Genomic DNA, 51562 nt, shown 5'->3' with positions numbered 1-51562 from the left:
CAAACCTTCCCGACTATGCTCTCGCCGGGCAATACCAGTCCATGCCACCATTCACTCCATCTTGTCGCAAAGACGGCTGAATCACAACATGCTGGTATTGCTCAACAACTTTCGGATCGGGCTCTAAACTCGCTGGAACGGAGAACCAAAATGGACAGGCAAGCTTTGGCTGGCATGTTGCAAGGTACGCGAAGGTCATTGCCTACGCAAAAATTGTCCATGGACCGGCCCAACGATGTCGTCACTCTTGACGCTTTGCTGGAGCGTGTCGACGATTTGGAATTGGGTAGCGAGCAAGTCGAAGCGCTGCGCGAGGCGCGGAAGCGTTTGAATGGCAAGTTGGAAACATCAGGACAGCTTGCTGAATGGGACGGTGACGAGATTGTCTTCGATGCGTCCGATCTAATTGAATATTTTGCGCATAATCGTTTGCCGACGGGCATTCAACGTGTTCAGATCGCTACTATTACGGACTCGATCCGCAATCGTCCTGCGGGCAGTGTCAAGGTCTGTTGCTTTTCCGACCAGGATAGCAGTTGGTCGCAGGTGTCGACCGAAGGATTTTTGACGCTTTGCAGTCTTGCGCTGGAGAGTGGCGATCGCACCGATCCGTTGTGGCTCGATGCTTATACAGAGTTGAAGATCGACATCAGTCTTGCGTCTCCGCTCAAGTTCAAGATCGGTGCATTTCTGGTTAATTTGGGCACCTCTTGGTGGCTCAGAGACTATTTTCTTTTCGTTAGAGAAGCAAAGCGCCTCTACGGGGTTCGTTATATTCCTTTTGTTCATGATCTTATTCCGATCGTGACTCCCCAATATTGCGTGAAAGAGCTAACCCAAGAGTTTATCGAGTGGGTGTCCGGCGTATTTCTGCATGCAGATTTCTTCCTCGTGAATTCTCGCGCCACCAAAGGCGACCTGCTCAAGGTCGCCAAGACGTTGGGATACGAGGTTAATGACGACGATGTGGCTGTCATACCGCTGGACGCGCAGTTCAGGGATGCCAATCAAGAATTACCGTCCGTTCGCAAGCTGCGCGATTGGCAATTGGCGCCGAATGATTTCGCCTTAATGGTTTCGACGATCGAAGTGCGTAAAAATCATGCGGCCGCTTTCGATGCCTGGTTGGCGTTGATAGAGAAATATGGTGTGCGTCGCGTTCCTAAGCTAGTCTGCGTCGGCAAGCCAGGATGGCTCAACGATGCGATCTATGCACAGATACAGCAGTCGCCGCTGCTTCGTTCATGTGTCGTAATGCTTTCGGGTTTGTCCGACGAAGAATTGGGGCTGCTATATAATAGCTGTCGCTTCACTCTGTACCCTAGCCATTATGAAGGCTGGGGACTGCCCGCGACTGAATCACTATGTTATGGTAAGGTGCCGCTGCTGGCCGATAATTCTTCGCTGCCAGAAGCGGGGGGGGAGTTTGGCGTCTATTTTGAATCGGGTTCCCTTGCGGATTTGATTGAGAAGGCCGAAGCATTGATCTTTGACGATGCCTATCGCGCAGGATTGGAAGACAAGATAAAGGCGGGTTTCCGTCCGCGCAAATGGCAGGATATTGCTAACCAAATCGGGCACGAGATTGAGGCATTCGTCGCGCGGACGCCAACCCCCACAAACGAAGCTGGCGAGGTGGTCGAAAGGTTCCAGCCGATTCAGTTCGGTGCGCACTATCCTATCGGACGCAGTCGGGAGCAGCGTATCTGGAAGGGGTCCGGTACGGCCGAAATCTTTCGCAGCGGTGCCGGCTGGTGGTGGCTAGAGGATTGGGGTTGCTGGACCAAGACCGGTGGTGGCGATCTCGCGCTGCGTTTTGTCGATCAGAAAGGGCCGGTCCGGGGTTTTGTTCAACTCCACGCGCCGGGAGGCGAGCCGACCAAATATGAGATTTCCGCGCCGACTGTCGGCGTTTTTGTAGAAGGCACGCTCGACCCCAGCGAGTTTCGATGGGTGGCAATCGACATTCCAGACATTGCACCAACAGAAGGTTTCCACATCCGGTTCAAATCGGTGAACCCGATCGATCTCAATGCATTGACAGATGGCGCTGATCCGCGAACTATTGCTGTTGGAGTAGGTGGTTTCTATTTCTGCCATGCCGATGATCTGATTGCGCGAGCGAATTTCATCGAAGCGATAGCCATTGGCGGCTTGAAGCAACTGGCGTTCAATCGTGAACCGATAGCGCGTTGATGAGGCACGTCATAGGACGGGGTGCAGGAGGATGGAGAAAGCTGTGAGTGCGGTATGTCTCGAAACAAAACGGGTTGTAAAGCCCTGGGGACGAACCGAAATCGGCGCTTTCCCGAATCCATCGCAGGAACAGGTCGGCGAAATCTGGTTCGATGGCCCCGATGGTCGGCATCCGCCGCTGCTTGTCAAATATATCTTCACTAGCGAGAAACTGTCGATACAGGTCCATCCCACGGATGAGCAGGCACGAGGGGTCGGCTTGCCTGGCGGAAAATCGGAATGTTGGTATATTCTCGATGCGCAACCGGGTGCGACATTGGGTATCGGCACCACTCGTCCGCTGGACGATGATGTGTTGCGCGCTTCGGCGCTGGACGGAACGCTGGAAGAACTGATGGACTGGAAACCGGTCCAGCCAGGCAGCTTCTTTTATATCCCCGCCGGCACCGTTCATGCGATTGGTGCGGGCGTGACGCTGGTCGAAGTGCAAATGAACAATGACGTAACCTATCGTCTGTTCGATTATGGGCGTCCCCGTGAATTGCATCTGGACGCTGGTGTTGCGGTGTCCGACGCACGGCCCTATCCGATGCCAGAGCGGGTCATTCCTACCAATCTGGACAGTGCGTTACTCGACCGGGGTGCAGCGCCATTCGCACTCGATATGTGCTGCTGGATGGCGGGCCATACGCAATCGCTGTCAGTCGAACAGGGTTGGTTCATTCCGTTGTCAGGATCTGGAACGATCGACGGCCGGGCTTGGCGCGCGCATGAATGTTGGCTGGTTGAAGGTGATGTGGCGGTTACCGCGGACGACGATGCCTCAGTCCTGATTGCAACTGTGTGACCATCGGGCCCGTGGCCCGCGAACATAAGTCATAACGAGAAGGAGAAGGTTCTGTTCAAGCATCTGCGGCGGAGGTTGGTTCCCGATCATCCCGGTCGCCGTATTCCTTTGGCCGATTTTGAGCGGCGCGATCGGTCGCGTAATCAGGAGGAGATACGCGCCCGGTGCCGCACTGTGGTCATCCGCAGCGACATGGCCGTGACTCAGGTGCTGGGACGTTACAAGATGTACGTCGATCCTGGCGATTATTCGCTTGCGGTACATTTGATGATGGACGGCTATTGGGAGATATGGCTTACCGAAGAAATTATGCGGATAGTGAAACCTGGCATGGTGGTGGCCGATATCGGCGCCAATTTTGGCTATTTCACGCTCATTATGGCCGATCTCGTCGGGCCGAAAGGGCATGTGCTGGCCTTCGAGCCTAATCCCCATGCTGCGGCCTTGCTGCAACGCAGCCTATGTTCCAATGGCATGGAGAAATGGGCTTCGATCGAGCAAAATCCATTGGGGGCAGTCAGCGGTCTGCCTGTAACGCTCCTTTATAATCCTGAGTTGGCCGGTGGCGCCTTTGTTGGCGATGAAGAGAATAGCGACTTCAGCGTAGCCATCCCGCATGTCACGCGCCGTTTCGACGAGCATCCTCGCGCACATCAGGTGGCGGTAGTCAAGATAGATGCTGAGGGCAGCGAGGAGCGTATATGGGAAGGCATGGCGGCACAAATCGCAGGCAATGTTCTGCGCATCATCGTGCTGGAATGGTGCAGCTTTCGCTATGCTAATCCTGGCCAATTCTTGGATTCGATCCTCGCCGCGGGATTTGAACTCTCCTATATTGACCCTTTGCATGGCGTGGTGTCACTGGATCGGGAGGGCTTGCTGGCCCGTGCCCCGGACCAGGAATGGCTGTTACTGCTGCGTCGCTGATGTATCAGCTTAAGGTGATCACCGTGCCGCCTAAATAATCCAGTTCGCGCTGGTCGTGACTGACATAGACGACAGGGATTGCGGTGAACGCATGGAGCCGCGCAATCATGTCCAATATGTCCTGGCGTCGAGTGTGGTCGAGCGAGGATATGGGTTCATCCAGCAGCAGATAATGGGGGTTTGATAGCAGCGCCCTGCCGATAGCCACTCGTTGTGCCTCCCCGCCTGACAGCGACCAAGGCCAGCGGTCCAACAATCCGCCAATTCCTAGCAGGTCGATCAACGCATGTTGCGACAGGCCGTGGGGTCCCCCTTCGGGGTCTCCCCTTGGGCGACCGTAGCGCAGATTGGCGCGGACCCGCATATGAGGGAAAAGCCGTGGTCGCTGGAAAACATAACCGCAGTGACGGACTGCGGGTGCCAGATCGATCCCGACTGAGGCGTCGAACAGGGTTCGGCCGGCGATGGCGACATGTCCCGTCTCCGGGCGTACGAGGCCCGCAAGCATGTCGAGTACGGATGTTTTGCCTGCACCGGACGGGCCAAACAGGGCAACAATTCCACTGTCCGAGCGAAATGCGCATGCAATGACCTTCTCGCCGCGCCGCAGGCGAACATCGACGTCAAACGCCATGGTCATGATCCGACACCAGGATTCGTCGCGCAAGATATTCAGACAGGATCAGCGCGGCGAAGGATAAGGCGATCGATAAGAGTGCCAATCGCATGACAGTCGCTTCGCCATTAGCGCTATTCAACGCCGAATAGATCGCGATTGGCAGCGTCCGCGTTTCACCAGGAATGTCGGAAGCGAAAGTGATAGTGGCACCAAACTCTCCGATTGATCGCGCGAACCCCAACATTGCACCCGCAAATATACCGGGCAGAGCGAGGGGCAATGATATTGTGTAGAAGATGCGCAGTCGCGATGCGCCCAATGTTTCTGCTGCCTGCTCCAGTCGCCTGTCTATTGCGGTGATCGAGAGGCGCATCGCCCGCACCATAAGTGGCAGCGCCATAATCGCGGCGGCCAGCGCAGCGCCGGTCCAGCGAAACAACAATGTAATGTCAAACCAGTTTGCCAGCCAGCCGCCGATCGGCCCCCGCGTCCCAAACAGCAGCAGCAGCAGCCAGCCCGTAACCACAGGCGGCACCACCAGCGGCAAATGGACCAGCGTGTCGAGCAGCAGTTTACCAGGAAAGCGCCCGCGCGCGAGCAACCACGCCAGCGCGAAGGCAGGCGCCAACATCGCCAGCATAGCGACAAGACCGATCTTTAGCGACAGGCCAACGATGACCCATTCATCGGCGGAAAAGCCCCATGTCATGATTCCGTCAAACCACCTTTATAGTCGAATTACGTGTGAACCTTATGCGATCCATAATGAAGCCATTTGACAAATACACCGCAAACAGATTGTAGATTAAGAATCTAGGGGTGCCGCTATGGCAGGTCCAGAATCACGGCCGCATCTCTCTAACCCCAACATCGGAGCTTATGGAATGAAGGAACTCGTCGCATTCGATCTGGATGGCACCCTTGCAGAAAGTAAGCAGCCATTGGGCGAGTCAATGGGCGATGCGCTGGCGGACCTGCTTGGCGTTGCGCATGTGGCGGTGATTTCCGGCGGCGACTGGCCGCAATTCGAAAAGCAGGTTGCAAGCCGCTTGCCTGAGCGGGCCGACCGGTCGCGGCTGTGGTTGATGCCCACAACCGGTACGAAGCTATACACTTACGGTGATGAAGGCTGGTCGCCGGTTTATGCCGAACTGTTCGATGCGGCGCAGAAAGCGTCGATCCTGACCGCCTTCGACGCATCGCTGGAGGCAACCGGCTTCGTGCCAGAACAGACATGGGGCGAACGGATTGAGGATCGGGGGAGTCAGATCACCTTTTCCGCGCTGGGCCAGCAGGCGCCGATCCACGCCAAGGAGGGTTGGGATCCCGATTTCGCCAAGCGCCGGATCATCCAGGCGGACCTGCGCCAGCGCCTGCCGGGCCTCTCGATCAACATGGGTGGCGCCACGTCGATCGACATCACGCGCGAGGGCGTGGACAAGGCCTATGGCCTGAAGAAATTGCGCGATGCGAGCGGCATTGCGCTGGATGCGATGATGTTCATCGGCGACGCCATCTTTCCGGGCGGCAATGATTATCCGGCCAAGCAACTGGGGCTGGACACGGTGCGAGTGCGCGATCCGCAGGAGACGCTGGCGGTGATCGCGGCGATCGTTGCTTGTCAGAAATAGGGCGTCAGGGGGCGGAGAAGCCGTAGCGGGCGAGGATCGCCCTTCCGGTTCCTGACAGCAGGAAGCGTCGGAAGGCTTCGGCGTCGCGGTGGCGGCTGCTCTTGAGCCGAGCGACTGGGTAGCGGATCGGCGGATGACTGCCGGAGGGAAAGACGCCGACAATGCGAACCGCCGCAGAGGCGCGCGCATCGGTGGCATAGACGATGCCCAGCGGTGTTTCGTCGCGCTCCACTAGCGCCAGTGCGGCGCGAACATTGTCGCCCCGCGCCAATTTTCCCGCGACCGACGGCCAGACGCCCAGCGTGACGAGCGCAGCTTTGCCGTATTTCCCGGCCGGTACGCTGTCCGGGTTGGCCATGGCGAGACGCTCGCGACCCAGGATAGGCGCGATCGGCATGCCTTTGGCGATCCGCAACCTGATGGGGCGATCGGCCGGAGCGATGAGCACCAGTCGATTGCCCGCCAAGTTGGCGCGCGTATCTCGCACCACAAAGCCGGCGCGCTCCACGTCGGTCATCCACTCCTCATCGGCGGACAGGAACAGGTCGGCCGGCGCACCTGCCTTGATCTGGCGGGCGAGGGTGGATGATCCGGCGAAGGAGAGAATCGGTTTGGCGTGGCCGCGCGCAGCCCAACTTTCTGCGGCGGCGGTCATCGCCTCCTGCATGCTGGCGGCGGCCAGGACCAGCGGCCCTCGGTCGCCGGCAGCGGCGTGGGCCAGGGGCGGGGTCAGCAAGGACAAGATGGCGGCAAGGCGCAGGAGCAGAAATGTCATGGCTCCTGTCTGCATCCAGCAGATGACGGACGCAACCGATCGACTGGTCGCGTAGATGCTTTTGTTCGGCGAGGCGATCGGCTAGGCGGAAACCATGATGGCGCGTTTCGCCTTTCCCTGCCGCTTTCCGGTAACGTCTTCCTGACATGGCGATCATAAGGAGCCTATGCGGTCAGTGCGCCTTGGGCTGTGGCGTTCGCGCCATCACTGGCAATGATCGGGACGTGCTGATCGAGGGCGACCGCATGCACCCCGCCAATGGCGGCAGGCTATGCGTGCGTGGACAGGCTTTGGGCAGTTCCGCTGCGCTTGATGGCCGCCTGCTCCACCCCATGGTCGAAGGGCGCCGGGTCGGCTGGGATCGTGCGATTGCGCTTGCCGCCCGGCGTCTGGGCGCCGTCCTTGACCGGCATGGACCTGGCAGCGTCGCACTTCATGTATCGGGCAGCTTGCTGACCGAGGATTATTACGTCGCCAACAAGATGATGAAGGGCTTCTTGGGATCATCGCATATCCACACGCCTTGGCTGAACGCTGCTGGCCTTGCACAGGTGCAACGCACGGCTTTTGGCGAAGATGTGATGCCCGCCGCCATCGAAGACATTGGCCGCGCCGATACCCTTCTGCTGTTGGGCACGCAAACGGCTCTGGATCATCCGGTGTTGCTGGAGCGGGCGCTGGCGGCGCGCGAGGAGAAGGGCCTGCGTCTGATCCTGCTGACCGAAGCAGATGGTCCGGAAAGTTTCGAAGCCGATCATCGCCTTCAGGTCAATCCAGGAAGCCTGGGCCAGCTTTTGACGGGCGTCTTGCTCCATTGCCGGGATGCCGGTGCGATCGACCCGCATTTCAGTGACCAGCATCTTATGCTGCCCGCCGACCTGTGGAACGATATGGCGCGGGGGCAGGACATCTGGTCGGTTGCGCGCGCCTGTGGCCTGGCGGCTGCTACCATCCGCGCATTTTTTGAGGATATGGCTGCAAGCAACCAACTTGTGACGCTGTTTGGGGATGATATCGGCGCTGCTGCGGTGGCCGCCGCGCTAAACCTGCATCTTGCCACGGGTCGGATCGGGCGCCCCGGATCGACGCCATTCGCACTGGCTGGCGGTCCTAACGGCATGGGCGGGAGGGAAGTCAGTTGCATGGCGGCAAGTCTCGCGGCGCATCGTCCCTTCACAGGTGATAATGGCGCCGATGTCGCTCGCTTTTGGGGGGCGCGTGCGATGGCGAACGAACCGGGGATGGACGGGGCAGCGCTGCTGGACGCCATGCGGGACGGGCGGGTCAAGGCCTTGTGGAGCATCGGCGGGGATGCGCAAGCAACGTCCTGGCTGCGAGAGGCGCGCGCCGCCGTTCCACTGGCGATATGCAGTGTAGACAGGCCGGATGGGGTGGAGGATTTCGACATCATCTTGCCGGCTGCGGTCTGGATGGAAAAAGACGGGACTGCGACCGGGAGCGATCGGCTGATCAGCCGTCAGCGCCGCCTGTTCCCTTTACCTGGCGATGCGCGGCCCGACTGGTGGATATTGACCAAGGTGGCGCAGGCGATGGGGTGGGGCGATGCTTTTCATTATGAGCGATCGGCCGACATTTATCGCGAACATGCGCGGCTGACCGCCTATCGCAATGACGGCCGTTGGCTGCTCAACCTCAAGCGCCACGCGGCCATTTCCAATCCTGCCTATGACGAGTTGACTCCTTGGCGCTGGGGCGAGGTTCCTTTCGACGGTGGCCATTTTCCGACCCCGGACGGACGCGCCCGCCTGCTCTGGCCGTTGGATCAGAACTGGGCGGCGATCGCCTGAAGATGGGCCAGCAAGGTGTCGCCATTGGCCGTCCAGGTGAAGCGCAGCGCCGCTTCGCGCACATTTTTTGCGGCGGGCGGGGCGTCCAGTATCGCACGAACCGCTTCGGCGATCGCTTCGGGTTCGCGCGCGACGATCCGGCCCGCTTCGGCCCGGTCCAGCAATTCGCGCGCGCCGCCGACGTCGGTGATGACGATCGGCGTGCCGCAAGCGAGGGATTCAACCCAGGCGTTGGCCAGCCCCTCCGATTCGGACGGCAGCACCATCACATCGGCGGCGGTGTAGATGCGGGGCAATTTGTGATGCGGCACCGATCCCAGGAAGCCGATGCGCCGTTCGACTCCCAATTCCTGCGCGAGGTTTTCGAGCGTGCGGCGGAACGCGCCCTGTCCAGCGAGCAACAGGGTCACGTCCGGTAGCATGGGCAACGCCCGCACCAGCAAATCCTGCCCCTTGCGCGGGATCAGCGCACCGACGCACAGCAGGACCGGGCCGCTGAAATCCAGCGCAGCCTTGGCGGCATCCCGATCACCCATTTCGAACGTATCGAGATCTACGCCGGTATAATGGACGCGAATCTTTTCGGCATCGATCCCCATCCGGGCCATCGACCGGCGCATCGCGTCAGACACGGCGAGCAGGCCCGCCGCGCCTTCAGCCGCTTGCAGAACCATCTTGCGGGTGCCGCTTTGCGTGCCCCAATAATGGATGTCGGCACCGCGGGCCTTGACCGAATAGGGGATGCCGAGCGCTTTCGACAGGCGCTGCGCCACCGGACCGTCAGGGAAGAAGAAACTGGCGTCTATCACATCGAACGGCTTTTCCGCGTGCAGTCGCCTGACCAGCGGCAGGATGGCGCGGGTCATGGCGCCGACATTGGTGCGACCGCCGAATTTGGGAATGATGGAGAAGGTCGGCCGATAGACCGTGAGTTCACGCCAGCGTTCCTTGCGCGGTAGCGCGCGCAGGGGGGCATAGCGGGCCGCGAGCGACAGCGGCCAGGGCGGCAGGCCGACTGGCGCGATCACGGTGACGTCGGCTTCGGGGCGGCTGGCGAGTTCGCGCGCCTGCCGTTCCACGAACACGCCAAAATTAGGCCGGCTGATGTCGGGAAAGAGGGTCGATAGCATGAGGACGTTGAGCGCCATGGCCTCTCTTTCGCAGAATAATGTTTAGCGCACGGTTAAGCAGCCTCGTGCCGCCTTGGCTAGAGGCGTCGGACGAGTTGCACCGCCACCGCGGCCCATGGCGGATCGGTCAGCACCAACTGGCGCGCGCCAGCACCCAGCGGGAGAAGTTGCAGGCGGTCGCCTTCCCGGCCGATCAGCCGACCGAACAGGAAACGGCCGGCTGGCCGGGGGAATAATATGTCGCGATTGAGTGCTGCGGAAAACTCTTCTGGCGCGATGCGGCGGCACCAGATCGCGTCCCCGCTGCGATAATCGCCGATGCTGGCGCTGACATGCACCCCAACCATTCCGTCGGAGGCGATTGGGGACGGAAAGGCGAGCGGCCGGGTCGGCGCGCGCGCGCCGTCGGGGCCGAGCAAGGCGGCGACCGCTATGTCGGCCTGTCCCGGCAGCGCCACCAGTTCGGCGGTCGTGACGCCCAATGCCAGCGCGATCCGGTTGAGCCATTTGACCGATACGGTGCGCGTGCCTGTTTCCAGTCGTCCGATCGTCTGGGCGGTGGTCGGTGGATCGCACAGCGCGCCAACCTGTTCCAGCGTAAGCGCCTTCGCCTTGCGGACCTCGCGGATGCGGGTAATCATCTGCACCTCGAAATAGAACCTATTTGGTTTTCTCTTTCCTACAAACTATCCCACATGGCAAGGCTTTCCGTATCGATTCCCGTCAGGCAGGAGAGGCAGATGGCCGCCACCCATATCGAGCAGATGATCGAAGACCCCGAAGGACAAACCCAGGCCGTGCTGGTGCATGTCGGCGAATCGCCCCTCGCCTGGCTGCATGCGCGGGGGTTGTTGAGCGAGCGCCACTATTTGGCCGGCGATATGCTGCGCCGTGATTGGGAAAGGGCTGGATTGGGTGCGCGGGTCACCATGCGTTGGGATGCCGCGCCACGCAGCGCAAATAGCGGGGGAGGGGCGGGCGATCCCACTCTGGCGCAATTGTCGGCGCGCGAACGGTTCCACGGTGCGATCGCGGCGGCCGGGCCTGGCCTGGCCGACATATTGTGGCGTGTCGCCTGTGCGGGCGAGGGGCTGGTTGCTGCCGAAAAAGCGCTCGGCTGGCCCAGTCGGGCAGGCAAGCTGGTTCTGACGCTGGCGCTCGACAGGGTGGCCGGATGGTATCGCGTGTCGTGATGCGACGCCGACACTGATCCGCGGCCCATGCGACTCTGTCAGGCGATCATGCCCGCGCCCAATAGCAAAAGCAGTTTCACATCCATCGCATAGCCCTGTTCTCGCCAGAGGGCGATCTGGTCTGGCAGGGTGGCGATCTGCACGCGATGGACGTGGATGCCTTCACCGTCCACCCCGCCGCCTTCGCCGGTCTTCTCCAGGCCGCGCGCGCGGAACAGGGTAAAGCTTTCCGACACCATCCCAGGGGAGCTGTAATATTGCCCAAGCGATTCGAGACGGTCTGGGCGGAAGCCGGTTTCCTCCTCCAATTCGCGCGCCGCCGCGATACTGGCCTCTTCGCCTTCCTCATGATCGCCGACCAGGCCGGCGGGCAATTCGATGCAACGGCGACCCAGAGGCACGCGATATTGATCGACCAGCAGGACATGCGGGCCGTCGTCCGCCTCGTCGATCGCCAGAATGACGGCAGCGTGAATGCCGCGTGCCCGCCCGACATATTCCCACTTGCCGCGCCTCTTAGCAGTGATGAAGCGCCCCGCCCACATCACTTCTTCGGGCGCGCTGTGGTCGGGGTCGGTCATAATTCGATCAGCCTGTCGGGCAATTCGTTGATGTCGTCATCGGCGCGCGGGAAGTGGCCGGCAAGCACGACGCCGACCTGCCGCACCGCCTCGGCCAGACCCTCGCCCGCATGACCGGCGCGGATCGCCTCTATGAGCGCGGCCATCGCATCGCCCCAGGCTTCGCCCGACACCTTTTCGTTGATCGCGCGATCGGCGACGATTTCGGCGCGATGCTCATCGAGCGACAGATATATAAGCACGCCGGTGCGCCCATGCGTGCGCGCTTCGGCGGCGGTGCGGAACAGCAAGATGGCGCGCCGCCGCACCCGCCGCGCCTTGGTCGCGCGCGGGGTCATGACCATGCGGAGCGGCATGATCGCCAACAGATAGCGCACGACCAGGAATTTGAGGGTGAGGATGCCAAGTAACCCCGTCAGCAGCTTCCAGTCGGCCAGTTCATGTTCCCAGTCGAGCAGCAGCGCGGACAGGAAGGCGCGTAGAGGCGCGGGGAAGGCGGCCATCACCGCCAGCGCGATGAATATGGTCGCTGCTGCCCAGCTCAGGCCGACGTCATGATAGCTGTCGGATCGCCGCGCGACGATGGTCATGATTTCGCCCGACGTATGCGCTTCCGCGCTCGCCACGGCGGCCGAAACAAGGTCATGGTCGGCTTTAGTCAAATGAAGCTGCATCACCAGTCCCCCGATGCGCCGCCGCCGCCGAAGCTGCCGCCGCCCGAAAAGCCGCCACCGCCGTCGCCGCCGCTCCAACCGGAGCCACCGCCTGATCCCCAGCCTGAATTGCCCGCACTTGGCCCCCAGAGAATGATGGGCGCGCTTCCGCCGCCGCGAGCATAACGCTTCCCGCCGCGAGCGCGCGACAGGAGGGGAAGGGCGACGAAGAAGATGATGAACAATATGATCCAGAAGCCGATGATCGCGCCGCCCTCGTCATCCTGTTTTCGGGCATCCGCCTCGGCGGCGGCGGCGCGCGCCTTGGCCTGATCCGGTGGCAGGGCCAGCAGGCCAGAGATCTGATCGACCCCTGCATCGATACCGCCCGGCATGTCCCCAGCCTTGAAACGCGGGGCGATGGCGTTGCGAACGATCTGCGAGGACAGCGCGTCGGTCAGCACGCCCTCCAGGCCATAGCCGACCTCGATCCGTATCTTGCGCTCGGCCGGCGCGACGATCAGCAGCGCGCCGTTGCTGTCCTTGTCGCCGATGCCCCAGGCGCGACCCAGGCGATAGCCATAGTCGGCTATGTCATAGCCCTGAAGATCGGGAATCGTCGCCACGACGAGCGAGCGGCCGCTCGCCTTCTTCTGCGCGATCAGTTTCTGACTGAGCGCCTGTTCCTGCGCCGGGTCGAGCAGGTTCGCGGCATCGACCACGCCCTTGTCATCGAAGGTGGGAAAGCTCTGCGCCCACGCCGCCGGCGCGAGCGCCAGCAGCGTGAGGATCAGGACCAGGCGGCGAAGCATCCGATCAGTTGCCGAAGTCGACCTTCGGCGCCTCCTCCGCGCCCGGCGTAGTGGCCTGGAACGGGGTCATGGGCTTCGCGCCATGGATCAGCTTGGCGCCGATCGCGTCGGGGAAGGTGCGGATGCGGGTATTATAGGCCTGCACCGCGCCATTATAGTCGCGAATGGCTACGGCGATGCGGTTTTCCGTGCCTTCCAACTGGGACTGAAGTTGCAGGAAATTCTCATTGGTCTTCAACTCAGGATAAGCCTCGACCGTGGCCAGCAGACGTCCCAATCCCTGGCTCAACTGCGCTTGGGCCGCCTGGAATTGCGCGACCTTGGCTGGGTCGGACAGATCGTCGGCGCTCACCTGCACCGACGACGCCTTGGCGCGGGCTTCGGTGACGGCGGTCAGCGTCGCCTGTTCCTGCTTGCCCGCCGCCTTCACCGTCGCGACGAGATTGCCGGTTAGATTGGCGCGGCGCTGATATTGCGCCTGGACGTCGGCCCATTTGGCCTTCGCCTCTTCTTCGGCGGTGGGAACGCTGTTGATGCCGCAGGCGGACAGGGCAAGCGCCCCGAACAGCGGCAGCAGAATTTTAGAGAAGCGGCGCAGGAGCGTCATGGAACATCCTCGGCTTTTTGTTTCGCTTGTGGAAATAGGGCGTTGTCCTTAACGGCGCAACGGGCCATCCTGATATTATCATATATAAGGCAAGGAGTTCCCGATGGGGCTGATTTCCGAATTCAAGACCTTCATCAACCGCGGCAATGTGATGGATCTGGCCGTCGGTGTGATTATCGGCGGCGCCTTCGCCACCATCACCAAGTCGCTGACCGACGATCTCATCATGCCGGTGGTCGGCTATATCTTCGGCGGCGCCGACTTTTCGGGCTATTTCGTGCGGCTGGGCGAATTGCCCGCAGGCTTCAAGGGCAATCCCGAAAGCTATACCGACCTGAAAGCGGCGGGCGTCGCGATGTTCGGCTGGGGGCAGTTCCTGACCGTGCTGGTCAATTTCATCATCCTGGCTTTCATCATTTTCCTGCTGGTCAAGGCGATGAACAAGCTGACGACCAAGCCGGAGCCGGAAGCCGCCGCACCCGCGCCGACGCCGGAGGATGTCCTGTTGCTGCGCGAAATCCGAGATTCGCTTAAAAAATAATCGTTTTTGCGACGAAACGAGGCGTCTATGGGAACCATCGCGTCGGCGGCCGGTTGATCGGCGTCAGGGTTTCAGGTGGCTTCGCACCATCTGTACCTGTGCCGAATGACGTCAGCCCCTGGGGGCGCAAACAGGAGAACACGCCGTGAAAACTTTCGTCACAGTCCTTGGCCTTGCCAGCCTTGTCGCGCTCGCCGCGTGCGATTCCGCGAAGGAAAATAAGGTCGAGAATGCTTACGAGAATCAGGCGGACGCACTCGACAACCAGGCCGACAACATGGAAGCCATGGCCGACAATCTGACCGGCAATGCCGAAAGCGCGGCTGAAAATGCTGCCGACGCGCTGGAGAACAAGGCCGACGCCACCCGCGAAGCGGGCGACAAGGCTGAGGATGCCGTAGAAAAGCAGCAATAAGCAGCAGGTCTAGATTATCGGATTTTTGCGATTTCCGTGTTGTCAGATGGTATCATCCGATTGGAAATCACTCTAGCCGAGCCGACAAGGGCGTCGCGTCTGTGCGCGACGCCCTTTTTGCGCGTAATCCTTGCGCGTTTCGTTGCCCCTTTAACGCCCCTTTAACCACGCCCCGCCATGGTGCCCGTGCGCGCATCCGTGGGGCCGATTGGGAATGGACGAACTACTTCAGGAATTCATATCCGAGACCCAGGAAACGCTGGAGGCTCTCGCAGGCGAAGTGGTCGCCTGGGAAGCCGACCCATCGGACCGGGACCGGCTGGATGCCATTTTCCGCTTTTTCCACACGGTAAAGGGCAGCTGCGGCTTCCTGAATCTGCCGCGTTTCGAGCGATTGAGCCACGCGGCCGAGGATGTGCTGTCCGAAATTCGCGCGGGTAAGCGCGGGGCGGACCCTGCGACTGTCAGCGCCGTGCTGGGCATCATGGACCGGATCGGCGAACTGACCGAGGCGGTGGCCATCGGGGCGGCCCTGCCCAGCGAGAATGACGATTTTCTGATCGGCGCTCTGAGCATTTCGTCCGCCGATGTCGCTGAACCGGCGGTCCAGGCGGTGGCCGCCTCGGTCGCGGTGGCTCGCCAGGGCGGAGTGCAATCGGGGCCGCGGACGATCCGCCTGCCGCTCAGCCTGATCGATCAATTGATGAACGGCGTGTCGGACATGGTGCTGGCGCGCAATGAATTGTCGCGCAAGCTGCGCGAACGATCCGCCGATCCTGAATTGGACAATGTGTTCGAACGCCTGTCGACCTGCGTGGCCGACATGCGCGATGTGATATCCAAAACGCGGATGCAGCGGGTGGATCGCCTGTTCGCCGCCATTCCGCGCATGGTGCGCGATCTTGGCCGCGATCTTGGCAAGCGCATCGACCTGACGTTGGAAGGCGGCGATGTCGAAATGGACCGCGAGATGGTGGAGATGGTCGTCGACCCGCTCACTCATATCGTGCGCAACAGCATCGATCATGGCATCGAGACGCCGGAAAAGCGCCGCGCCGCCGGCAAGCCGGACGCTGGCCGATTGCGGCTGGAGGCGCGCCAGTCGGGCAACCAGATCGTCATCGCGATCGCCGACGACGGGGCGGGCATCGATACGGCGCGTCTGGTGGACAAGGCGATCGCCGCAGGCCGGTTGACCCCGGAGGCGGCCAAGCGTCTGTCCGAAGAGGACAGGCTCGACCTCATTTTCCAGGCTGGCCTGTCGACCGCCAATCAGGTGACTGCGATTTCAGGCCGCGGCGTCGGCATGGATGTGGTGCGCGCCAATGTGGAGCGTATCGGCGGGGTTATCGCGCTCGACAATCATCCGGGGCAGGGGCTGTGCATCACGCTGCGCGTGCCGTTGACCCTGACCATCATTCCGGGGCTCATCGTCCGGGCCGGCGGCCAGCATTTTGCGATTCCGCGTTCGGCCGTGGTCGAAATCCTGCACGACAATAATGAGACGCTGTACATCAGCGAAGTCGGCGGCGCGAAGATCGCGACGATCCGTGCGATCCGTCATTCGATGGTCGATCTGGAGGATGTGCTGGGCATGGAAAAGCCGGTGCAGCAGGGACCGCGCGCCATCATGGTGGTGCGATCGGCAACCGGCGTGCCCTTCGCCATGGGCGTATCGGCGGTCGACAATCATGAGGAACTGGTGATTCGCCCGGCTTCTCCGCTGGTGATGGCTACGGGGGTCTATGCTGGCATGACTCTGCCTGACAATGGCAAGCCGATGCTGTTGCTCGACGCGGCGGGTCTGGCCAATGCGGCGCGCCTGCCCAACATTATCGATGATCGCGCGGCGCGGCAGCAGGGTCAGGAAGCGGACGCACAAGCCGGCGTCGAAATGGTCGCGGCGCTGCGTTTCGAGGAGTTGTCGGGCGAACGCCGCCTATTAAAATTATCGTTGATCGAACGGGTGGAAGATATCGACGCGGGCCTGTTTGGCCGCTCGGGTGGCCGCGCCTTCGTGCGGCTCGACGAGCGATTGGTGCCCGTCGCCAACGGCCTGTCGCAGTTCGATCGGGCCAAGGTGTCCGCGCTGCGTTTACGCGACGATCGGCGAGAGGCTTGCTATCCGGTGGCGGCCGTACTGGACATCGTCCAGATGCCGGCCGTCCCCGACATGGTGGCGATGCATGGTATGTTGAGCGGTGTCGCCGTGGTCGATGGCGAGCATCTGGAAGTCATCAATCCGTTCGCGCTTTTCGCCGGACTTCCCGAAGAAGCGCTGGTCGAACGTGCGCGGGGACGGTGCGTGCTGGCCGACAGTGGCGATGGCTGGACGCGCGAGATATTGGCACCCTTGCTGCGCCAGGCGGGGCATGAGGTGGTTTTGGGCCTGCCCGGCGACTGCGCCGTCGATCCTGACGACGTGGTGCTATGTACGGAAGCGGACGCCGCGCAGGCGGCGGAAATCATGGGATGCCGTGTCGTGCATCTGCGCGCCTCGCCTCGTCCGACCGGGCCACAGGACGGCAGTATTTATCGCTATGACCAAGATGCGCTGATGGCGGCGATCGCCGGTCGGCGGGCATAAGGAACGCGGCCATGGATCAGCTCTATCTTCTCGCGACGCTGGCCGACACGCGAATTGCGGTCGAAACCGGCGAGGTCGAGGCGGTCGTTCGCCTGACCGACATATCCCCCGTCCCCGGCATGGGCGCGCATGTGGCCGGCCTGTCCGCGCTGCGGAGCCGGGTGCTCACTATCATCGATGTCGCTGCGCTGATCCATGGTCGGGCGACGCCGGCGGCGCGGCGCGGCCTGGCCATCATCGCCAATATCAGCGGCCACAGCTATGGCCTGATGGTGGATGGCGTGTCCGATATCTGTCGCGTGCCGGAAGGGGAACTGCCGTTGCGCGGTCAACTCGATCCGGCCTGGGCGCCCTATGCCCGCGCCCTGGTTGAACATGATGGCCATCCCTGGCTCCTGGTGTCGCTGGCTGCGTTCATCGAGGGCGGGGCGCTCGCGCAGGCGGCGTAAAATATGCCCGGCTCGTTTACCAAATACTTGGCTTTGCCGGTTAAGCCCGCTGAAACGGGACGCAAAAACCTAAGGGACGCTTCATGAAGAATTGCCTGGTCGTCGACGATTCAAAGGTCATCCGCAAGGTTGCCCGTCATATTCTGGAATCCCTGGACCTGACGGTCAGCGAGGCGGTGGACGGGCAGGACGCGCTCACCCAGTGCGAAGCCTCTCCGCCCGATGTGGTGCTGCTCGACTGGAACATGCCAATCATGAGCGGGATGGAATTCCTGCAGGCGCTTTCCACCGCCAAAATGGCGGCGCGACCCAAGATCATCTTCTGCACCACGGAAAACGGGATCAGCCATATCAAGGCGGCGGTCGAGGCCGGCGCCGACGAATATGTCATGAAGCCGTTCGATCGGGAGACATTGGAAAGCAAGCTGGCGATCGTCGGGGTGATCTAGCGGCGCCTGCCCGCTGACCCATGAGTGCCCGATTTCCATCTGATCCTTCCGCGCAGAAAGCCCATGATGAACGCGATCATGCCGATACCATCCAGCCGCATCAGTGAACAACATGCCGTTCGCACGTTGGTTGTGGATGATTCGGTAGTTGTGCGGACGGTCATCGAACGCATTCTCAATGGCGATTCAAGCTATAGCGTGGTGCACAAGACGAACAGCGCCGAACATGCGCTGGGCTATCTGGCCGAACATGCGGTGGATCTGGTGCTGCTCGACATTGAATTGCCGGGCCAGAGCGGCTTGGCTGCCTTGCCGCAGATACTGCGGGCCAATCCGGCCGTGAAGGTCGCGATCCTGTCAGGCAAATGCGAGGAAGGCAGCGCCGCCGCGATCGAGGCGCTGGCGCTGGGCGCCAGCGACATCGTGTCCAAGCCCGGCAGCGGCAGCTTTGGCGAACAATTCCCCCAGGCATTGATCGACCGGTTGAACCGGTTGTTTGGCGATCGACCGGTGGCTCCGCCCTTGCCGCGTCTCACCAGTTCTCCGCCCATTAACCCGGCCGCCGCGCCGCTTGCCTGTATCGGCATTGGGGCATCGACCGGCGGCATCCATGCCCTGGGCCAGCTGTTTCAGGGATTGGCCGCGCCGCTGGGCGTGCCGTTGCTGTTGACTCAGCATCTCCCCGCCAGCTTCACCGTCTATTTCGCGCAGCAACTGTCGCGCATGACCAGCCTGCGGGTGAAGGTCGCGGAAACCGGCGATCTGCTGATGCCCGATATCGTTTATGTCGCGCCCGGCGACGCGAATATCCAATTGCGGCGCGGCCTACATGGTCGAGCCATGATCATCCTCAATCCTGAACGCACGCCAACCGGCAACCTGCCCGGCGTCGATCCGATGTTCGCCAGCATGGCGGAGGTTTACGGTGCCGGTGCGGCCGGGATCGTTCTGACCGGCATGGGGCGCGATGGGACGCTGGGCGCGCGCGAGATTGTCGCGGCTGGTGGCTGGATCGTCGCCCAGGACGAGGCGAGCAGCGTCGTATGGGGTATGCCGGGATCGGTCGCGGGAGCGGGGCTCACCTGCGCAGTCATGGAGCCGCTGGCGATGATGCATTTTGTCGCGCGTCGCGGGAAGGTCACCGCCTGATGCCGTTGCCACCAGCCGGAGCCGCCATTTTCCAGGGCGCCGCGCGGATACTCTCCGGGCTTCTGGAGGCGCGAACAGGCCAGATATTGTCGGAAGGCCGGGCATGGCGGATGGAGACCGCCCTGCGGCCGATTCTGCGCGCGCATGGGTTGCAGGATATCGACGATCTGGCCGCGATGCTGTTGCGCAAGCGCGACCCGCGCCTGGACGAGGATGTGGTCAATGCGCTGCTCAACAATGAAAGCAGCTTCTTCCGCGACCTCCAGATTTTCGACATGATCCATCGCCAGATCCTGCCGCGTATCCAGGAGGATCGGCAGGATCGCACATTGCGGATCTGGAGCGCGGGCTGCTCGACCGGACAGGAGGCTTATTCGCTGGCGATCCGCCTGCGTAACGACACGGCGCGCTGGCAGGGGTGGCGCATCGAGATATTGGCGACGGATATTTCCACGGCCGCGATCGAACAGGCGCGCGCCGGCATCTTTTCGCAGATGGACGTGCAACGCGGTCTGGCTGTCGGCGACCTCATCAAATGGTTCGAACCGCATGGCGAGGATTGGCGCGCCAGCCCCGATCTGCGCCGGATGATCGATTTTCGGCATGACAATCTGTTCGATCCGCGCGCGCCATCGGGCGAATATGACTTGCTGCTGTGCCGCAATGTCTTGCTCTACTTCACGCCGGAACGGCGCGGGGACGTGTTGCGCCTGCTGGCCCGACACAGCCATGCCGGGTCGGTCCTGCTGCTGGGCGCGGGGGAGACGGTGATCGGGCAAGGCGACGATTTCCTGTCCCATCCCGAATTTCGCGGCGGCTATGCCCGCAAGGCGCTAACGCCCAATTGCGCCGGTGGGCCGATGCGCCGGACGGGCTGACGCGGCTTCGCTCATATTAACCCTGCTTGATTGCCGGGCCGGTCTAAGTCATTGTCGCGTTCAGGGCGCCAAAGAGGCGCGCCGGAAGGGTGCGATGATCGAGCAGCTGCAAGTGACTGGCCTTTTCCGATGACCGACATGCCGATGATCGAAACGCCGTCGCCCAATTTCGACGAGCGCAGCCTGCCCATCTCCATGTTGGTGCTGCACTATACCGGTATGCCCGATGCGGCGAGCGCCATCAATTGGCTGGCCAATTCCGAATCGAAAGTATCGGCCCATTATGTCGTGACGGAGGACGGGCAGATCATCCGCATGGTTGATGAAGCCAAGCGCGCTTGGCACGCGGGTCGATCGCACTGGCGCGGCGTTGATGACGTCAATTCTGCGAGTATCGGCATAGAGATTGTCAATCCGGGGCATGAATGGGGCTATCGGCCTTTCCCGGAAACGCAGATGGGATCGCTGATCCCGCTGGTCCATCAAATCGTTCAGCGCCATCGCATCACCCGCGGCAACATCGTGGGCCACAGCGACATCGCGCCCGCGCGCAAGCAGGATCCCGGCGAACTTTTTCCTTGGGGGCAACTTGCGCGCCTGCGTCTGGCCCTGCCGCGGCCCACCAAGAATCTGATGGACCCGCACTGGACCGACGGCGGCTTCATGCTGGCGCTTGAGCGCTTCGGTTATGACATTGCCGATCCGCAGGCGGCGGTGGTGGCTTTCCAGCGTCGTTTCCGTCCCGAACTGATCGACGGCGTGGTCGACGGCGAATGTCGCGCCATCCTGCTGGCGCTGCTGCTGCCCAAACCGCGCGGCGATGAATAAGCGGGATGACGAAGCCGGAAAATAGGTCTAAGGCCCGTTTCGCCAGAGGGCCGGGCGGCCGCGGCGTGGCGGGTAACCGCCACGGCGAGGAAAGTCCGGGCTCCACGAAATAACGGTGCCGGTTAACGACCGGCTGGAGTGATCCAAGGGACAGTGCAACAGAAAGCAGGTCGCTACAGCTTCGGCTAAGCGAAATTGAAAGGGTGCGGTAAGAGCGCACCGCGTCTGCGGCAACGCAAGGCGGCACGGTAAACCCCACCGGGAGCAAGACCGAATAGGGGCGGCGCGCGGCTTGACCGCTAGGCCTGTTTCGGCCGAGACCGTCCGGGTTGGTTGCTTGAGGAGCGGAGCAATCCGTTCCCTAGAGGAATGGTCGCCTATCCTTGGAAACAGGGTGGACAGAACCCGGCTTACAGGCCCTCTGGCATTTTCCTGTTCGAAATCCCCAGGCGGGGTAGCGTTTCTCCCGCTTATTCCCTAATTCGGCAATATGGCACGACACAGCCGATCCAATGACTGGGGATTTCCGCGATGGCGCGCCTATGGCGCGGCGCGTGAAGCGCAGCGCGTGCGCATGTGCGATCGCTTCGGTTGCGACAAGCCAGGCGACTGCCCTGCGCCCAAATCGCCCAACAGCCCGGAGCGCTGGTATTTCTGCGCTGACCATGCCGGCGAGTATAATCGTAATTGGGATTATTTTCAGGGGTTGGACGAGGAAGAGCGAGCGGCCCGCGAGAAGACAGAGCGGCGGGCGGCGGGCGGTTACCAGTCAAGCGCCTATCATGGCTGGGGCGGGCCGGGCGATGGGAGCCGATCCCGCGACGAACTCCATGCGCTTAAGGCATTGGAGCTGGAAGACGACGCCGGTTTCGAGGATGTGAAGAAGAACTGGCGGCGGCTCGCCAAAGCCTATCATCCTGATGTGAAGCCTGGAGACAGCGACGCGGCGGTCCGGTTCCAGGCGATCCAAGCCGCTTACGAGGTGCTGCGTGCGGCCGAAGAGCGTCGGACCTGGAAACCGCGCGGAGCGGAGGCTTGAAGGATCAGGTCCGGTCGAATTGGTCCAATGTGGCGCTGGTCTGCCGCAAATGTTCCAAGAAGCTGGACGGTGGCTTCGGTCCGGGTGGGGGCGAACGACTGGCCAAGGCGCTACGCAAGCATCTGTCCTTGAAGACGGGGCGCAAGGCGGCGGCAGGCGTGCTTGAGGTGAAATGCCTGGGCATATGTCCCAAGGGCGCCGTGACCGTGGTGGATGGTGCGGCAAGCCGCGAATGGTTGTTGGTCCGGCCGGGCGCCGACCTGGATGAACTGGCGGAAACTCTGGGTTTGAACGCGTCCGAACATCCTTAACATTTTCCTTACCAATATATCCTATTCGGGTGGAATGAAGCTGGTTGCCCCCTATCGCTGCATCCTGCCCTTGGCGGGGCAATGCGGCCTGATCCTGTTTGGTCTTCTGGGGCTATATGCTGTTCCGCCGACGAGCGGCCGGATGGTCCTGCTGCCATTGACCGACGGGGCAAGGCGCGCGCTAGCGTCCATCGCTATCGCCAATGGCGCCAGGCTGGTCGCGAAAGGCCCTTGGACAGGCTCCTTGCTGGTCGAAGGCAGGCGGGGCGAACTGGCCCCTGCGCTGCTGCGCCGCGGAATAGTCGCCTTGTCGACGCAAATGAGCGGTTGCGGAGCACCGACTCGGTGAGCGCGATGACCAGCCTGGATCGATTGCGACTGCAGGGGCTGCGCATTCTCCTGTTCGCCAACTGGATCTGGACCGTGGCGATCGGCCTCGCGGGCCTGTTGCTAGGGGCGGAACATAGTGGCCGCGCGCTGTTCCTGTCCGCACTGGTCAATGCGCTGCCGACCATCCGCGTGATGCGGGAGCGGCGCGACCTCGAAGCGCGTCTGGCCATGGGTACGCTGGCCGCCGTGCAACCGGCGATCGGGCTGTATCTGCTGTCTGGCTATGGCTGGCAGATGGACGGCCATATGTTCTTCTTCGTGGCGCTGGCGGGGTTGGCGCTGCTCTACGACTGGCGGCCGATCCTGCTGGCGGCTTCGCTGACGGCTGCCCATCATCTGGCGCTCAGCCTGTTCCTGCCGACCTGGGTATTTCCGGACAATGCCAATATCGGTCGCGTCACGATCCACGGCGTGGCGGTCGTGCTGCAAGCGGCCATATTATGCTACCTGACCGTTCGGTTGCGCGCGATGCTGCTGGCTCTAGACGGGCATGTGGCGCAGGCCGGGCAATTGGCCCAGCAAGCCGAAAAGGGGCGTCATGCTGCGGAAGCGGCGATGACGGCGCGCAGCGAGTTGGAGACACGCGCTGCGCATCTGCGCGAACAGCAAGAGGCGGAAAAGGCCCGCATGGCTACGGATCGGCGGGCGGCCACGCTGACGCTGGTCGGAGATTTCCGCCATTCAGTGGCGGAAATCGTGGGCGCGGTTGGTGCTGCTGCCCAAGAACTTGACGATTCGGCCCGGCAACTCAATCAATTGGCCCAGCGTGCGAGCGAGGGCACCGCAGAGACGGTGGCGATCGCCGAACAATCTTCCGCCAATGCGACCATGCTGGCCCGACGGATCGACCAGTTGTCGGAATCGATCACCGCCATCGCATCCGCCTCGCACCAGCAGGCGATGCTGGGCGGCGAAGCGCAGCGCGTATCGACTAAAGGGCATCAGGCCGTGCACGATCTGGAGGATCGCACCACATCGATCACTAGTTTCGCCAATTCCATCACGGATATTGCCGCGCGCACCAATCTTTTGGCGCTCAACGCCACGATCGAAGCCGCGCGTGCCGGGGAGGTCGGCCGCGGTTTCGCCGTAGTGGCCGGAGAAGTGAAGCAATTGGCGGGTCAGGCCGCCAACGCGACCGGCGAAATTCACGCTCTGGCTTGGTCCGCCCGTGAGGGGGCTGGCGTCGCGCGCGAGGCGCTGTCCGACGTCGCCGGCGCCGTCGAACAACTGGCGGACGCGGCGGAGGACATCCAGCGGGCGGTCGTCGATCAGCGCGATGCGACCAGCGCTATCGGTGAATCGGCGCGTGATACGGCGCAGGACGCCGCCATCATGACGCGGCAGATGGAAGGGGTGGCCGATGTCGCGCGCGACACGGAAAGCCTGTCGGGGCGCGTTTCCAGCGCCGCATCGAGTTTGTCGCAAACGGCCAAAGCGTTGCAGCGAGCGGCGGAACAATTTGTCGCGCAGTTGGAAGCGGCCTGACCAGATCGCTCCAGCCACACGCCGCATAAAAAAGGGGGACCGGTCCATGCGATCGCCCCCCCTTTTTTCAATCAGCCTGGCTGGTCGGCGCGGTCGGCGCCTTCGCCGTCCAGGTTCAACGCTGCGAAGTCCCAGTTGATCGCTTCCTTGAGGATGCGATCGGCATAGCTGGGGCGCAGGTTGCGATAGTCGATATAATAGGCATGTTCCCACACATCGACGATCAGCAGCGGCGCATGGCCTTCATGGGCGACAGGGGTGTCGGCGTCATGATAGCTGGTCACTTCCAGTTTGCCGTCCTTGAGGACCAGTGCGGCCCAGCCGCTGGCGAAATGGCCGACGGCCTCCGCCTTCAGCTTTTCGATCAGCGCATCGACCGAGCCGAAGGCGTCTTCGATCTTGGCCAGCAGTTCGCCGGTCGGCGCGGTCTTGGTCGGCGAGAGCGACTGCCAGTAGAATGTGTGGTTCCAGATCTGGCCGACCTGGTTGAACAGGCCGCCCTTGGCCAACTTGATCAGTTCGACCAGCGACTTGCCCTGAAGGCTGGCGTCGGCGGCGACCAGTTCATTGGCCTTTACCACATAGGCGTTGTGATGCTTGCCATGGTGGAAATCGAAGGTTTCGACGGACAGGATGTCGCCAAAAGCATCCTTGGCATAGGGCAGGTCGGGCAGAACAAAAGCCATGGCGGAACTCCTCGGGTTCGTTATGGGGCGGCCGCACGCAGGTCGGAGCGGCCGATTGGTCATATGGTCCATGCGGGGCGTGGACGCCTCCGCCGCTTCCCATATGCTCCCCCAACGCCCAAGAAAACAGATATGTGCCTATTGCGAAACGATCGCAGAAATAAGCGCTTATCCCTGGGGCGGGGTGGTTTCGCCGACCTCGTCGCTGTCGAGGCTGTCGCCCAGCGTCAGGCCGTGGCGCATCAGCATCGGAATGTTGGCGGCGGCGAAGACGATCGACACGATGGTCACGCCCCAGACCTTGACCGCCAGCCAGCTGTCGAAGCTCATCGACCGCCGCATCAGCTCGTTCGCGATGGCCATGGCAACGAAGAAAAGCGCCCAGTTGCGCGACAGCTTCATCCAGCCGGTTTCGCTCAGGCCGTCATAGGCGGCCTGGAGCAGATATTTGAGTAGCGGCTTGCCACGTAACAGGCCTGCGAACAGCATCAGCGCGAAGAAGCTGTAGATGATCGTGGGCTTTAACTGGATGAAGCTCTGATCATGGAAATAGATGGTGAGGCCGCCGAAAAACAGGATCAGCAGCGCCGACAGCCACAGCATCGGCGACACCCGGCCCAGCTTCACTTTCGAGAGGATCACCGCAATCACGATCGCCGCCATGAAGGCGGCCGTGCCGAAGGTCATAGCGGTGATCGGATTACCCGCCCCCATGAGCCAGCCGGCGCCCTTATAGGTCAGGAAGAACACCAGCAGCGGCCCGAAATCGAGCGCCAGGCTAAGCGTGCCGCCATGGGCAGGCTTTGCGGCGGGCTTGGCGTCAGCGGGCATAGGCCGTCCCTGCAATGGCGCGCGCCATGTCGCCCGCATCGAAGGGGCGCAGATCCTCGATCTTTTCGCCAACGCCGATGGCGTGGATGGGTAGACGAAATTTCTCCGCCGCCGCGACCAGCACGCCGCCGCGCGCCGTGCCGTCGAGCTTGGTCATGACCAACCCCGTCACCTGCGCGGTTTCCTTGAAGACTTCGATCTGGTTCAACGCATTCTGTCCCGTGGTGGCATCCAGAACCAGCACAACGTCGTGCGGGGCGGCCGGGTTCAATCGGCCCAGCACGCGGCGCACCTTGGACAGTTCGTCCATCAATTCGGTCTTGTTCTGAAGGCGCCCGGCCGTGTCCACGATCAGCACGTCGATGCCGGTTTCCGTCGCCTGCTTGACCGCGTCGAATACGATGCCCGCCGCGTCGCCGCCTTCCTTGCCGGCGACGATGGGGATGCCCAGACGCTCGGCCCAGACCTTGAGCTGGCCGATGGCCGCCGCGCGGAAGGTATCGCCTGCGGCCAGCATCACGCCATAATCCTGCTCCAGGAAATTATTGGCGAGCTTGGCTATGGTGGTGGTCTTGCCTGATCCGTTGACGCCGATCACCAAGATGACCTGCGGCCGCGGGAAGGCTTCGATCTCCAACGGGCGGGCGACCGGGGCGAGCACCTTCTCGATCTCTTCCGCGATGATCGCGCGCAGATATTCCTCGGTCAGCTCCTTGTTGAAGCGCCCTTCGGACAGCCGTTCGCGCACGCGCGCGGCCATGGCGGGGCCAAGGTCTGAAACGATCAGGGCTTCTTCGATCTCGTCCAACGTCTGGTCGTCGAGCGCCGCCTTGGAGAAAAGGCCGGTGAGGTTGTCGCCAAGCCTGTCGGATGTGCGCTTCAGCCCGCCGAAGAGGCGGTCGCGCCAGCTGGTGCCGGTGTCTGTCATTGCTGCGCCTCTTGCGCGATCAGCGCGCCATTCTCAAGCGCCGTGATGGTAGCAGGGACGATGGAGGAGGAGGACTGTGCCGTCATGAAGCGGACTGGCGCGAAATTTTCGGCGTGGCCGCTTAACCCGCTGCGCTCGACCAGCACCGATTGGGTGGTGCCGATCAAGCTGCGCAGCCAGGCCTCGCGTCGCGCGGCGCATGCGTCACGCAGGCGGGCAGCGCGCGCCTTGATCGTCGCGCGATCGACCTGTGGCATCCGTGCGGCCGGCGTGCCGGCGCGCGGCGAATAGGGGAAAATATGGCCGTGCACGATGTCGCATTCATCGATGAGGGCCAAGCTGTTTTCGAACATCGCCTCCTCCTCGGTAGGGAAGCCTGCGATGATGTCCGCGCCAATGCTGATGTCGGGGCGGGCGGCGTTGAGCCGTTCCACGATGGCAATGGCGTCGGCGCGGCTATGACGACGCTTCATGCGCTTGAGGATCATGTCGTCGCCCGCCTGTAGCGAGAGATGCAGGTGCGGCATCATACGCGGGTCATGCGCGATGAGATCGAATAGCCGATCGTCTATTTCCACGCTGTCGATCGACGACAGGCGCAAGCGGGGGAGGTCGGGCACGCCCATCAGCAGGCGTTCGATCAACAGGCCGAGCGAGGGGCTGCCCGGCAGGTCGGAGCCATAGCTGGTGACATCCACGCCGGTCAGCACGATTTCGCTATAGCCGGCATCGACCAGTTGTTTCGCCTTGTCCACCACCGCGCCGGCGGGGACAGAGCGGCTGTTCCCCCGGCCATAGGGAATGATGCAGAAGGTGCAGCGATGATCGCAGCCATTCTGGACCTCCAGAAACGCGCGGGCATGGTCGGCAAAAGCGCTGGCCATATGCGGGGCGGTGTCGCGGACGGCCATGATGTCGGATACGCGGACCTTCTCGGTTATCGCGGCGAAGCTGCTCGCCTCCATCTTCTCCCGATTGCCGATCACGCCATCGACTTCGGCCATGGCGGCGAAGGTCTCCGGCTCGGTCTGGGCGGCGCAGCCGGTGACGAGGATGCGGGCGTCGGGCCGTTCGCGGCGGGCGCGGCGGATCGCCTGGCGGGTCTGGCGCACCGCTTCGGCCGTCACGGCGCAGCTATTGACCACGATCAGATCGTCCTGGCCGGCCGCCATGTCGCGAATCGCCTCGCTCTCCGCGATATTGAGGCGGCAGCCCATGGTGATGATGTCCGGCGCTTTGGTTGAGGCAGGGGGCATCAGAAGCGGCCCCAGTCAGCCTCACCGTCGAAGACATGGGTGGCGGGTCCGGTCATGCGGATCGTGCCGCCCGGCGCCCAGTCGATCACCAGATCGCCGCCCGGCAGACTGACCGTCACCGGCCCCGTCACCAGCTTGCGGCGGACGGCGGCGACGGCGGTGGCGCAGGCGCCCGTGCCGCAGGCGCGCGTCAGCCCCGCGCCGCGTTCCCATACCACCAGACGGAGATGATCGTCGCCCACGACCTGCGCGAAATTGACGTTCACGCGCGCCGGGAACAACGGATCATGCTCGATCAGCGGGCCGAGACGGTCGAAGTTCACACCGTCCAGATGGTCCACGAAGAAGATGACATGCGGGTTGCCGACATTGACCGCGGCGGGGGCGGGCAGCTCTTCCCAACTCGCGCTCATGGTCAGCGTGTCCATGGGATAGGCGAGCGGGATCGCGTCCCAGTCGAAACGGGGTGCGCCCATATCGACGCTGGCGCCGCCATCCACGCTCTTGGCGTCGAGCAGGCCGGCCTTGGTGCGGATCAGCACGTCGCGGCCGACGAACAGGGGCACGCAGCGGGTCGCGTTGCCGCAAGCTTCCACTTCGCTGCCGTCGGCGTTGAATATCTGCATCGACACGTCCGCGTCGGGGGCGTTGCCGATCAGGATCAATTGATCGCAGCCGATCCCGGCGTGACGATCGGCGACGGCGCGGGCGCGCGCTTCCGTCATCTCGACCGCGCCATCGCGCGCGTCGATCACAACGAAATCATTGCCCAGGCCGTGCATTTTGGAGAAGCGTCCCATGGGCGGGCATGTAGTGGGGGTGGAGGGAAAAGGCGAGTCCGTGGTTATTCTGCTACCTTGAATAATATGCTCAGGCCTCGCACTACTGAGATGGAATTGCCGTCCTTGTCCTTGGTGATCTCCCACAGGCATGGCTTTAGCTTGCTCACAGGCAACTTTGGCGAGTTTTATCTCTTTAGGATTGCTCGGACCTGGTCTCACGCGACCATCTGTCCTGCTGTATCCAATCTGGTGACAAGCCGAACAATTTTTCGCGCGTGCCGTCAGGCAATTTCTGGACTGTCAATTCCATGTCGGGCTGAGGTGGCGCGGGCTTTCTAATTCTGATTGATCCAGAGCGACCGGGTAAAATCCATGTCAAATGCCCGTCATAGACATTATAGCGTCGCTGACCGGCTTCATCGATTGCTGGCGTGAACGTCGAATGTGCAGGAATTATTTCGTTCGATCTCCCTACGCCGCGGTCGCCCGCTTCTGCCCGTACAGAAAATAGACGAGTAAACCGATCGCATTCCACACCAGACAGGCGAGGATCGTCTTCATCGGCAGGCTGACGAACAGATAGGCGCAGCCGCCGATCGCGCCCACGCCGACGAACCAGGCGGCCGGCGTGCGGAAGGGGCGGCGGAGGTCTGGGCTGCGGCGGCGCAGGACGAGCAGGCACCAGCCTACGGCGGTGAAGGCGATCAGCGTGCCGGCATTGGCCAGCGCGGCGATCTCGTCGATCGGCAGCAAACCGGCGATGACGGCGACCAGCGCGGCGGTGACGGCAGTGATGCGCGCGGGCGTACCGCGCTTGGAAATCTTCGCCAGGCTTTGCGGCAGGAATCCGTCGCGCGCCATCACCAGGAAGATGCGGCTCTGGCCGTAGAGGAAGCCCAGCAGTACGGTGGGCAGCGCGATGACCGCGGCGATGGCGACGATGCGGGCAATGCCGCCCTGGCCCATTTCGCGCAGGATCAGCGCCAGCGGTTCGGGACTGTCGGCAAAGCGGGTGAAGGGCAGGGCGCCGATCGCGGCGGCGGCCACCAGAACATAGATGAGGGTGCAGATGATGAGCGATCCGACGATGCCGATGGCGAGATCACGGTCCGGGTTCTTGGCTTCCTCCGCTGCGGTCGAAATCGCGTCGAAACCGTAGAAGGCGAAGAAGATAATCGCGGCCGCCGCCATCACCCCGCGTTCGACCCCGTCCGGCCCCATATGCTTGGCGAAGCCGAAGGGCATGAATGGTTCCAGATTTTGGGCGTCGAAGGCGGGCAGGGCATAAGCGACGAACAGGCTGAGCGTCACGATCTTGATGAGTACGAGAATGGTGTTGAGGCGCGCGCTTTCGCGCGTGCCGAGCATCAGCAGTCCGGCGACCACGGCGATGATGAAGATGGCGGGCAGGTTGATAAGGCCGCCCAGTTCCGGTCCCTGCGTCAACATCTTCGGGAAGCCGATCGCAGTGAGCAAAGGCGCGGCATAGCCCGACCAGCCCACCGCCACGGTGGACACGACCAGGCTATATTCCAGGATCAGGCTCCACCCCACGACCCAGGCGATGCCTTCGCCCAGCGCGACATAGCTATAGCTGTAGGCGCTGCCCGCCGCGGGCATCATGGTCGACAATTCGGCATAAGCGAGCGCGGCGCAGGCGCAGATCGCGCCCGCTATGGCGAAGGAGAGCAGGACGGCCGGTCCGGCGCGGTCCGCGCCAACGCCGATCAGAGTCAGGATGCCGGTGCCCACGATCGCGCCGACGCCCAGCGCCAGCAGATGCGGCCAGGACAGGGTGCGCGCCAGTTGATGGCCCGCATCCTTGGGTGTCATCGCCTCCATGGGCTTGCGGCGTGTCCAGCTCATGATCCTAGGCTCCCCGATATTCAACTTGGGCTGTTGTGCTGGCGTAAAGCAGCGCATTGTGCAAGCTGTGGCCAAATTTGCATCCGGCTGCCGTCCGCGTGCCTCGCCCCGGATCGCTTGCATCATGGACGCCCTTGCGCTAAGGGCGCCGTGCAATCGGGCGGTCTGCCGTCCGGTCCCTGACAAATCCAGGACGCCCATATGGGGCATCGGATGGACGCTGGTTGGCGAGGTTTCGCCCACCGGCGATTTTGTCGTTTGGCAGGGATGCGGGATTTTCCGGGCCTTTGTGGCCCAAATGAGGTGATGATGTTCGATTCGCTAAGCGATCGTCTGAGTGGGGTATTCGACAAACTGCGTGGGCGCGGCGCGCTGACGGAGGACGATGTCCGCGCCGCGATGCGTGAAGTGCGAATCGCGCTGCTGGAGGCCGACGTCGCGTTGCCGGTCGTGCGCCAGTTCGTCGATCAGGCCACCGAACGGGCGGTCGGCAGCGACGTGCTGCGGTCGGTCACGCCGGGGCAGATGGTCGTCAAGATCGTCTCCGACACGCTGACCGAAACGCTGGGTTCCGAAGCGTCCGACCTGCTGATCGACGTGACCCCGCCCGCCGTCATTATGATGGTCGGCTTGCAGGGGTCGGGCAAGACAACCACGACTGCCAAGATCGCCAAGCGCCTGAAGGAAAAAGAGCGCAAGAAGGTACTGATGGCGTCGCTCGACGTCCAGCGTCCGGCCGCGCAGGAACAGTTGGCCGTGCTGGGCACGCAGATCGACGTCGCCACGCTGCCGATCGTGGCGGGCCAGCAGCCGGTGGATATCGCCAAGCGCGCGCTCCAGTCGGCGAAGCTGCAGGGCTTCGACGTGGTGATGCTCGACACCGCCGGTCGGCTGCATGTCGACCAGGCGTTGATGGACGAGATGAAGGCGGTCGCCGACGCCTCCAACCCCGCTGAAATCCTGCTGGTGGTCGATTCGCTGACCGGCCAGGATGCGGTCAATGTCGCGACGAACTTCTCAAGCCAGGTGCCGCTGACCGGCGTGGTGCTGACCCGCATGGACGGCGATGCGCGTGGTGGTGCGGCACTGTCGATGCGGGCCGTCACCGGCCGCCCGATCAAGTTCGCCGGCACCGGCGAAAAGCTCGATGCGCTGGAGCTGTTCCATCCGCAGCGTGTCGCGCAGCGCATATTGGGCATGGGCGACGTCGTCAGCCTGGTCGAGCGCGCCGCCGAGACGATCGATGCGGAGGAAGCCGACAAGCTGGCCAAGAAAATGGCCAAGGGTCAGTTCGACATGAACGACCTGCGCAGCCAGTTGAACCAGATGCGCCGCATGGGCGGTCTGGGCGCGCTGGCGGGCATGTTGCCGGGCTTGAAAAAGGCCCAGGCGGCGATGGCCAATAGCGGCGCGAACGACAAGACGCTGGTGCATCTGGACGCCATGATCGGCTCCATGACGCCCAAGGAGCGGGAGAAGCCCGCCCTGATCAACGCCAAGCGCAAGATTCGGATCGCCAAGGGCGCGGGCCGCACCGTGCAGGACGTCAACCGTCTCCTGAAAATGCATCAGGAAATGGAAGGCGCGATGAAGAAGATCCGCAAGATGGGCGGCCTGAAAGGGCTGGCCAAGATGTTCACCGGCGGCGGTGGCATGGGCGGATTGGGCGGCCTTGGCGGCCCGGACGGCGGCGCAGGCGGGGGTGGACCCGATCTGTCGGGCCTGGGCGGATTGGGCGGCAACATGCCCAAGCTTCCACCCGGTTTTCAAAATTTCATGAAGAAGTAAGCAATTCCCACATTTTTGGTTTGAGTAGAAAGGTCAAATTCCATGGCAACCTCCATTCGTTTGTCGCGCGGCGGCTCCAAGAAGCGTCCCTATTATCGCATCGTCGTGGCCGACAGCCGCGCCCCGCGTGACGGCAAGTTCATTGAGCGCATCGGCAGCTACAATCCCGTCCTGCCCAAGGGCGACGAGAAGCGCGTCGTTCTGGACGTCGAGCGTGCGAAGCATTGGGTTGCCGCCGGCGCCCAGGCGACCGACCGCGTCGCCCGCTTCCTGGACGCCGCCGGCGTGAAGGAGCGCATCGTGCGCAACAACCCCAAGAAGGCGGAGCCGGGCCAGAAGGCCAAGGATCGCGCTGAAGACCGCGCCACCAAGGCCGCCGAAGCGGCTGAAGCCGCCGAAGCCGCCAAGGCGGCCGCTGCCGAGGCCGCCGCTGCTCCGGCTCCGGCTGCTGAAGAAGCGCCGGCTGCAGAAGTCGCTGCCGAACAGGCCGAAGGCTGAGCCTCTTGACCGACAAGCCCGTCACTCTCGCCGCGATCATCGGTGCGCATGGAGTGGCGGGCGATGTCCGTCTGAAGCTCTTTGGCGAAGGGGCCGAAAGCCTCAAAAGCTACAAAAGCTTCAATGCGGCCGGGCGCATATTGACGTTGAAGTCGGTTCGCCCCGGTCCCAATGGCGCGGTCGCCCGTTTCGCCGAGATCGGGACACGCGGTGAAGCCGAAGCCTTGCGCGGCACGGCGCTGACCGTGCCCCGTTCCGCCCTGCCGCCGCTGGGCGAGGGCGAATATTATCATGCCGACATTATCGGCCTGTCCTGCCTGTCTAGTGCGGGCGAGGCGCTGGGCGAGATCATTGCGATCGAGAATTTCGGCGCGGGCGACATCATCGAGGTCGAACGGCCATCGGTGGAAGGCAAGAAGGGCAAGCGTTTCATGGCGCCGATGCATGCGGTGACGCTGGAGGCGGACCGCGCCATCATTGACGCGATCTTCGTCGAATAAGGGGTAAATGTCCCTTGCGGCCATGATGCAGCGTGGCATGGTTGATCCTCCGTTGCTGGAGGGATGTTTCGATGCGCCTTGCCGCCTGCCTGCTGTTGATGATTGCTGCCGTGTGTCCGGTCCACGCCGCCGACGCGCAGAAGATCGCGCAGGCGATCCCCGCAATTGATCGCCTGTTCGCCGATTTCCAAGTGGATAGCCACGCGCCCGGATTGGTGTACGGCATCGTCGCCGACGGGCGACTGGTCCATGTGAAGGGGTTGGGCGTACAGGATCTGGTCCATAAGCGGCCGGCGACGCCGGACAGCCTGTTCCGCATCGCGTCGATGACCAAGGCCTTCACCGCGCTGTCGATCCTGAAGCTGCGGGAAGAGGGCAAGCTCTCGCTCGATGATCTGGCCGAAACCTATGTGCCGGAGATGCGCGCCTGGACCTATCCGACCAAGGATAGTCCGCGCATCCGCATCCGCGACCTGCTGACCCATAGCGCGGGCCTGGTCGACGACAATCCCTGGGGCGACCGCCAGACGCCGCTGCCGGAAGCGGACTTCACCCGGATGCTGCAACAGGGGGTGCCGTTCAGCAGCGCGCCGGGCAGCCATTATGAATATAGCAATTTCGGCTTCGCGCTGCTGGGCCGGATCATCGCCACTGTCTCCGGTCAGCCCTATCGCCGCTATGTCGAACAGACGTTGCTGATGCCGCTGGGGATGGCGTCGAGCGGCTATGCGGTGGACGAATGGCCGCTTGATCGGCGCGCGATCGGCTATCGCTGGGAAGAAGGGCGATGGAAGGCGGAGCCGACGATGCGCGACGGCGCATTCGGCGCGATGGGCGGGCTACAGACCAGCGCCAATGATTATGCGCGCTGGGTCGCCTTCCTGCTGTCCGCCTGGCCCGCGCGGGACGATCCCGATGCCGGACCGGCGCCGCGATCGGCGGTGCGGATGCTGGCGGAGGGGAGTAATTTCGTTAGCCTCGCCCCGCGATATGGCGCCAGTGGCCCGTCCGCCTGTCGTCAGGCGGCTGCCTATGGTTTTGGTATGCGGGTGGCGCAGGATTGCGACCTGGGCCTGACGCTGGCCCATGGCGGCGGCTATCCCGGCTATGGCAGCCATGTGATGCTGATGCCCGACCATGGCGTTGGCATCTTCGTCTTCACCAACCGCACCTATAATGGCGGCGCTGGCCCCGCCTGGGACGCGGCCATGGCGTTGCAGAAGGCCGGCGTGCTGGTCGAGCGGACGCAGGCGGTGTCGCCCCTGCTGGCGGATGGCTATGCCGCGACCGGGCGCATCTATGCCGCTGGCGGCGTGCAGGGCGCGCAGGATCGGCTGGCGATGAACTTCCTGATGGACAGCGACATGGACAGTTGGCGCAAGAAGCTTGCCGCGTTGAAAAGCGAGGTCGGGGCGTGCCGCACCGACGCGCCGATCAAGGCCGGCGGCAATCTGTCGGGCAGCTTTACCTGGACCTGCGAAAAGGGGCGCGTGGCGGGGTCTATCCTGCTCGCGCCGACGCAGGGTGCGCAGATTCAGGAACTCAAACTGTCCGTAAAGACCCCCTGAGCGACAGGCAGGCGAGGCGAAACTGGACGAGGCGGCGCGCTTATCCTAAGCGCGGGCCATGGCGCAAATACTCACCGCTCTTTATCTTCTGGCAATGCTGGCCGCCGGTTGGCGCCTGTTCGGCGTCGACTGGTCGCGCGGCGTGAAGGTCGTCAGCGCGGTCGCGCTGGTATGCCCGATCCCTCTGCTGGTCCTGATCCCTGGTGTGCTGCACCCCGAACGACCCTTTGCAGGGCTGCTCCAGAGCATCGGTGTCGCGCTGTTGATCTGTGGCCTGTTGTGTATGGGCGGAGGAGCGTCCGCGGCCTGGTTGCGGTCGCGCCGGAAATGAGCTTCGCTGCGCAGATATTGACCCTCTATCCAGAGATGTTTCCGGGGCCGCTGGGCGTTTCGCTGGCGGGGCGAGCGCTGAGCGAGGGGAAGTGGGCGTGCGACCCGATTCACATCCGCGATTTCGCCGCCGACCGGCATCGCACCGTTGACGATACGCCCGCGGGCGGCGGCGCGGGCATGGTGCTGCGTGCGGACATCATGGCCAAGGCGGTGGATCACGCGCTGGAGAAGCGGCCCGACCTGCCCGTGTTGGCGATGACGCCGCGCGGCGCGCCCATCACCCAGGCGCGCGTGCGCAGCCTGGCGGAAGGGCCAGGCGTGACCCTGGTCTGCGGCCGGTTCGAGGGGTTTGACGAGCGTATCTTCGACGCCCGGCCGATCGAGCAGGTCAGCATGGGAGACATCATCCTGTCGGGCGGGGAAATGGCGGCTTTGCTGCTGCTCGATGCTTGTGTTCGGCTGCTTCCCGGTGTAATGGGCGCGGCTTCCAGCGGAGTCGAGGAATCCTTTGAAACGGGATTGCTCGAATATCCGCATTATACCCGCCCGGTAGAATGGGAGGGGCGCGCGATCCCGCAAGTGTTGCGATCGGGGGATCATGCGAAGATCGCCGCCTGGCGGAAACAACAGGCGGAGGATGATACACGGCTAAGGCGGCCGGACCTTTGGGAACGTCACATCGGCGTTCGGGTCCAGTCGCCCTCTGGTGCGCAACGAACGACCAAGGACTGAGTTGACATGAACATCATCCAGCAGATCGAGGCGGAAAACATCGCCGCCCTCGGCAAGGACATCCCCGAATTCCGCCCTGGCGACACGCTGCGCGTCGGCGTGAAGGTCATTGAAGGCGAGCGTAGCCGCGTTCAGAACTATGAAGGCGTGTGCATCGCCCGTTCGAACAAGGGCATGGGTTCGAACTTCACCGTGCGCAAGATTTCGTTCGGCGAAGGCGTGGAGCGCGTGTTCCCGCTCTATTCGCCCAACCTCGATTCGATCACCGTCGTCCGCCGTGGCGTCGTGCGTCGTGCGAAGCTTTACTATCTGCGTGGCCGTACCGGCAAGCGCGCTCGCATCGCCGAGCGCCGCGACAACCGCGAAGGCTGATGACGGCAAGATTGAGCGTCTAACAACGCTTCTTGACAGTTGTAAAAAAGATACAGGCGGCGACCCCCAAGGTCGCCGCCTTTTTCGTTATGTTACAAGGATTTGACAAAATTTGACGATCGTCCGGCTTTGTCCCGTGCGAAAGATTTTGCGCTGCGGCAAAAAGGGCCATTTTGTTGATGGTGGATTTATGTCAGCCTTCCGTTTCCAATTGTTACGGATTGTAGTTGCACTGAAACTTTCAGTTTCGGTCGGGGAATTTTGCAACTTCATGACGTTGAAAATAAAATAAGGTGGGGGATGTCGAAAAGGCCTCTGTAAAAGAGAAATAGGGGGCTTTTTTGATGAAGTATAAGGGTCTGATTTCACGCAGCGCAATTGCTGTTTCTCTCTGTTCTTCCATGCCTGTTCTTGCGCAGGATGCGCCGCCGCAGACTGCCGCCGCCGAACCGGGCCAGACCATCATCGTGACCGGCACCCGCCGCACCGATCGCACCGTGGCGGAATCGCCCACGCCGATCGATGTCTATTCCGGCGTTGAACTGCAAAAGCAGGGCACGGCCGACATGAACCAGGTGATCCAGAACCTCGTTCCCTCCTTCTCGGTCGCGCGCTACGCCATTGGCGATGGCTCGTCCTTTGTGCGTCCGCCCAACCTGCGCGGCCTGGCGCCCGACCAGACGCTGGTGATGATCAACGGCAAGCGTATGCACCGTTCCGCGCTGGTCCAGATCGGCGCCAACGCCCAGTCCGCCGGCGCCCATTCCGCCGATTTGGCGCAGGTGCCCGCCATTGCGGTCCGCGCGGTCGAAGTGCTGCGCGACGGCGCATCGGCGCAATACGGATCGGACGCCATCGCCGGGGTCATCAACATGACCCTGCGCGACGATACGGACGGCATTTCGGGCTATGCCCGCTACGGCCAATTTTATCGCGGCGATGGCGAGGATTATCAGCTCGCCTTGAACGGCGGGTTCAAGCTGGGCGACAGCGGCTTCATCAACATCAGCGGCGAATATGTGAATGCGGCCAAGACCAGCCGCGGTGTCACGCGCGCCGGCGCGCATCTACTGGCGCAGGAGCAGCCCACCATTGGCGTGCCGGCCCTGGCGCAGCGCTACGGCAATCCGGCGATGGAATCCTACCGCTTCTTCGTCAATGGCGGGTTTGACCTGGGCGATGACAGCAGCGTCTATTTCTTCGGCAATTATGGTCACAGCTTCCAGGAAGAAAGCTTCAACTATCGCCAGTCGGTCAATACGTCCGGCGTCGATATCGAAGGCAACAGCTTCGGCAAGAACGGCATCTTCAACGATTACTTCACGGACTTCGACAACACGCTGCCGGGCATCCAGACTGGCGCTGCGGGCGGGAATGTCTATGCGCCCAACGATTATGAAGTCACGACGCGCGACTATACCCAGGTCGCGACCTGTTCCGACCCGCTGGTCCAGAATTGGAGCTGCGTCTATCCTGGCGGCTTCACGCCGATCTTCTTTGGCAAGATCGACGATATTTCAGGCACCGTCGGCTATAAGGGCAAATTAGGCTTCGGCCTGAACTATGACATTTCTGGCAGCTATGGCCAGTCGACGCTGCGCTACACGATGAACGGCACGATGAACCCGTCGCTGGGCATCACGTCGCCGAACGAATTCTACCTGGGCAAGCTGGAGCAGCGCGAAACGCTGATCAATGCGGACTTCAGCTATCCCTGGGAAGTCGGCTTCGCCAGCCCCGTCACCATCGCCTTTGGCGGCCAATATTTCCGCGAATCCTATGAATTAGGTCTGGGCGACGCGGCCTCCTACGCGATCGGGCAATATACCGGGAACCTTGTCTTCCATCAGGACGGCACGCCGGTATTGAACGCCGACGGATCGCAACTGTCGGTCACGCTGCCGGTCGGCGCCAATGGCTTCCCCGGTTACGGCCCGGCCATCGCCGGCGAAAGCAGCCGCAATTCCAAGGGGCTGTATATCGACATCGAAGGGGACGTCACCGAACAACTCTCCTTCGGCATCGCTGGCCGCTATGAGCATCTGTCCGACTTCGGCAATTCGACCACCGGCAAATTTTCGGCCCGTTACGCGGTCGTTCCCGATATCGTCGCCCTGCGTGGCACGGTGGCGACGGGCTTCCGCGCGCCGACGCCGGGCCAGGTCAACAGCAGCAGTATCGCGACCGGCTTCAATCCCGGCAATCCCAACGCGATCGAATCGATGACGCTGCCGGTCACCAGCCCGGTCGCGGCCTTCCTGGGCGCAACGCCGCTCAAGCCCGAAGAGTCGGTCAGCTTCTCGCTCGGCAGCGTGTTCACGCCTGCGCCGGGCTTCACGCTCTCGATCGACTATTACAACATCAAGGTGAAGGACCGGATCGGCACATCCGGCACGTTCGAAATCACCAATGACCAGCGGCCCACACTCCAGTCGCTGGGGTTGGCCAACTATGCGACCGTCAACGAAGTGCAGTTCCTGACCAACGCCTTCGATACCCGCACCCAGGGTGTGGACGTCGTCGGCAGCTATCGCTTTGCGACGGACACCATGGGCAGTTTCAGCACCACGCTGGCGTTCAACTATAACAAGACCAAGGTCATCGCACGCGATCCCGACATCGTATCCGATGTTCGCGTCGCCCAGCTGGAAAAGACCCTGCCCAAGACCCGCGTCATCCTGACCGAGAATTGGAACAGCGGTCCCTTCTCCGTGCTGGCGCGCATGAACTGGTATGGCAAATATACCCAGACGGATGACGGCCCGGTGTCGCAGACGTTCGGCAGCGAGTTCGTGTTCGACTTCGAGAGCAGCTATGAAGTGAACGACAATTTCACCCTGAGCGTGGGTGTGCAGAACCTCTTCAGCAACTATCCCGACAAATATTCCAACACCAAAGGGACGTTGGGTCCGGTCTATGGTTCGACCGGCGGCCGATTCACCGGCGACATCTATCCCGACGTGTCGCCCTTCGGCTTCAACGGCGGCTTCTGGTACGGGAAGGTCGGTTTCAAATTCTGATCCCTGCATAACAGCGACGATTGACGGTCGGTCCCTTGCAGGATCGGCCGTTTTCGTTGCAGGACATAATATGCCGCTGACCCATCGCCTTGCCACCATGGCCGACGAGCCGCGCCTGTCGGCGCTGATGACCCGCGCCATCGAAGATTTGCAATCCGCCTGGCTGACCCCCGGCCAGGTCGCGGCCAGCCACGCCTTCATGGGGCTGGACAGCCGGCTGATCGCGGACGGCACCTATTTCGTCATCGAGGATGCGGGCGCCATCGCCGGATGCGGCGGGTGGAGCCGTCGGGCGACACCCTATGGCGGCAATCATAGCGCGGGGCGGGACGACCGGCTGCTTGACCCGGCGACCGAGCCGGCAAAAGTGCGGGCGATGTACACCCACCCCGATCATGTGCGCAAAGGCGTGGGCACGCTGATCCTGTCGCTGTGCGAGGCGGCGGCGAAGGGGGAGGGCTTTGCCGCGCTGGAACTGACCGGCACGATGGCCGGGGTGCCGCTCTACCGCAGTTTCGGGTTCGAGGGGGTGCGGCCGTTCGAGGATAGCGGCGTGCCGATGCTGCTGATGCGCAAGCCTATCTGATCGCGGACGTCCGGCTGGTGAACCAGAGACCGACGAGGCTGAGGAGCGCGGCCGCCGACATGTAGAGGCCGACCCAAGCGACGCCCTGTGCGCCGATCAGCCAAGTGGCGACGATCGGGGCGAGCGCGCCGCCGACAATGCCGCCCAGGTTGAAGGCAAAGGACGCGCCGGTATAGCGTAGCTGGATCGGGAAGAGGGCCGGCAGATATGCCCCCAGCGGGCCGTAGATGAAGCCCATGACGAACAGCGCCAGGCTGAGCGCCACGAAGATCGGCAGCAGCGCGCCGGTGCCGATCAGCGGGCCGAAGACGAGGCCCATCGCCACCGTGCCCGCGCAGCCCCAGGCCAGTGCGGTTGTGGGGCTGGTGCGATCGGCCCACCAGCCGGCGATGACGATGCTGATCGCCATGAACAGGATCGCGCCTAACTGGATGGCGAGGAAGCTGCTGCGGTCGATCCTGAGCGCGGTGGTGCCGTAGCCGAGCGCGAAGGCGGTCGCGATATAGTAGACGGCGAAACAGGCGGCGCAGGCGAAGGTGCCGGCGATCGCCGCGCCGAGGTGCGAGGAGAGGAGGGTCGCCAGCGGCACGGCGGGCGGTGGGGTTTCCTTTTGCGCGGCGGCGAACTCCGGGGTTTCGGTCAGCTTGAGGCGGACCCAGAGGCCGAGAATCACGAGCACCGCGCTGCCCAGGAAGGGCAGGCGCCAGCCCCAGGCGAAGAAGTCTTCGTCGGTCAGGAAGGCGCCCAGGATCAGGAACAGGCCGTTGGCGGCGATGAAGCCGACCGGGGCGCCCAGTTGCGGGAACATGCCGAAGCGCGCGCGCCAGCCCGGCGGGGCGTTCTCCACCGCCAGCAGCGCCGCGCCGCCCCATTCGCCGCCGAGGCCAAAGCCCTGGCCGAAGCGCAACAGACACAGGATCAGCGGCGCCCAGTAACCGATCATCTGATAGGTGGGCAGGAAGCCGATGAGCAGGGTGCAACCGCCCATCAGCATTAGCGAGGCGACCAAAGTGGCCTTGCGCCCGATGCGGTCGCCAAAATGGCCGAACACCGCGGCGCCGACGGGCCGGGCGAAGAAGGCGAGGGCGAGGCTGCCATAGGACGCCATCAACTGCGCCGAGGGCGAGGAGGAGGGGAAGAAGAGCGAGGGGAAGATCAGGCTGGCGGCGGTGGCGTAGATGTAGAAGTCGTAAAATTCGACCGCCGTGCCGATCAGGCTGGCCGACAGCACCCGTTTGTGCCGCCACATTTCCCCGATGCCGCTTGTGTTGGTCATGCCCGTTCGCCCCCTGTCGCTTCTTTTCTTTGTCATTCCCGCGCAGGCGGGAATCCACCTCCTGCGCTGTCCTTGCCGCAAGGCCGGAGATGGGTTCCCGCCTGCGCGGGACCGACGATCCTCTAGTTTTTTCGCTTCTGGTTCAACAATTCATAGGCCATGACGGCGGTGGCGACGGCGGCGTTCAGGCTGTCCGCCTTGCCCAGCATCGGCATCTTGACCAGTATGTCGCATTCCGCCTCATAGCTTTCCGGCAGGCCCTGCGCTTCGTTGCCGACCAGCAGGAAGCTGGGGCTTTGATAGGTTGGTTCCTGATAGTCCTGCGTCGCCTTCAGGCTGGTGCCGATCAGTTCGCCCGGTCCCTGCCGCAGCCAGTGCATGAATTCGCCCCAGCGCGCCTGGGTGATCGACTGGGTGAAGAGCGCCCCCATGGAGGCGCGCACCGATTCGACCGAGAAGGGATCGACGCAATCGTCGATCAGGATCAGGCCCCCCGCGCCGACCGCGTCGCCCGTGCGCAATATCGTGCCGAGATTGCCGGGATCGCGCAGCGACTGGGCGACGATCCAGATGTCCGCCTTGGTACGGTCCAGCCTGTCGAGCGGGGTAAGCCGGTCGCGATAGACGCCGACCACCGCCTGTGCATTGTCCTTGCCGCTGATCTTGGACAGGATGTCGGGCGTGGTTTCGATGACGTCGCCGCCGGTCGCGTCCATCGCGTCGATCAGGTCCAGCGCCAGGGGATGGGTGGAGCCGGCGTGGAACAGCATTTCGGGGAGCACGCCTTCCTCGCGCGCTTCGGTCAGGATGCGCAGCCCTTCGGCCAGGAACAGTCCCTCGGCCTTGCGATGCTTTTTTTCCCGCAAGCTGCGGACGCGCTTCACCAGCGGGTTGGAAAATCCGGTGATCTCGCGTGCCACGTCTGTCGCTGGTCCCAAATGAGCGGAAGGAAGCGGCTTCCTTAGCCATGGAAAGGTGAAAAGGACAGGGGGAAGCCGATGCGCATCTTCCACGATGGATTTGAATCGCGAATTTTGCGAAGGGTCGCCGATGGACGCCAAAACACCCCCGCCACCCGTCACGCCTGCCCCGGTGCCGCCGCTGCATGTCTCGCCCCGCATCGAGGACGGATTTTTCCTGGGCGTCGTGCTGGTCGTGTCCATCGCGTTCGCGCTGGTGATCGAGCCTTTCTTCGCCGCCGTGCTGTGGGGCGTGATCGCCGCGATCCTGTTCGCGCCGCTCAACCGGCAGATATTGTCGGCCATTCCCACGCATCGCAATGGCGCGGCGCTCATCACCCTGTTCCTGATCCTGGGGGTGGTGATCGTCCCGGCCTTCGTGCTGGGTGCGGCGCTGTTGCAGGAAGGGGCCTATTTCTATGCCAAGATCCAGTCGGGCGAGATTAATTTCGTGCGGCTGTTCGGGCAGGTGCTGGCGGCGCTGCCCGATTGGGCGACGCCCTATTTGCGGCGATTGGGCCTGACCAATTTCTATGCGGCGCAGGATATGGTGACCAAGGGCGTGACCAGCAGTTTCCGCACGCTGGCGGCGCAGGCGTTCCAGATCGGGCAGAGCGCGTTCAGCTTCTTCGTGGCGCTGGGCGTCATGTTGTACCTGACCTATTTCCTGCTGCGCGACGGGGAATTGCTGTCGCAACGCATCGCGGCGGCGGCGCCGCTGCGCGCCAGCCAGCGCCAGGCGCTGATCGATCAGTTCGTGGTCGTCATCCGCGCCACGATCAAGGGCAGCATTGTCGTCGCCATCGTGCAGGGCTTGATCGGGGGCATCGTCTTTTGGGCGCTCGACATAGAGGGCGCGTTGCTGTGGGGCGTGCTGATGGGCGCGCTGTCTTTGTTGCCCGCGGTCGGCACAGCGATCGTCTGGGTGCCGGTGGCGATCTATCTGTTTGCGACAGGGGCGATCTGGCAGGGGGGCGTGCTGGTGGCGTGCGGCGCATTGGTGATCGGGTCGGTCGACAATGTGCTGCGCCCGATCCTGGTGGGGCGCGAGACGCGGATTCCCGACTATGTCGTACTGATATCGACGCTGGGCGGGCTGGAGATGTTCGGCTTCAACGGCATCGTCATCGGCCCGGTGATCGCGGCCCTGTTCATCGCGACCTGGGATATCTTCACGCGGATGCGGAGCGCGGCGGAGGGGTGACCATTGCGCGTCACGGCGAAGTTCACACCGTTGTCGGGTTAATCGGGCGATAGTGCCGGTAAAACCACGGTAACGTAAGGCTGGGGCCATGGCGACGATGCTGTTGCGTAACGGATGGGTCACGCGGACGCGCCAGTGACGCGACGCCCGCGCGACGGGCGCTGGGGCAGCGCGCGGCGGGGCTGGCCCATCTTTCAGGATAGATCAGATAAAATCCTACATCGGAAGGAGTTTGGCAGGGGCGGCTTTGGCGTGAGGGTTGCAGGCTCGCTGCGCTCGCCACCCATCCTGTAAAGGGAGGAGGATGACAGGAAATCACCCCATCCCCAACAACCGCAGCCTCACTCTTCCCCGAACTTGTCCTCGACCAAGCCGACCAGCTTGCCCAGCGAATCGGCGGCTTCGGGTCCGGTGGCCTTGATCGTGATATGATCGCCCATCGCGGCGCCCAGCATCATCAGGCCCATGATCGACGTGCCGGTGACATGGTTGCCGTCCTTGCTCACCAGGATGTCGGCGGGCAGGCCGCTGGCCAGGGTCACGAATTTGGCGCTGGCGCGGGCGTGGAGGCCGCGCTTGTTGCTGATACGGACTAACTGGCTGACTTCATTCATGTGGTGCTGCCCAACAGTTCCGACGCGACGCTGATATATTTCTGCCCGGCTTCGCGCGCGGCGGCCACCGCGGCGCGCACGTCCATCACCTTCCGCGCGCTTTCCAGGCGGATGAGCATGGGCAGGTTGATGCCCGCGATCACCTCGATCTCGCCGGCTTTCAGCAGCGAGATGGCGAGGTTGGAGGGGGTGCCGCCGAACAGGTCGGTCAGCAGGATCACGCCCGATCCGTCCTGCACGCGGGCGACCGCCGTCGCGATGTCGGCGCGGCGCAGTTCCATGTCGTCTTCCGGCCCGATGCAGATCGTTTCGATCTGCTGCTGGGGGCCGACAACATGTTCCATGGCTACGACAAATTCGGTCGCCAGCGACCCATGGGTGACGAGTACGAGTCCAATCATGTGCTTCTGCGGCCCACCTGCTTCATGATATTGCTTTCGGGCCTCCCGGACGGCGCTTCTCCAGACTATCCTGGGGCGTCGATTCAATATTGCGGTGCAAGACCGTGGGCGAAAAGCCCGCATCTTGCAAGTAGTTCGCGACACGTTCCGCCACATGGACGGAGCGGTGCTTGCCCCCGGTGCAGCCGAAGGCCACGGTGATATAGGCCTTTCCGCCTTCCGAATAGCGCGGCAGCAGGGTGGCGAGCAGGTCCTCGATCTTGCCGACCGCTTCCTCATAGGCGGGATCGGCCTGGATATAGGCGGCGACGTCCGGGTCTTGCCCGGTCTTGGGCCGCAGGTCGGCGTCCCAGTGCGGATTGCGCAGGAAGCGCATGTCGAACATCAGGTCGGCATTGCGGGGCACGCCGCGCGAAAAGCCGAAGGAGAGAATGGTCAGGACCGGGTCCGACAGCCGTTCGCGCGAGAAGCGGCTGCGAATTTCCTGCTGTAGCGAGTTGCTGGTGAAGCCGGTGGTGTCGATCACCTGGGTCGCCCAGCGGCGCAGCGGTTCGGTCAGTTCGCGTTCGCGGGCGATGCCGTCGGCGGCCGGGCGATCGAGCGCGAGGGGATGGCGACGGCGGGTTTCAGCGAAACGGCGTTCCAGTTCGGTGCCGGAGCAGTCGAGGAACAGGGTTTCGATGTCATGGCCATGGCGTTCGCGCATCGCCTTGATCCGCTGGACGATGGCGTTGGCGTCGAAATCGCGGGTGCGGGCATCGATGCCCAGCGCCAGCGGCCGCTCGTCCGCGCCAGCATGGCCCGCGGGCAGGGGGGTGTCGAGCAGCCGGTCGAGCAGGACGAGGGGGAGGTTGTCGACGACTTCCCAGCCCATATCCTCCAGCGTCTTGAGCGCAGTGGTCTTGCCCGCGCCCGACAGACCGGAGAGCAGGAGAATGGTCTTGGGCGGGGTCATGGCGCAAATCCGAGGGATTTCAACGCGAGTTCGACCTTGATCGGGGCGGAGGCTTCGAACGGGGCGATCTTGATGACGGGCACGTCAATGCCCGCGACGGCGCGAAACAGCGGCTCCAGAGGCATACGGTCCACAATGTCGAACAGATCGGCGAGCAGGGCCACCGGCGCATCCTGCGCCACGGGCAGGGCGATAATGCCGAGGCCGCGCACTTCCATCTTGCCCCGGATCGTGTCGGGGGCGGTGGCGACCAGTCGGCCGTCGATGCGTTTGACCAGCGTATAGTCGTCGCTGACGAGGATGCCGCCACGGTCGATCAGGCGCAGGCCGAGGTCGGACTTGCCGCTGCCGCTGGGGCCGCACAGCAGCACGACACGGCCAGCAATGGCCACGCTCGTTGCGTGGAGCGTCTCTGATGAAAGTGCGCGCGCCATATCCCCGACACCCCTCTTAACCTGTGTTGGTCGTGATGGAAATGCCGCTGGGACGGCCTTTCGTCCTATTCCGAAACGATGCCCGGATCGCGCTCCACCGCCATAGGCAGGCGCAGGATGAAACGGGCGCCGCTTTGCGCGTCTTCCCGGTCGCCGATGCCGATCTTGCCCTGATGCCCTTCGATGATCGAGCGGGCGATGGCGAGGCCCAGGCCCGAATGTTTGCCAAACGCTTCTCCTTCCGGGCGGACGCTGTGGAAGCGGCGGAAGATATGCTCGCGTTCGGATGGCGGGACGCCTGGCCCTTCATCCTCGACGCTGACCAGCACTTCATGGTCGGCGACGGTGGCGATGATCTGGACGAGGCCGCCGTCGGGGGAGAAGGAGATGGCGTTGTCGATCAGATTGTCGAGCACGCGGATCAGCCGCCCTTCCTCGCCCAGCACCACCGCGACATCCTTGCGCGGGCGAGCGAAGGCGAGGCGGACGCCGCGCGGCACGCCGCGCGCTTCGCGCGCGATCACCATCCGTTCGATGAGGAGACCAAGGTCGATCGGCTCGAATCGGGTGCGGGACAGTTCAGCATCGACGCGCGAGGCTTCGGCGATGTCGGTGACGAGACGGTCGAGGCGGCGGACATCGTCCTGAGCGATGGCCATCAACTGGTCGCGCAGGTCGGGCCGCTCCGCCCCGACCCGGTCGAGCGCGTCGAGGGCGGAGCGCAGCGAGGCGATCGGGTTTTTGAGTTCATGACTGACATCGGCGGCGAAGGCGTCGGTCGCGTCGATCCGCTGGCGCAGCGCATGGCTCATGTCGGACAGGGCGCGGGCGAGCATCCCGATCTCGTCGCGCCGTTCGGGCAGGCGCGGCACGGTCACTTCGCGCGCCCGGCCGAGGCGGACACGGACGGCGGCGCGGGCGAGGCGCTGGAGCGGGCGGACGATGGTGCGCGCCAGGAACAGCGAGAGCAGCACCGAGGCGAGCGCCGCTACGGCCAGCACCATGCCCAGGCGCAGCCGTTCGGCGCGCACGATGCGGGTGATGTCGCGAGCGTTTTCGGTCGCCAACAACGCCGTGCCGTCGCGCACCTGCGTCGCGGCCGAAATCATGAAGGTGCGGTCGGGGGCGTAGCGGTTCATCGCCTGCGGCTGGCCGGTCTTGCGGGCCAGCAGCAGTTCGGGCCAGGCCTCGGCGCGGTCGACCGTAGGCTCGATGAAGTCGGGCGGCCGATCGGCCGACACGATCCGGTCCACCGCCTTGTCGAGGAAACGGGCGACATGGCGCTGCCATTCCTCTTCGGACGGCAAGCGCAGGCGGTAGCGCGGCGCATCCATGGCGAAGCTGTCGGCGATCAGGCAGCCGCCGGCCGCATAGCGGCGCACCCGGTCGCCGGTCTGGCGCGAATAGGCGGCGATCAGCGCATCGTGCCGGTCGGCAGGCGCATTTTCGAGGCCGATAGCGAGCAGCTTCAATTCGCGCGCGGACTGTTCCAGCCGGGCGTCGACGATGCGCGTGCGATAACTGTCGAGATAGAAGAAGCCCCCCGCCAGCAGCGCCAGCGCGAAGACGTTGACGGCCAGGATGCGCGGGGTGAGGCTGATCCGGCCAGACCAGCGCAACCCGGCATCGCCGCCTTCATTCCTCCGAGAAACGATATCCGGCGCCATAGAGGGTGTCGATTGCATTGAAGTCGGAATCCACCTCGCGGAATTTGCGCCGCAGCCGCTTGATATGGCTGTCGATCGTGCGGTCGTCGACATAGACGTCGTCCTGATAGGCGGCGTCCATCAACTGGTTGCGGTTCTTGACCACGCCGGGCCGCTGCGCAAGGGTTTCCAGGATCAGAAATTCGGTGACCGTCAGGGTGACGTCCTGGCCGTTCCATTTCACCCGGTGGCGCGCCGGGTCCATTTCCAGCCGGCCGCGGATGATCGGGTCGGCGACCGGCTGGTCGGGGGCGTCGGGGATCTTGCTGACCTCGGCGCGGCGCAGGATGGCGCGGATGCGCGCCAGCAGCAGGCGCTGGGAAAAGGGCTTGGCGATATAATCGTCGGCGCCCATGGCGAGGCCCAGCGCTTCGTCCAGCTCATCCGCCTTGGACGTCAGAAAGATGACCGGCATCTGGCTCTTTTCGCGCAGGCGGCGGAGCAGTTCCAGCCCGTCCATGCGCGGCATCTTGATATCGAAGACGGCGAGGTCGGCCGGGTTGTCCAGCAGCGCCTTGAGCGCGCTTTCGGGATCGGAATAGATGCGCGTCAGAAAACCTTCGGTCTGCAGCGCGATCGACACCGATGTCAGGATATTCTTGTCGTCATCCACCAGGGCGATGGTTGCGGTCATGCGGTGTCCCATGGTCGTGAAAGGGGGATGGAAGGAGCGTTAGACCATGGCGGCCGGGCTCGCAAGGAAGGCGGGCGGCGGTTCCACTGACAGAGGTGATGAAATTCGGGACATATCGCTGCGCACGGGGATTTGACGCTTTCGGCGCAAAGCCCTATGCCTTTGATTGTCAGCAGCAAGGGACGCCGTGCGATATAAGCGGCGCCCAAGGGGCGGATCGGTCGCGAACAAGACGAATGACGCGATACGAGCACAACATATTCAGGAGCAAAGGCGTGCAGGCCAAATCCTCAATCACCCTGGCCGACCAGGGCATCAAGACCAATGCCACCCAGTTCTGGAATCTGGGCACGGCGCCGCTGGTCGAAGCGGCGGTTCGTAATGGCGAGGGCATATTGTCCAAGGACGGCCCGCTGGTCGTCAAGACCGGCAAGCATACCGGCCGCAGCGCCAAGGACAAGTTCATCGTCCGGGACGCCGAAACCGAATCGACCGTCTGGTGGGGCGACACCAATCGCGGCATGACGCCCGACCATTTCGCCGCGCTCAAAGAAGATTTCTTCAAGGCGCTGGGCGAGAAGAACACGCTCTATGTCGCTGACCTGTTCGGCGGGTCGCAGCCCGAACATCGCGTCAATGTGCGCGTCATCAACGAGCGCGCCTGGCACAATTTATTTATCCGCACCCTGCTCGTGCGTCCCGGCGCAGAGGAACTGAGCAGCTTTGCGCCCGAATATACGATCATCGACCTGCCGACCTTCAAGGCCGATCCGGCCCGCCATGGTTGCCGCAGCGAAACCGTGGTCGCGGTCAATTTCACCGAGAAGCTGATCCTGATCGGCGGCACCGCCTATGCCGGCGAGATGAAGAAGTCGGTCTTCGGCATCCTCAACTATCTGCTGCCGACCAAGGGCGTGATGCCGATGCATTGTTCCGCCAACATCGGCGCGAACGGCGACACGGCGGTCTTCTTCGGCCTGTCCGGCACCGGCAAGACGACGCTGTCGGCCGACGCCAGCCGCACGCTGATCGGCGATGACGAGCATGGCTGGTCGGACACGGCGGTCTTCAATTTCGAGGGCGGCTGCTATGCCAAGATGATCAACCTGTCGGCCGAAGCCGAGCCTGAGATCTTCGCCACGACCAAGCGGTTCGGCACGGTGCTGGAAAATGTTGTGATCGACGAGGAGACTCGCGAGATCGACCTGGACGACAACAGCCTGGCCGAGAATAGCCGCGGTTCCTATCCGATCGATTTCATCCCGAACACGTCGGAGAAGAATCTGGGTCCGGTGCCCAAGAATATCATCTTCCTGACCGCCGACGCTTATGGCGTTCTGCCGCCGATCGCCCGGCTGACCCCAGAACAGGCGATGTATCACTTCCTGTCTGGCTATACCGCGCGCGTCGCGGGGACAGAAATTGGCGTGACCGAGCCGACCGCGACCTTCTCGACCTGCTTCGGCGCGCCGTTCATGCCGCGTCATCCATCCGTCTATGGCAATCTGCTGAAAGAGCGGATCAACAAGGGCGGCGTCACCTGCTGGCTGGTCAATACCGGTTGGGCGGGCGGCAAGGCGACCATGCCGGGGATCAAGCGGATGCCGATCAAGGTGACGCGCGCGCTGCTGAACGCGGCGCTCGACGGCAGCCTGAACCAGGCCGAATTCCGCACCGATCCAAATTTCGGCTTCGACGTGCCGGTGGCGGTCAATGGCGTGGAGCCGACCATCCTCGACCCGCGCGCGATGTGGGCGGACAAGGGAGCCTATGACGCGACCGCCGCGACGCTAGTGAAGGCGTTCGTGGACAATTTCGCCCAATTCGTGGACCATGTCGATGACGGCGTGCGCGACGCGGCGCTGGTCGCCGCCTGATCCACGACGACAGACTGCGCAAAGAGCCGGGGGAGCGATCCTCCGGCTCTTTTGCTTTGGGTTAAGGGCGCAAGCTGCTATTCTGCACGCCAACCTTCATGCGGGAGTTGCGGGCATGTTCGAGAATCTGATTGGCAAAATGGGCGGGCTGGAAGCCATTGCGGCGCAGATCGGCGTCACGCCTGAGCAGATGCAGGGCCTGATGAGCGAGATCAGCGCCAAGATCGGGTCGGGCGAAACCAGCGTGTCGGCGCTGGCCGAAACCGCGGCCGAACACGGCGTATCGGCGGACAAGTTGCAGGAATTGCTCGGCACGTTCGGCGGGCCGGAAGCGATATTGGGCAAGCTGGGCGGCTTTTTCGACAAGGATGGCGACGGCAATCCGATGAACGAACTGGGCGGCATCGCCAAGGGCCTGTTTGGCTGACCAGGCGGCTGGGGGTGTCTGCGAAAACGCGCGCCCTGCCGGTAGCAGGTTTATGCTCCCCAAGTTTTTTTGGCCTTGCCTTCGCACGGTGGACGGGCCATTCGCGGGCTTCAATATTATTGCGAGCGATCCGCAAGAAACATCGCCCAACTGCGGTGCTTTGCGTAGTGCAAGGATAGACTGTTGACCGACGAGACGATCGAAAAGCCGGTTTTGGAACCCACCGGCGCGCTTTCCGTGGAAACCGTGCTGTCTGTGAAGCACTGGAACGAGCATCTGTTCAGCTTCCGTATCACGCGGCCTGCAAGCTTCCGTTTCCGGTCGGGCGAGTTCATCATGATCGGCCTGAAGGGCGACAATGGCAAGCCGCTGCTGCGCGCCTATTCGATCGCCAGCCCCGCCTGGGACGAAGAGATCGAGTTCCTGTCGATCAAGGTGCAGGACGGGCCGCTGACCAGCAAGCTCCAGAAGATCGAGCCGGGCGACCAGATATACCTCGGTCGCAAGCCGACCGGGACTTTGGTGACCGACGCGCTGTTGCCGGGCAAGCGGTTGTTCATGCTGTCGACCGGCACGGGCCTCGCCCCGTTCCTGAGCCTGCCGCGCGACCCGGACGTGTATGAATTTTACGAGCAGGTCGTGGTGGTCCATTCGGTGCGCCGGGTGAGCGACCTGGCCTTCCGCGACGAGATGGAAGGCAAATGGTCGGAAGACCCGCTGGTATCGGAGCAGGCGCCTAACCAGTTCCATTATGTGCCGACCGTGACCCGCGAGCCGTTCGACGGCCATACCGCGCGGATCGACAAGCTGGTCGAGAGCGGCGCGCTGTTCGAGGGGATTCCGGGGGCGGCGAAGTTCGATCCCGAAACCGACCGGATCATGATGTGCGGCAGCATGGAGATGATCAAGCAGTTCGGGGCTTATTTCGAGGAACAGGGCTTTACCGAAGGCTCCAATGCGGCGCCGGGGCAGTTCGTGATCGAGCGGGCGTTCGTCGGGTAAAGGCTGACGCAGCGATAATAGGGA

General features: G+C 63.1%; 53 protein-coding genes and 1 other RNA gene. 31 read left to right on the top strand and 23 right to left on the bottom strand.

Annotated elements, in window-relative coordinates; genetic code table 11:
* The 3 genes from EWH12_RS10470 to EWH12_RS10460 form a co-directional block, all read left to right on the top strand.
* The coding region (locus EWH12_RS10470; protein WP_129926518.1) for a glycosyltransferase family 4 protein at positions 1–2196 on the top strand (2196 nt) is incomplete at its 5' end.
* 43 nt (positions 2197–2239) lie between these two features.
* Positions 2240–3043 (top strand): class I mannose-6-phosphate isomerase, encoded by an 804-nt coding sequence (locus tag EWH12_RS10465; protein WP_422917724.1) that lies wholly within the window; start codon positions 2240–2242, stop codon positions 3041–3043.
* Between the two features lie 75 nt (positions 3044–3118).
* The gene (locus EWH12_RS10460) at positions 3119–3970 is read left to right on the top strand and encodes an FkbM family methyltransferase (protein WP_129926516.1); all 852 of its coding nucleotides are present in this window, start codon (positions 3119–3121) and stop codon (positions 3968–3970) included.
* A 4-nt stretch (positions 3971–3974) separates the two neighbouring features.
* Here EWH12_RS10460 and EWH12_RS10455 read toward each other — a convergent pair whose 3' ends face one another.
* The gene (locus EWH12_RS10455) at positions 3975–4604 is read right to left on the bottom strand and encodes an ATP-binding cassette domain-containing protein (protein ID WP_129926522.1); all 630 of its coding nucleotides are present in this window, start codon (positions 4602–4604) and stop codon (positions 3975–3977) included.
* Positions 4594–5298, bottom strand: a complete 705-nt coding sequence (gene modB, locus EWH12_RS10450) for a molybdate ABC transporter permease subunit (RefSeq protein WP_129926515.1) — start codon at positions 5296–5298, stop codon at positions 4594–4596. Before modB ends, EWH12_RS10455 begins: the two co-directional genes overlap by 11 nt.
* 175 nt (positions 5299–5473) lie before the next feature.
* On the opposite strand from modB, the gene EWH12_RS10445 reads away from it, so the two are divergent.
* Positions 5474–6220 carry an HAD-IIB family hydrolase gene (locus EWH12_RS10445; RefSeq protein ID WP_129926514.1) on the top strand — a complete coding sequence of 249 codons (747 nt, stop codon included), beginning with the start codon at positions 5474–5476 and terminating at the stop codon, positions 6218–6220.
* Between the two features lie 4 nt (positions 6221–6224).
* On the opposite strand, the gene modA is transcribed toward EWH12_RS10445, so the two are convergent.
* Positions 6225–6995 carry a molybdate ABC transporter substrate-binding protein gene (modA, locus tag EWH12_RS10440; protein ID WP_207212386.1) on the bottom strand — a complete coding sequence of 257 codons (771 nt, stop codon included), beginning with the start codon at positions 6993–6995 and terminating at the stop codon, positions 6225–6227.
* Positions 6996–7141: 146 nt separating this feature from the next.
* Here modA and EWH12_RS10435 point away from each other — a divergent pair, with 146 nt between their 5' ends.
* Positions 7142–8803: a molybdopterin oxidoreductase family protein gene (locus EWH12_RS10435; RefSeq protein WP_129926512.1), complete on the top strand. Its 1662-nt coding sequence runs from the start codon at positions 7142–7144 to the stop codon at positions 8801–8803.
* Here EWH12_RS10435 and EWH12_RS10430 read toward each other — a convergent pair.
* Together EWH12_RS10430 and EWH12_RS10425 are read right to left on the bottom strand one after the other, a co-directional pair.
* Positions 8779–9951, bottom strand: a complete 1173-nt coding sequence (locus EWH12_RS10430; RefSeq protein ID WP_066600451.1) for a glycosyltransferase — start codon at positions 9949–9951, stop codon at positions 8779–8781. The two genes, EWH12_RS10435 and EWH12_RS10430, sit on opposite strands and share 25 nt — an antisense overlap.
* A gap of 59 nt (positions 9952–10010) precedes the next feature.
* Positions 10011–10574: a helix-turn-helix domain-containing protein gene (locus tag EWH12_RS10425; protein ID WP_066600454.1), complete on the bottom strand. Its 564-nt coding sequence runs from the start codon at positions 10572–10574 to the stop codon at positions 10011–10013.
* A gap of 99 nt (positions 10575–10673) precedes the next feature.
* Between EWH12_RS10425 and EWH12_RS10420 the strand changes: the two genes are divergently transcribed.
* Entirely contained in the window at positions 10674–11126 is a 453-nt protein-coding gene (locus tag EWH12_RS10420) for a DUF6456 domain-containing protein (RefSeq protein WP_066600456.1), read from the top strand.
* 38 nt (positions 11127–11164) lie between these two features.
* Here EWH12_RS10420 and EWH12_RS10415 read toward each other — a convergent pair whose 3' ends face one another.
* From EWH12_RS10415 to EWH12_RS10400, 4 genes are read right to left on the bottom strand one after another with little or no spacing between them, the layout of a single operon-like run.
* Positions 11165–11707 (bottom strand): NUDIX hydrolase, encoded by a 543-nt coding sequence (locus EWH12_RS10415; RefSeq protein ID WP_129926511.1) that lies wholly within the window; start codon positions 11705–11707, stop codon positions 11165–11167.
* The gene (locus tag EWH12_RS10410) at positions 11704–12381 is read right to left on the bottom strand and encodes a TPM domain-containing protein (RefSeq protein WP_066600461.1); all 678 of its coding nucleotides are present in this window, start codon (positions 12379–12381) and stop codon (positions 11704–11706) included. Before EWH12_RS10410 ends, EWH12_RS10415 begins: the two co-directional genes overlap by 4 nt.
* Positions 12381–13172: a TPM domain-containing protein gene (locus tag EWH12_RS10405; protein ID WP_066600463.1), complete on the bottom strand. Its 792-nt coding sequence runs from the start codon at positions 13170–13172 to the stop codon at positions 12381–12383. The genes EWH12_RS10410 and EWH12_RS10405 overlap by 1 nt, the downstream gene beginning before the upstream one ends.
* Positions 13173–13176: 4 nt before the next feature.
* On the bottom strand, positions 13177–13779 hold the full coding sequence (locus EWH12_RS10400; RefSeq protein ID WP_066600465.1) for a LemA family protein: 603 nt from the start codon (positions 13777–13779) through the stop codon (positions 13177–13179).
* A gap of 103 nt (positions 13780–13882) precedes the next feature.
* Here EWH12_RS10400 and mscL point away from each other — a divergent pair, with 103 nt between their 5' ends.
* The 12 genes from mscL to EWH12_RS10335 all read left to right on the top strand — a co-directional run bounded on the left by mscL (position 13883) and on the right by EWH12_RS10335 (position 24303).
* Entirely contained in the window at positions 13883–14320 is a 438-nt protein-coding gene (gene mscL / locus EWH12_RS10395; protein ID WP_066600467.1) for a large conductance mechanosensitive channel protein MscL, read from the top strand.
* Between the two features lie 145 nt (positions 14321–14465).
* Positions 14466–14735 (top strand): hypothetical protein, encoded by a 270-nt coding sequence (locus EWH12_RS10390; protein WP_066600470.1) that lies wholly within the window; start codon positions 14466–14468, stop codon positions 14733–14735.
* Positions 14736–14949: 214 nt separating this feature from the next.
* Entirely contained in the window at positions 14950–17322 is a 2373-nt protein-coding gene (locus EWH12_RS10385) for a chemotaxis protein CheA (RefSeq protein WP_066600472.1), read from the top strand.
* 11 nt (positions 17323–17333) lie between these two features.
* Positions 17334–17771 carry a chemotaxis protein CheW gene (locus EWH12_RS10380; protein ID WP_066600474.1) on the top strand — a complete coding sequence of 146 codons (438 nt, stop codon included), beginning with the start codon at positions 17334–17336 and terminating at the stop codon, positions 17769–17771.
* Between the two features lie 83 nt (positions 17772–17854).
* On the top strand, positions 17855–18220 hold the full coding sequence (locus EWH12_RS10375; RefSeq protein ID WP_066600476.1) for a response regulator: 366 nt from the start codon (positions 17855–17857) through the stop codon (positions 18218–18220).
* A 66-nt stretch (positions 18221–18286) separates the two neighbouring features.
* Positions 18287–19369: a chemotaxis protein CheB gene (locus tag EWH12_RS10370; RefSeq protein WP_129926521.1), complete on the top strand. Its 1083-nt coding sequence runs from the start codon at positions 18287–18289 to the stop codon at positions 19367–19369.
* Positions 19369–20247 carry a CheR family methyltransferase gene (locus EWH12_RS10365; protein ID WP_066600478.1) on the top strand — a complete coding sequence of 293 codons (879 nt, stop codon included), beginning with the start codon at positions 19369–19371 and terminating at the stop codon, positions 20245–20247. The genes EWH12_RS10370 and EWH12_RS10365 overlap by 1 nt, the downstream gene beginning before the upstream one ends.
* A gap of 129 nt (positions 20248–20376) precedes the next feature.
* Positions 20377–21075 carry an N-acetylmuramoyl-L-alanine amidase gene (locus EWH12_RS10360; protein WP_129926510.1) on the top strand — a complete coding sequence of 233 codons (699 nt, stop codon included), beginning with the start codon at positions 20377–20379 and terminating at the stop codon, positions 21073–21075.
* A 42-nt stretch (positions 21076–21117) separates the two neighbouring features.
* An RNA gene (rnpB, locus tag EWH12_RS10355) (RNase P RNA component class A) lies at positions 21118–21504 on the top strand.
* Positions 21505–21565: 61 nt separating this feature from the next.
* Entirely contained in the window at positions 21566–22114 is a 549-nt protein-coding gene (locus EWH12_RS10350) for a J domain-containing protein (protein WP_066600483.1), read from the top strand.
* Positions 22087–22425: a hypothetical protein gene (locus EWH12_RS10345; RefSeq protein WP_066600485.1), complete on the top strand. Its 339-nt coding sequence runs from the start codon at positions 22087–22089 to the stop codon at positions 22423–22425. Before EWH12_RS10350 ends, EWH12_RS10345 begins: the two co-directional genes overlap by 28 nt.
* Before the next feature lie 354 nt (positions 22426–22779).
* Positions 22780–24303: a methyl-accepting chemotaxis protein gene (locus tag EWH12_RS10335; protein ID WP_129926509.1), complete on the top strand. Its 1524-nt coding sequence runs from the start codon at positions 22780–22782 to the stop codon at positions 24301–24303.
* Between the two features lie 71 nt (positions 24304–24374).
* Here the strand turns inward: EWH12_RS10335 and EWH12_RS10330 are convergent, their stop codons facing one another.
* The 6 genes from EWH12_RS10330 to EWH12_RS10305 form a co-directional block, all read right to left on the bottom strand.
* A complete protein-coding gene (locus EWH12_RS10330; RefSeq protein ID WP_129926508.1) occupies positions 24375–24989 on the bottom strand; it encodes a superoxide dismutase in 615 nt (204 codons plus the stop codon).
* 168 nt (positions 24990–25157) lie between these two features.
* A complete protein-coding gene (gene ispZ, locus EWH12_RS10325) occupies positions 25158–25820 on the bottom strand; it encodes a septation protein IspZ (protein WP_129926507.1) in 663 nt (220 codons plus the stop codon).
* Positions 25810–26748, bottom strand: a complete 939-nt coding sequence (gene ftsY, locus EWH12_RS10320; protein ID WP_066600500.1) for a signal recognition particle-docking protein FtsY — start codon at positions 26746–26748, stop codon at positions 25810–25812. The genes ispZ and ftsY overlap by 11 nt, the downstream gene beginning before the upstream one ends.
* Positions 26745–28004 carry a tRNA (N(6)-L-threonylcarbamoyladenosine(37)-C(2))-methylthiotransferase MtaB gene (gene mtaB, locus EWH12_RS10315; RefSeq protein WP_129926506.1) on the bottom strand — a complete coding sequence of 420 codons (1260 nt, stop codon included), beginning with the start codon at positions 28002–28004 and terminating at the stop codon, positions 26745–26747. Before mtaB ends, ftsY begins: the two co-directional genes overlap by 4 nt.
* Positions 28004–28804 carry a diaminopimelate epimerase gene (dapF, locus tag EWH12_RS10310; RefSeq protein ID WP_129926505.1) on the bottom strand — a complete coding sequence of 267 codons (801 nt, stop codon included), beginning with the start codon at positions 28802–28804 and terminating at the stop codon, positions 28004–28006. The genes mtaB and dapF overlap by 1 nt, the downstream gene beginning before the upstream one ends.
* Before the next feature lie 453 nt (positions 28805–29257).
* Positions 29258–30652 (bottom strand): amino acid permease, encoded by a 1395-nt coding sequence (locus EWH12_RS10305; protein ID WP_066600509.1) that lies wholly within the window; start codon positions 30650–30652, stop codon positions 29258–29260.
* Between the two features lie 306 nt (positions 30653–30958).
* On the opposite strand from EWH12_RS10305, the gene ffh reads away from it, so the two are divergent.
* The 9 genes from ffh to EWH12_RS10260 all read left to right on the top strand — a co-directional run bounded on the left by ffh (position 30959) and on the right by EWH12_RS10260 (position 40049).
* Positions 30959–32440 (top strand): signal recognition particle protein, encoded by a 1482-nt coding sequence (gene ffh / locus EWH12_RS10300; protein ID WP_129926504.1) that lies wholly within the window; start codon positions 30959–30961, stop codon positions 32438–32440.
* 42 nt (positions 32441–32482) lie between these two features.
* Complete coding sequence (gene rpsP / locus EWH12_RS10295) at positions 32483–32938, top strand: 30S ribosomal protein S16 (RefSeq protein ID WP_066600513.1); 456 nt, start codon at positions 32483–32485, stop codon at positions 32936–32938.
* Positions 32939–32943: 5 nt separating this feature from the next.
* Complete coding sequence (gene rimM / locus EWH12_RS10290; RefSeq protein WP_066600515.1) at positions 32944–33438, top strand: ribosome maturation factor RimM; 495 nt, start codon at positions 32944–32946, stop codon at positions 33436–33438.
* A gap of 71 nt (positions 33439–33509) precedes the next feature.
* The gene (locus EWH12_RS10285) at positions 33510–35006 is read left to right on the top strand and encodes a serine hydrolase domain-containing protein (protein WP_066600522.1); all 1497 of its coding nucleotides are present in this window, start codon (positions 33510–33512) and stop codon (positions 35004–35006) included.
* 58 nt (positions 35007–35064) lie between these two features.
* Positions 35065–35337, top strand: coding sequence for a hypothetical protein (locus tag EWH12_RS10280; RefSeq protein WP_066600525.1), 273 nt, complete (start codon positions 35065–35067; stop codon positions 35335–35337).
* Positions 35334–36071 carry a tRNA (guanosine(37)-N1)-methyltransferase TrmD gene (gene trmD / locus EWH12_RS10275; protein ID WP_066600527.1) on the top strand — a complete coding sequence of 246 codons (738 nt, stop codon included), beginning with the start codon at positions 35334–35336 and terminating at the stop codon, positions 36069–36071. Before EWH12_RS10280 ends, trmD begins: the two co-directional genes overlap by 4 nt.
* 6 nt (positions 36072–36077) lie before the next feature.
* The gene (gene rplS / locus EWH12_RS10270; protein ID WP_056686454.1) at positions 36078–36443 is read left to right on the top strand and encodes a 50S ribosomal protein L19; all 366 of its coding nucleotides are present in this window, start codon (positions 36078–36080) and stop codon (positions 36441–36443) included.
* 344 nt (positions 36444–36787) lie between these two features.
* Positions 36788–39463: a TonB-dependent receptor plug domain-containing protein gene (locus EWH12_RS10265; RefSeq protein ID WP_066600530.1), complete on the top strand. Its 2676-nt coding sequence runs from the start codon at positions 36788–36790 to the stop codon at positions 39461–39463.
* A gap of 70 nt (positions 39464–39533) precedes the next feature.
* Entirely contained in the window at positions 39534–40049 is a 516-nt protein-coding gene (locus tag EWH12_RS10260; RefSeq protein ID WP_129926503.1) for a GNAT family N-acetyltransferase, read from the top strand.
* Here EWH12_RS10260 and EWH12_RS10255 read toward each other — a convergent pair.
* Both EWH12_RS10255 and EWH12_RS10250 read right to left on the bottom strand, forming a co-directional pair.
* The gene (locus EWH12_RS10255) at positions 40042–41325 is read right to left on the bottom strand and encodes an MFS transporter (RefSeq protein ID WP_129926502.1); all 1284 of its coding nucleotides are present in this window, start codon (positions 41323–41325) and stop codon (positions 40042–40044) included. The two genes, EWH12_RS10260 and EWH12_RS10255, sit on opposite strands and share 8 nt — an antisense overlap.
* A 122-nt stretch (positions 41326–41447) precedes the next feature.
* Positions 41448–42245 (bottom strand): TrmH family RNA methyltransferase, encoded by a 798-nt coding sequence (locus tag EWH12_RS10250; protein WP_129926501.1) that lies wholly within the window; start codon positions 42243–42245, stop codon positions 41448–41450.
* 130 nt (positions 42246–42375) lie between these two features.
* Here EWH12_RS10250 and EWH12_RS10245 point away from each other — a divergent pair, with 130 nt between their 5' ends.
* The gene (locus EWH12_RS10245; protein ID WP_066604923.1) at positions 42376–43488 is read left to right on the top strand and encodes an AI-2E family transporter; all 1113 of its coding nucleotides are present in this window, start codon (positions 42376–42378) and stop codon (positions 43486–43488) included.
* A 341-nt stretch (positions 43489–43829) separates the two neighbouring features.
* On the opposite strand, the gene EWH12_RS10240 is transcribed toward EWH12_RS10245, so the two are convergent.
* The 6 genes from EWH12_RS10240 to EWH12_RS10215 all read right to left on the bottom strand — a co-directional run bounded on the left by EWH12_RS10240 (position 43830) and on the right by EWH12_RS10215 (position 48232).
* A complete protein-coding gene (locus tag EWH12_RS10240; RefSeq protein ID WP_066600539.1) occupies positions 43830–44102 on the bottom strand; it encodes an HPr family phosphocarrier protein in 273 nt (90 codons plus the stop codon).
* A complete protein-coding gene (locus EWH12_RS10235) occupies positions 44099–44503 on the bottom strand; it encodes a PTS sugar transporter subunit IIA (protein ID WP_066600542.1) in 405 nt (134 codons plus the stop codon). Before EWH12_RS10235 ends, EWH12_RS10240 begins: the two co-directional genes overlap by 4 nt.
* 22 nt (positions 44504–44525) lie before the next feature.
* On the bottom strand, positions 44526–45458 hold the full coding sequence (gene rapZ, locus EWH12_RS10230) for an RNase adapter RapZ (RefSeq protein WP_129926500.1): 933 nt from the start codon (positions 45456–45458) through the stop codon (positions 44526–44528).
* Positions 45455–45892 carry an HPr kinase/phosphorylase gene (locus EWH12_RS10225; protein WP_066600547.1) on the bottom strand — a complete coding sequence of 146 codons (438 nt, stop codon included), beginning with the start codon at positions 45890–45892 and terminating at the stop codon, positions 45455–45457. Before EWH12_RS10225 ends, rapZ begins: the two co-directional genes overlap by 4 nt.
* A 65-nt stretch (positions 45893–45957) precedes the next feature.
* Positions 45958–47559 (bottom strand): sensor histidine kinase, encoded by a 1602-nt coding sequence (locus EWH12_RS10220; protein WP_129926499.1) that lies wholly within the window; start codon positions 47557–47559, stop codon positions 45958–45960.
* The gene (locus EWH12_RS10215) at positions 47528–48232 is read right to left on the bottom strand and encodes a response regulator transcription factor (RefSeq protein ID WP_066600551.1); all 705 of its coding nucleotides are present in this window, start codon (positions 48230–48232) and stop codon (positions 47528–47530) included. The genes EWH12_RS10220 and EWH12_RS10215 overlap by 32 nt, the downstream gene beginning before the upstream one ends.
* Before the next feature lie 275 nt (positions 48233–48507).
* Between EWH12_RS10215 and EWH12_RS10210 the strand changes: the two genes are divergently transcribed.
* The 3 genes from EWH12_RS10210 to EWH12_RS10200 all read left to right on the top strand — a co-directional run bounded on the left by EWH12_RS10210 (position 48508) and on the right by EWH12_RS10200 (position 51538).
* Positions 48508–50109: a phosphoenolpyruvate carboxykinase gene (locus EWH12_RS10210; RefSeq protein WP_129926498.1), complete on the top strand. Its 1602-nt coding sequence runs from the start codon at positions 48508–48510 to the stop codon at positions 50107–50109.
* Positions 50110–50224: 115 nt separating this feature from the next.
* Complete coding sequence (locus EWH12_RS10205; protein ID WP_066600552.1) at positions 50225–50536, top strand: hypothetical protein; 312 nt, start codon at positions 50225–50227, stop codon at positions 50534–50536.
* Between the two features lie 183 nt (positions 50537–50719).
* The gene (locus tag EWH12_RS10200) at positions 50720–51538 is read left to right on the top strand and encodes a ferredoxin--NADP reductase (RefSeq protein ID WP_066600555.1); all 819 of its coding nucleotides are present in this window, start codon (positions 50720–50722) and stop codon (positions 51536–51538) included.
* Positions 51539–51562 lie beyond the last annotated feature (24 nt).

It is taken from the genome of Sphingobium cupriresistens (genome assembly GCF_004152865.1).
GTDB lineage: Bacteria > Pseudomonadota > Alphaproteobacteria > Sphingomonadales > Sphingomonadaceae > Sphingobium > Sphingobium cupriresistens.
This window is presented reverse-complemented; position numbering and strand designations above follow the sequence as displayed.

Coding starts and splice junctions, on each gene's coding strand:
- EWH12_RS10445 (WP_129926514.1), top strand. CDS start 5,474: ATGAAGGAACTCGTCGCATTCGATCTGGATGGCACCCTTGCAGAAAGT.
- EWH12_RS10385 (WP_066600472.1), top strand. CDS start 14,950: ATGGACGAACTACTTCAGGAATTCATATCCGAGACCCAGGAAACGCTG.
- EWH12_RS10215 (WP_066600551.1), bottom strand. CDS start 48,232: ATGACCGCAACCATCGCCCTGGTGGATGACGACAAGAATATCCTGACA.
- EWH12_RS10405 (WP_066600463.1), bottom strand. CDS start 13,172: ATGCTTCGCCGCCTGGTCCTGATCCTCACGCTGCTGGCGCTCGCGCCG.
- EWH12_RS10205 (WP_066600552.1), top strand. CDS start 50,225: ATGTTCGAGAATCTGATTGGCAAAATGGGCGGGCTGGAAGCCATTGCG.
- EWH12_RS10380 (WP_066600474.1), top strand. CDS start 17,334: ATGGATCAGCTCTATCTTCTCGCGACGCTGGCCGACACGCGAATTGCG.
- EWH12_RS10435 (WP_129926512.1), top strand. CDS start 7,142: ATGGCGATCATAAGGAGCCTATGCGGTCAGTGCGCCTTGGGCTGTGGC.
- EWH12_RS10260 (WP_129926503.1), top strand. CDS start 39,534: ATGCCGCTGACCCATCGCCTTGCCACCATGGCCGACGAGCCGCGCCTG.
- rpsP (WP_066600513.1), top strand. CDS start 32,483: ATGGCAACCTCCATTCGTTTGTCGCGCGGCGGCTCCAAGAAGCGTCCC.
- EWH12_RS10255 (WP_129926502.1), bottom strand. CDS start 41,325: ATGACCAACACAAGCGGCATCGGGGAAATGTGGCGGCACAAACGGGTG.
- EWH12_RS10350 (WP_066600483.1), top strand. CDS start 21,566: ATGGCACGACACAGCCGATCCAATGACTGGGGATTTCCGCGATGGCGC.
- EWH12_RS10330 (WP_129926508.1), bottom strand. CDS start 24,989: ATGGCTTTTGTTCTGCCCGACCTGCCCTATGCCAAGGATGCTTTTGGC.
- EWH12_RS10335 (WP_129926509.1), top strand. CDS start 22,780: ATGACCAGCCTGGATCGATTGCGACTGCAGGGGCTGCGCATTCTCCTG.
- EWH12_RS10455 (WP_129926522.1), bottom strand. CDS start 4,604: ATGGCGTTTGACGTCGATGTTCGCCTGCGGCGCGGCGAGAAGGTCATT.
- dapF (WP_129926505.1), bottom strand. CDS start 28,804: ATGGGACGCTTCTCCAAAATGCACGGCCTGGGCAATGATTTCGTTGTG.
- EWH12_RS10400 (WP_066600465.1), bottom strand. CDS start 13,779: ATGACGCTCCTGCGCCGCTTCTCTAAAATTCTGCTGCCGCTGTTCGGG.
- EWH12_RS10240 (WP_066600539.1), bottom strand. CDS start 44,102: ATGAATGAAGTCAGCCAGTTAGTCCGTATCAGCAACAAGCGCGGCCTC.
- EWH12_RS10265 (WP_066600530.1), top strand. CDS start 36,788: ATGAAGTATAAGGGTCTGATTTCACGCAGCGCAATTGCTGTTTCTCTC.
- EWH12_RS10280 (WP_066600525.1), top strand. CDS start 35,065: ATGGCGCAAATACTCACCGCTCTTTATCTTCTGGCAATGCTGGCCGCC.
- EWH12_RS10370 (WP_129926521.1), top strand. CDS start 18,287: ATGAACGCGATCATGCCGATACCATCCAGCCGCATCAGTGAACAACAT.
- EWH12_RS10365 (WP_066600478.1), top strand. CDS start 19,369: ATGCCGTTGCCACCAGCCGGAGCCGCCATTTTCCAGGGCGCCGCGCGG.
- EWH12_RS10420 (WP_066600456.1), top strand. CDS start 10,674: ATGGCCGCCACCCATATCGAGCAGATGATCGAAGACCCCGAAGGACAA.
- EWH12_RS10220 (WP_129926499.1), bottom strand. CDS start 47,559: ATGGCGCCGGATATCGTTTCTCGGAGGAATGAAGGCGGCGATGCCGGG.
- EWH12_RS10430 (WP_066600451.1), bottom strand. CDS start 9,951: ATGGCGCTCAACGTCCTCATGCTATCGACCCTCTTTCCCGACATCAGC.
- trmD (WP_066600527.1), top strand. CDS start 35,334: ATGAGCTTCGCTGCGCAGATATTGACCCTCTATCCAGAGATGTTTCCG.
- EWH12_RS10305 (WP_066600509.1), bottom strand. CDS start 30,652: ATGAGCTGGACACGCCGCAAGCCCATGGAGGCGATGACACCCAAGGAT.
- EWH12_RS10425 (WP_066600454.1), bottom strand. CDS start 10,574: ATGATTACCCGCATCCGCGAGGTCCGCAAGGCGAAGGCGCTTACGCTG.
- EWH12_RS10225 (WP_066600547.1), bottom strand. CDS start 45,892: ATGGCGCGCGCACTTTCATCAGAGACGCTCCACGCAACGAGCGTGGCC.
- EWH12_RS10410 (WP_066600461.1), bottom strand. CDS start 12,381: ATGCAGCTTCATTTGACTAAAGCCGACCATGACCTTGTTTCGGCCGCC.
- mscL (WP_066600467.1), top strand. CDS start 13,883: ATGGGGCTGATTTCCGAATTCAAGACCTTCATCAACCGCGGCAATGTG.
- EWH12_RS10415 (WP_129926511.1), bottom strand. CDS start 11,707: ATGACCGACCCCGACCACAGCGCGCCCGAAGAAGTGATGTGGGCGGGG.
- EWH12_RS10235 (WP_066600542.1), bottom strand. CDS start 44,503: ATGATTGGACTCGTACTCGTCACCCATGGGTCGCTGGCGACCGAATTT.
- ispZ (WP_129926507.1), bottom strand. CDS start 25,820: ATGCCCGCTGACGCCAAGCCCGCCGCAAAGCCTGCCCATGGCGGCACG.
- EWH12_RS10375 (WP_066600476.1), top strand. CDS start 17,855: ATGAAGAATTGCCTGGTCGTCGACGATTCAAAGGTCATCCGCAAGGTT.
- mtaB (WP_129926506.1), bottom strand. CDS start 28,004: ATGCCCCCTGCCTCAACCAAAGCGCCGGACATCATCACCATGGGCTGC.
- EWH12_RS10245 (WP_066604923.1), top strand. CDS start 42,376: ATGGACGCCAAAACACCCCCGCCACCCGTCACGCCTGCCCCGGTGCCG.
- rplS (WP_056686454.1), top strand. CDS start 36,078: ATGAACATCATCCAGCAGATCGAGGCGGAAAACATCGCCGCCCTCGGC.
- modB (WP_129926515.1), bottom strand. CDS start 5,298: ATGACATGGGGCTTTTCCGCCGATGAATGGGTCATCGTTGGCCTGTCG.
- EWH12_RS10285 (WP_066600522.1), top strand. CDS start 33,510: ATGCGCCTTGCCGCCTGCCTGCTGTTGATGATTGCTGCCGTGTGTCCG.
- ffh (WP_129926504.1), top strand. CDS start 30,959: ATGATGTTCGATTCGCTAAGCGATCGTCTGAGTGGGGTATTCGACAAA.
- modA (WP_207212386.1), bottom strand. CDS start 6,995: ATGACATTTCTGCTCCTGCGCCTTGCCGCCATCTTGTCCTTGCTGACC.
- EWH12_RS10360 (WP_129926510.1), top strand. CDS start 20,377: ATGACCGACATGCCGATGATCGAAACGCCGTCGCCCAATTTCGACGAG.
- ftsY (WP_066600500.1), bottom strand. CDS start 26,748: ATGACAGACACCGGCACCAGCTGGCGCGACCGCCTCTTCGGCGGGCTG.
- rapZ (WP_129926500.1), bottom strand. CDS start 45,458: ATGACCCCGCCCAAGACCATTCTCCTGCTCTCCGGTCTGTCGGGCGCG.